Here is a 57,671-nt window from a genome sequence, read left to right as displayed (position 1 = left end):
AAAAATTGGCTAACATTCAGCTATTCATGGACTGAACACTAATTTTTAGTGTAATTATTAAATTTAAGAAATCAATCAAATTCTAATTGTACGTAACAAAATGTACTTACAACTCGAAAATTTGATGGTTTTATTGTAGAAGATGTGTTTCTTTCTTAAACCTTGAATTATAAAGTTTAAAACCAGAACGACACTTAATAGTTTGATACAAGTTTCTAAATCGATTTTGTTTGATGTCTGAAAATCATCATCAATCGTTTCGATACTTGGATTAAATTCTTGAAATTGATTTGAATTTGAAGTTTTAGAAAATTTCGTCTCAACAATTTTACTTGCGTGATAAATATGTGTATTATCATTAACAACCGTCTGTGAAGTTAAATTTCCTTGAAAATGTTGAGTACCCGCAAACACTTTAGTTTCCGCAAAAAATAGCAGAAACAAAGCAGATAGCAAGTATGTGATAAACATTTTCATAATTCTGTTCAAATGTAAGACTTGAAATAATACAATAATCTATATTAACATTTTTTAACTATAAAATTTTATTGATTTAATAAAAAACTCAATTACAAACACTTAACACAACGATAATAACTGTTTCAAAACTCGAATATTTTGTTGAAATTTGCATCCAACAAACAAAAGTTTATGGCGAAAGCAAAAACAGCAAAAGAGTCGTTAGCAGTAATGACAAACTTGGTTTTACCGAATGAAACCAACAATTTAGGAAACATGTTCGGAGGCGAATTATTGGCTTCTATGGACAGAATTTCTTCTATTTCTGCGAAAATGCATGGTGGAAGTTTTTTGGTTGTAACAGCAAGTGTCAATCACGTTGCGTTTAACATTCCGATTCCGATGGGAAGTACGGTGAAGTTAGAATCTAAGGTAACTCGCGCATTTAATTCTTCGATGGAAGTTTATGTTGATGTTTACGTTTACGATTATGAAAATTGTGTTTATAACCAAACAAATAGCGGTATTTACACATTTGTAGCCGTTGATAATGACAATAAACCTGTTCAAGTTCCTGAATTAATTCCAGAATCTGAACAAGAAATCGAACGTTATGAAGCTGCTTTGCGTCGTAAACAATTAAGTTTGATTTTGGCGGGAAGAATGAATCCTGCTGACGCACACGAATTGAAATCGTTATTTATAGCAGAATAAAATAAAAAAGTCGAAACAATGTTTCGACTTTTTTATTGATATAATTTTTTAACCTTTCCCAGCTAAACGATCCACCACATATTCTATTTGTGTCTTCCCGTGCGGTTTAGGTTTTCCTTCTGCGTCTAAATTAACCATCGTAATTCGATCGACAGTAATAATGGTTTCATGCGTCATTTTGTTACGTACTTCACATTGTAAAACCAATGAAGTTGTTCCAAATTTCACCACCTCAATTCCTATTTCCACAATATCACCTTCACGAGCCGAAGCCATAAAGTTGATTTCAGACATATATTTGGTTACAACATGCGAATTTTCTAATTGCACAATGCTATATAACGCCGCTTCTTCATCAATCCAAGCCAAAAGCTTTCCTCCAAAAAGTGTTTTATTTGGATTAAGATCTTCCGGTTTTACCCATTTACGAGTGTGAAATTTCATAGTTCTCTGTTTTAAGTTCTTGTTTATTTTCTGTTGCCAAATGATTCGCATCCGAAATAAACTTGACTAAATTTACAGCATATTTTCCATCTAACAAAGATTCATTATGACGGATTAACGCATCAGAAATTTCAGCAATGGCGTTGGGATGAAAATTCTTTTGTTCAGTAGAAATTTTGTTTGAACAACACACATTTTTTAAATCAGAATAAATCATTTGATTAAGATATTGATCTCCAATCTTAATTGTTCCTTTTTCAGCAATAAGCGTGATATTACTTTCGAAATTTTTATTGAAAACTGATGTTGTATAAATCATATGTCCGATTGCTCCATCAGCAGTAAAATCAACACAACCCGAATCATCAAATTCTGTCACTTCTTGATGCGTAAAATTGAAACTTTTTGAATTTGTACAAATTACCTCATCAAACCAAAAATTCATGATATCAACAAAATGTGAAAATTGAGTAAATAAAACACCTCCGTCCATTTCTTGGTTTCCGTGCCATTCACGCAACTTATAATAATTCTTATTACGATTCCAATAGCAATTAATATTCACCATGAAAACTTTTCCTAACGAATTATTGTCAATCAAATTCTTTACATATTGCACAACTGGAGAAAAACGAAGTTGCATCGACGTAAAAACTCTAAGATTTTTCTCTTCCGCAACTTTCAATATTTCTTTTGCATCTTCTACTGTTAATGCAATTGGTTTTTCAATCAAAACATTTTTCCCAGCTTTTAAACAACGAATCGCATGTTCGCGGTGTAAACCATTTGGCGTAGCAATCACAACAACATCCGTTTCTTGATCTTCATTCAGAAAACTTTCAAGTGTTGAATAACCTTTGAAAGGCAAATCTTCTGGTAAATTGAAATCAATCACCGAAATTAATTGCGCGTTTTCCGTTTCCTCTATCGCTTGTTGATGTACACGTCCAATATGACCGTAGCCTAAAATGGAAAAATTCTTCATTGAATTTATTTAATAATTTTTTCTAATATCTTTTGTGTGATTAGATATGTTGGTTTTACACCTGTTAATCCTAAACCACCAGAAGCCAATGTACTTCCTGTTTCTAACGGATTATCTGAAGCGTAATATGCATACATTACTTTGACATCTCTATCAATATGATGTCTAATTTTTGATGCAACCTGAATTGCTTTTTGGTAATGCGCACCTTCCATTTCTAATCCAATCGCTTGGAAAGACGAATTTTTGAAATATTCTAAAACGTCTTTATTTTGCAACGATGTTCCTAAAACCGAAATCATTGGTCCTTCGTAAACACCTAAACCTTGACCTTCGAAATCTGCAGCAGTTAATTCGTTATCAAAAACATAATTATCTGTAGTTCCTTCGAAAACATGCGCTGTAGCAATCATAATATCACCTTTATTTCCTTCTAAAATTCCGGCTTTACCCATAATCGCAACAGATTTTACATTCATTTTGAATTTTACATCTCCAACTTTGTATGGTTTCAACAACTCATCCATCGCTTCAAATGCTTGCTCACCAAAAGCATAATCCATCACAATAATCACCTCATTGTTCTTATCTTTTGCATAAGAAAACGCAGAATTGGCAATGTTTACTTTCGATAAATCAATAATTTGAACATCGATATTTGTTCCTGATTGATCTTTGATATAAACTAAACCATTTTGTTGAGTGTATTCATTTAACGAATCGCGCAACATTTTGTTGTTTGCCGCACTCAAATCTTCGTAAATTTCTACTCCATCATTTTTGTATTTTCTTTTCAATCCATCATATGCATACAACATGTTCGAAACACTGTGCATATTAGCAGAAATGATATGAATGTTTTTATCTTGAAGATTATTTTCGAATAATACACGTTTGATTTCATTCGCCCATTTTTCTCCAATCATATGGTGACCTATCGATTCACGTAAAGTTGATGTAAATGTAATTTCACGTTTCTTAGTTCCGATACGATCTTGTTGACTTGTGTAACCCATCCAATAAACTACACGGAAAAAATAATCTTTATCGTCTGCTTTACTGAAATAATGATGAATTTCTTGTGTTTCTTCAAACGTTCTTCCTAAAATAGTTGATAAATGCATCAAAGCAACTTCACGTTCTTTTCGAGAAATTTCAACTTCATTGAATACAACATTTTCAATAAATTCCCACGCTCTACTTTTAGAAAGTGTTTCGTTACTGAATGCTCTATTTCTGATTTTATCCGCCTCATTGTATAAAAACGTTAAGTGCGTCAACACATCATAAATATCAGAACGACCGCGAGAAATTTCGATATTCATTTGATCATCATCAATTCTATAACAAAAACGACGACGTTTTGCAGGAATAATTGGCGTGAAAATAGAACGATCATAGCCTTCGTCAGATGTAAAAGACACATAAGGCGTTTCTACGATTCCTTCTGGTAAACGATCTAAAACATACATTAATCCACTTAATTCTACTTTGTTTGGATCTGTCATTGATCCGTAGATTTCTGGATTAATTTCGAATAATAAATTTCTTAATATTTTTCCAGGTGCACCAGATGGACGGTACACTCCTCTATGAAATAAATGACGCATAGAGATATATAATCTTTCAATAGCGTCAGTAGATCTTCTTGCTCTTGTTATTGACATAATAATTTTTTTTACTTTTTTTGGTTGTTTAATTCTTGTTGAATGGCCATTAATTCATCGTACCATTCTTGTCCAAATTTTCGGACTAACGAATCTTTTGCAAATGTTGCAACATTCACTTTCAATTCTTTTCCTAAGGTACAAGCATCCGAGCAGATATCCCATACATCATAGTTAACAGAAGTGAAATTTGAATATTCCTTAACACGAACTGGATACAAATGACAAGAAATCGGTTTTTTGTAATCGACTTTTCCGTCTTCGTATGCTTTTTCAATTCCACATTTTGAAAAACCATTTTCTTCGAAAACTAAATAAGCACATTCGCGATTATTGACTAATGGAGTTACCCAATCGCCATCAGTATCCATTGTGTACTTACCTTCTTGCTCAATCACCGCAATTCCTTCGGGACGCAAATAAGGTTTTACATCTTCATAAATATCGTCTAATACAGTTAGTTCGTCATCATTCAAAGGCGCTCCTGCGTCACCTTCTACACAACAAATCCCTTTACATTTGTTCAGATTACAAACAAAATCTTTATTTAGTAGTTCTTCAGATACAAGGGTTTTTCCTATTTGGAACATGTTACATTAAATTTTGTAACATGCAAAGGTACGGAAAATTCCTCAGAAAAATGTAATTTTGTAAAAGAATAATGGATAATCTACTTTCAAAAATCAATCATCCTAAGGAACTTAGGACTTTTGAAGCGTCTCAATTAACTGCTTTAGCTCACGAGATGCGCGAGTTTATTTTGGATACTTTGAGTGTAAAACCAGGACATTTAGGTGCTAGTTTGGGTGTGATTGAATTAACGATTGCATTACATTATCACTACAATACACCTAAGGATTTGTTAATTTGGGATGTAGGTCATCAATGTTATCCACATAAAATTTTGACAGGTCGTCAAAAAATTTTCGATTCACTTCGTCAAAAAGATGGTATTTCCGGTTTTCCTACACGTATAGAAAGTGAGTTTGATACATTTGGAACGGGACATTCTTCTACCTCTATTTCAGCAATTGTTGGGATGGCAACTGCGGATAAAATTAATCAAATCAATAGAAAACACATTGCAATTATTGGTGATGCATCGATTACTTCTGGAATGAGTTTAGAAGCATTAAATCATCTTGGATCGACAGATTTGGATGTTTTAGTGATTTTGAATGATAATGATATCGGAATTGATCCTTCGGTTGGTGGTTTGAAAAAACATTTTAAATCATTAGAAAATCAATCCGAAAATATCTTTACCAATTTCGGTTTAAATTTTATTGGAACAATTGATGGACACAATTTTGATGAATTATTGAATGCTTTCAATAAAACTGATTCAATCAAAGGTCCGAAAGTTTTACACATCAAAACAATAAAAGGAAAAGGTTACGAACAAGCCGAAATCGATCAAGTAAAATGGCATGCTCCAGGTTTGTTTGATAAAGAAACGGGCGAAATAAAATCGAAGAAAAAAGAAAAATCGTATCAAGATGTTTTTGGTGAAACCATGCATCAATTACTTGAAGAAAATTCACAAATCGTTGCAATAACACCTGCGATGTTAACAGGAAGTAATTTGGTAAAATGTCATCAAGATTTTCCTGAACGTGTTTTTGATGTCGGAATTGCTGAGCAACATGCGGTGACGTTTGCAGCTGGTTTGGCGACGCAAAATACCATTCCGTATTGTGTGATTTATTCGACATTTTTACAACGTGCGTACGACCAAGTCATTCACGATGTAGCGTTACAGAATCTGCCTGTTGTATTTTGTATTGATCGTGCAGGATTCGTTGGTACAGATGGCGCAACGCATCATGGTTATTTTGATATTGCGTATTTGCGCGAAATTCCGAATATGATTGTGTCTTCGCCTCGAAACGAAAAAGATTTCAAAAATTTATTGTACACAGCGCAGTTTACAACTCAACCTTTTGCGATTCGTTATCCAAAAAATAATATCCAAATAAGTGATTCTAAAGTCGAAAAAATAGAAATCGGTCAATCTGAAATTATTTTTGAAGGAAATAAATTAGCGATTCTTTCAACTGGATTAATTAGTTCTCGAATTGAGGAAATTATCATCCAAAATAATCTTCAAGAAAAAGTTGCTTTGATTGATTTTCCATTCATCAAACCTTTGGATGAATCTCGCTTAAAAGCTATTTCACTAAAATATTCTACCATTCTAACTTTTGAAGATGGAATAAAAAAAGGAGGTTTTGGAAGTGGAATTTTAGAATTTTTAAATTCTATTCATTACAAAGGGAATATCACAATTAATGGATATCCAGACGAATTTATCGAACATGCTTCGATTTCTGAATTAGAACAAATGATTGGTTTAGATGATTCTTCAATATTGGAAATAATTTTTTCTTACCTAAAAATTCAACAATCCTAAAAATTAATAATTTTCGGTACGAGAGTTGTTATTCTTTCTCTAATTTATAAACACAACAACAATGAAAAAAATAATCGGTTTATCTTTTATAGCAGTATTGTTAACATTGCAATCTTGCGGTACAACAAAAAATATGCAAGAATTCTACACAAAATATCACAATCAATCTACTGTAATTCCTTTACCTTCTTTTGCGTTGAAATTAGCTGGAAAAGCTGGCGGAACAGATTTATTTAATTATTTAAAATCGGCTAAAGTTTTTGTTGTTTCAGATGCTGGACAAGGAAAACAAAAAAGAATCATGAACGATTTGCAATCGTCTATGCGTGGTGAAAAATACGAAAACTTAGTAAAATTCAAAGCGAAAGATAGCCGTTTGAACATTTCATTACAAGAAGATGGCGGACGAGTTAAGAAAATGATTTTTGGAATTAACGGTTTGCGAAATGTATTGGTTATCGATTCTAAATTAGATATTCCAAGAACAGATTTAGACAAAATTTTAGACAAAGTTTCGGCTGAAGATATTGCAGATTTAGCAGATATTTTGAAATAATATATGAAGCCAGCTAATTTGCTGGCTTTTTCTTTTGAAATTACTTTGTAACTTTGTCGCATGAGTGGAAAATTATATTTGGTTCCGACGCCAATCGGAAATTTGGGAGATATGACATTTAGAGCGGTTGATGTGCTAAAAGAATCAGATGTTATTTTGGCAGAAGACACGCGAAATAGTGGTATTTTACTGAAACATTTCGAAATTTCTACTCCAATGCGTAGCTATCATATGCACAATGAGCATCAAGCAACTGAGGATATTATTCGTCAGTTAAAAGATGGACAAATCATTTCAATTATTACAGATGCCGGAACTCCAGGTATTTCTGACCCAGGTTATTTGTTAGCCAAAGAATGTGTGGCAAATAATATTGTAATCGAATGTTTACCAGGCGCAACCGCTTTTGTTCCTGCATTAGTTGTTTCTGGATTACCAAATAACGAATTCACTTTTGTTGGATTTTTACCTGTAAAAAAAGGAAGAAAATCTAAATTAGATTCATTGTTAGAAGAAAAGAAAACGATGATTTTCTACGAATCTCCACATAAAATTGGACGTACTTTAAAAGATTTAGCCGAAGCTTTTGGAACTGAACGCAAAGCAAGTTTATCACGTGAAATCTCGAAAAAATTCGAAGAAACTTTACGCGGAACATTAACTGAATTAGCCGAAATAGCCGAAAAAAGAAATTTGAAAGGTGAAATGGTTTTGATTGTAGAAGGAAATCATTAATCGTTGAAACGAATATCTTTTATATTCAATTGCCAAGTTCCTTTTCCTTGCCAATAATTCATTCCGATTGTGTACACCATATCAAATGATTGTCCTTTCTCTAATTTTGGTCCAAATTTTCCTAATTTGAAGCCAATTGCAGGAAACGTAATACGTGTATCGCGCTGATGTACGTATAAACGCGCATGTTCTTTACCAACTAATCGGAAATCTGTTGCTAATAAATCCTTCGAAATAAAAACAGGATTCATATTATCTGGTCCAAAAGGCGCCATTCGCATCACCGATTCCAAGAAAGAACGCGTCATATCATTAAAAGAAATTTCTTTATCGATCAAAATTGATGGCGTAAAATGTTTTCCATTCGACATTTCTTTCACTGTTTGATCGAATCTAATCTTGAATTCTTCAAAATTTTCTTCTTTCATTGCTAAACCAGCAGCAGCCATATGTCCACCAAACTGTGTTAACAAATCTTTGTTTTTTTCGATTGCCGAATGTATATCGAACTCTTGAATAGAGCGAGCCGAACCTACAATTTCACCTTCATTATTCTTCGTACAAACAATAGTTGGTTTATAATACAAATCGACCAAACGAGAAGCTACAATTCCGATTACACCTTTATTCCAAGACGCATCGTAAACAATGGTCGAATATTTTTCTTTGGTATTGATTTGATCCAATTGAAAAAGTGCATCATGCGTCATATCAAGATCCAAGGTTTTGCGCTCGTTATTTAATGAATTAATATCATTCAAATATTTACGACAATCCTCTTCATCAGTACTCAACATAAAACGAACCGCTTCCGAACCATGTTTTATACGACCTGCAGCATTAATTTTTGGTGCAATAGAAAAAACAACATTCGAAATATTGACATTATTTTTAATATTAGTCGGAATTAATTGCTGAAAAGCCAAACGAGGATCTGAATTTAATCGTTTCAAGCCAGCATAAGCCAGCACACGATTTTCTCCTGTAATCGGAACAATATCAGCCGCAATACTTACTGCAACTAAATCTAAAAGTGGTAAAAGATTTTCTTTTGGAAGATTGAATTTCTCTGTATAAGCTTGCACCAATTTAAACCCAACGCCACAACCGCTCAAATCTTTGTAAGGATAACGACAACCTTTTTGTTTTGGATCTAAAACAGCGTACGCTTTAGGCACAGAACGATCTGGTAAATGGTGATCACAAATAATATAATCGATGCCTTTTGATTGGGCATATTTTATTTCTTCGTGCGCTTTAATTCCACAATCTAAAGCAATTACAAGTGAAATATTATTTTGTACAGCGAATTCTATACTTTGTTGAGAAATTCCATAACCTTCGTTATTTCGGTCAGGAATATAAAAAAAGACTTTCGAGTAGATAGAAGTCAGAAATTCGTAAAACAAAGTTACGGCTGTTGTTCCATCTACATCGTAGTCTCCAAATATTAAGATATTTTCTTCGTCATCAATTGCATTTTTGATACGTGAAACCGCATCACACATTCCTTTCATCAAAAAAGGATCATGCAATTCGTCTAAGGATGGATTAAAATACGATTTGGCTTGCGCAAAATTCGTAATTCCACGTTGGGCTAATAAAATAGCAAGCACCTCAGAAATGTTAAGCGATTCTCTTAAATCCTTAACAACTTCAGTATTGGGCTGTTCTTTTATTTCCCATCTTTTTTCCATCTCTTTAATTTACATAAATTTTTTAATTAGAGAGAAGGGTAAAGCGAATATTATTTTGATTTATTTGCTTCTTTCACGTATTTATCTAACGCCATTGTCATTGAAGGCGTTTGTGGTGTTGGCACCTCAATGTCTACACGTAATCCCATCTCTTTTGCTTGATCTACTGTCGATTTTCCGAAAACGGCAATTCTTGTATTTTCTTGCACGAAATCTGGGAAATTTTCGAATAATGATTTGATTCCTGAAGGTGTAAAAAATACTAAAATATCGTATTTTACATCAGACAAATCAGATAAATCACTCGAAACAGTTCTAAACAAAGTTGCTTTTTGCCAAGTTAATCCTAAACTATCTAGTAAAGTAGGAACATTTGGTTTTAAAACATCAGATGCTGGTAATAAAAAGTTTTCGTCTTTGTGCTTTTTAAATAAAGGCACCATATCCGCAAAAACTTTTTCTCCAATATAAATTTTACGTTTTCTGTAAACAATGTATTTCTGTAAATAGAATGCAATTGCTTCTGATTCGCAAAAATATTTCATAGAGTCAGGAACAGTAAAGCGCATTTCTTCTGCTAAACGGAAAAAATGATCAATAGCGTTTCTACTTGTAAAAATTACAGCAGTCACTTTGCTAAAGTCAATTTTTTGTTGTCTTACTTCTTTAGCGTCTATTCCGACAACTTGGATAAATGGTCTAAAATCAATTTTGATTTTATTTCTTTTTTCAATCTCGTAGTATGGCGAGTTTTCTGCCTGAGGCTTAGGTTGAGATACTAATATTGATTTAACTTTCATAGTAATTTTAGATTACTTTACCTACAATTAATAGTTTTGCTAATACCATTATAGGTAAAATTTCTAGGGTGCAAAGGTACAAAATATTATAATACCAAACTGATTTATTGTCACTTATTTGTTTTGCGTATATATGATAAATTTCGAATATTCTATTCAAAAACAACAAAATAAAGCCAATCACCATCAAGTAATCTTTGTTAATTTGTGTGTAAAAAAACAAAAAACAAATAATAAGTAAGAGTAAAACATTTTTTGCATTGACAAAACTCGAACTTTTCATAAAATATGAAACAGAACTAGATTCGTAGAAAACACGATAAAAAATTACCTCAATCATCAACCTAAAAAGCATTATCAAACTAATTACACCAAAGGTAATTCCGACACGTGAAAGATAATAAAACTTAAAATTTGGAATATGATTATATGTAATATCAAAATACGAAACCAACAACAAACTTATCAGCAAAACCGTCACACCATTAACAATAAAACTAAATAACGTCGTATTATCATCCGTAAAACTCATGTATTCGGTTTTATTATCTAGCGTTTTGAAATTTTTCGCAAACAAGTATTTTGCTGCACAAACCAATAACAAACACACCGTCAAAGCAATAAGAACAGTGTCATTGCCAAGTGTATTTTTTCCTATCGAGATTAAATCGTTTGTTTTCATAATTTTTTCAAAAATACAAAAGACTAACAATCTTATAACTATCTTTATGCCCACAAAATAATATTTATGTCGGACAAATTAGTTATTATCCCGACCTACAACGAAAAAGAAAACATAGAAGCCATTATTCGTGCAGCTTTGGCTGTTGACGGAGCATTTGATGTGCTTATTGTTGACGACAGTTCTCCAGATGGAACGAATGATATTGTAAAACGTTTGATTCCTGAATTTAATGGACGTTTGCATTTAGAAATTCGTACCACAAAAGATGGTTTAGGACGCGCTTATGTACATGGATTTAAATGGGCTTTGGCAAATAATTACGAATATATTTTCGAAATGGATGCCGATTTTTCACACAATCCAAATGATTTACCTCGCTTATACCAAGCCTTAGCAGATGGTGCCGATTTAGCAATTGGCTCACGCTATTCTAACGGTGTAAATGTTGTGAATTGGCCAATGAACAGAGTTTTATTGTCATATTTTGCGTCGAAATATGTGAGCATCATCACGCGATTACCTGTACATGACGCTACAGCAGGTTTTGTTGGTTATAAAGCAAACGTGTTGAAATCTTTGGATTTGGATAAAATACAATTCAAAGGTTATGGTTTTCAGATTGAAATGAAGTATAAAACGTGGATTAAGAAATTTAAGCTAAAAGAAGTTCCTATTATTTTTACAGACAGAACTTTAGGCGAATCAAAAATTAGTTCTGATATTATTGGAGAAGCCGTTTTTGGTGTAATTTCGTTACGATTAAGAAAAATATTTGGTAAATTATGAAAAACATAATCTTTTTATCACTGATTTTTTTGAGTATTTTTAGTTGCGCACCAAAAAATTACGACAAACCAAAAGATCTCATCAATCAATCTGAAATGATTGATATTCTTACAGATTTATACATTAGTCAACAAGGTCTACAGATGTTTCCTACTCAAAACCAAGATCAAAGTATAGATTTAGCAAAAGATGCCGTAGATATTATGAAAAGTTATGATATCACGTTTCATCAATTTTCTGAGAGCTACAAATATTATATGATGCAGCCCGAAAAATTCAAAGATATGCTGAATGATGTGAAAAAGAATCTTGAAGATAAATTATCTGACGAAGAAAAAGAGCGTCAAAAAAATCAAAAGAATAGCTTAAATAATACTATAGAAGCAGAAAAATAAACAAAAAACCTCAAGTGAATCACTTGAGGTTTTTTGTTTGTCATAATTTACCTTATAATTATATTGTAATTTTTACAATTATTTAATTATAAACTTCTTAATCAATTAAATTTATAATCTATATTTGTATCAACTAAAAAATCCTTCTGATGCAATCTAAAAAGATAAGTAAATCAAAGAAAGTTGGATTTGGATCGAAAACAATCAATTATAAAGACGTCGTTATCGTTTCTATTTTAATTATAATAGCTGCTTTAACCATCTTAATATTTTTGAATTCTTAACGAACAAATCCCTGTATTTATCTTAAAGGAAATCATCTTAGTTTCGCAATATTGCATAAGGTAATAACTACTCACAGGTAGTTAATAGTTGATAGATTTAAAAGCCTTTCAATAACTATTGTGAGGCTTTTTAATTGTTATACAGATTTAATTTCAAAACCAAGTTTTTTCCAATCTTCCCAAAATATTGGATATGATTTTTCTACAACCATTTCATTCTCAATTCGAATTGGGTAAATTTGAGCCAGAGGCGCCATACACATTGCCATTCTATGATCATTGTAAGTCGCTAAAGTTGGCGTTTCTGTATAATTATTATACCCCTCAATTGTTAAAGAATCGTTTGTAATTGTAATAATTGCTCCAAATTTTTCTAACTCATTTTTAAGTGCAACCAAACGATCGGTTTCCTTAATTTTTAGTGTTTCTAAACCAGTTAAATGACATTTTGCTTTCAATCCCACACAGGTTGCCGAAATAGTTTGCGCAATATCAGGAGTGTTGATTAAATTTAATTCAATGATAGATTTAGGTGAGAAATTTTCGTCATTTTTCAATGTTAAAACTCCATTTTCAAAAGTTGAAATTACACCAAAATTTTCTGCATAAATATGTTGTAAAGCTGAATCTCCTTGTAAAGAATCTTCGAAATAAGTAGAAATCTTCACTTCTGAATTTTGTGATAAAGCAATCAAACTATAATAGTATGAAGCCGAACTCCAATCTGATTCTACTTGTAAAGTTTGAGCTTTGATGTTTTCAGTAAAAGGAATTTTGATTGTATTTCCTTCGAAAATTGCATTAATTCCGACTTTATTCAACAACTGAATTGTCATTTGGATATAAGGAACAGAAATAATTTTTCCGTCCAAATTAATCGTTAATCCATTTTCTAATTTTGTTCCGATCAAACATAAAGCTGAGATATATTGAGAACTAATGTTAGAAGGAATTGTAATAGAATCTTTGGTAATCTTTTTTCCAACAATTGATAAAGGTGGATAACCTTCATTTTCTTGATACGAAATTTCTGCACCCAACTCATTCAAGGCGTCAACCAAAACTTTTATTGGTCGTTGTTTCATTCTTTCAGAGCCTGTTAACGTTATTTTTCGTCCATCTTGAATAGAAAAATAAGCTGTTAAAAATCGCATAGCAGTTCCCGCATGGTGAATATCAACTAAATCAGTTTTATTTGCTAACGCTTTTTGCATTAATTGAGAATCTTCTGAATTTGAAACATTTTCTAATGTCAAAACATTCTCAAATAATTGACTTAATAACAACAAACGATTGCTTTCGCTTTTAGAACCTGTGATGGCTAATTGATTATTTATCGGAGATTTTAGAGCAGAAATTTCAATCATATTTATTTTAATTTATCATTATTTTGATGACGATCGTGGTCACGTTTTGTTTTGTAATCTATTTTTTTGTAAAAAGCTGATTCTAAATCAACACCTGTTTGATTTGCCAAACAAAGTGCTACAAAAATAACATCTGCCAATTCTTCGCCAAGATCTTTGTTTTTGTCTGATTCTTTCTCCGATTGTTCACCGTAACGACGTGCAATAATACGTGCAACTTCTCCTACTTCTTCAGTTAATTGTGCCATATTTGTTAACTCGTTAAAATAACGAACACCATGTTCTTTGATCCAATTATCAACGTCTGTTTGTGCTTGTTTAAGGCTCATCTTATTTTAAATTTTAAAAGTTAAAGGTACAAAAATAAAAAGCCAACTCGTATTTGGAGTTGGCTTTATTCGAAGTTTAGAATATTTTTTATTGTTTTACCAAAATCACTTGCTGACTTTCTGCATTAATAATATTTGTTAAAAATTCTTTCAATGGTTTGTAGTATTGAGCAGGCAAAATACTATATGGAATGACTTTTTGAGCTTGAGCGACAATAAAACCATCTTTCTCAATTACTTTATATGCATAACCACCAGCTTGATCGGGCATTGTAAATTGCTTTTCTGTAGGCAAAGATTCTACTTTGTAACCTTCTGGAATCTTAATTTTAACTGTATTTGTATTCGTAGTTGGTGCTCCAAATTCAATGTTATAATTACGTTGATCTAGATTTAAATTATGTTTTGTATTCGCAACAAATAAAAATGGATTGAATAATATTTTATTTCCAGCCACATCTACTTTAATATCATCAAATTTGAATTGATGACGAATTACATTTTGTTTGTTATCTTGTGTTTTAAAATCAGAAATTTCAAAATTATAATCTTCTACAAATTCTTTTTCGAACGCTTTTGGATCATCTGCAATTTCACTTTTGTCAAACATATAAAAATAATTATCACGAACATTAGAAAAAGTTCCAGTTAATTTTCCGTCTGCTTTTAAATCAGCTGTAATTGATATTTTATCATTGGTCATCACCGAATTACGAAGAGGAACTTCTTTGATTCCTTTGTCATTTACCATAAATCCACGATCGTTAATTGCTCGAATAGGTAATAAATTGATTTGAGCATTTTTATCAGTTGCATCCATTAAATAAAACTCATTATCTATTGTTGTTCCAACAATCACATAATTCAATTTACTACGAGAAGGAAACGAATAATTGATTAAACCATTTTTCAACGTACTCAAAACAATTGGATTTGCGTCTAATCCAGCTTTACGTAACATAGCTGTAAGCATAAGATTAATATCTGCTGAATTTCCTGATTTTTCGTTAAATGCTTTTCGAATTCCTTTATCTGTATATTGACCTAAATAATCATTCCAAGCCATATTATTTTTTACGTAATCGAAAATTGCTTGAGCTTTTTCAATATTTGTAGATTTTCCAGCAATTGTAGTATTTACAGTTTCATCTAAAAAGTTATTTCCATTTAATTGTCGACCAAACTCTTCATGATCCATCAAATCTTTTCCAATACGTTCCCATGTTGTAGAAAAATTTTCTGAAGTACTACCAGGAGCAACAAAAGAAGCTAACTCAAATTGAACACTTGCTAACATATTTCTCGGATTAAGTACATAAGCTTCACGAGAATAGGAAGGTAAATTAGTTAATGAATAGGTTTGAGTATTGATAGTTAATTCATGAGAAGACATAGACATTTTTGTATGATGAAATTCATTGACATTAAAGCCCCCTTGTTTTGCAGTAAAAGTTTCTTTCTTCGTATTTTTTGTTAATTTCGGAGCAAAACCACCTCTCAAATCTTGTTGATAATTAAAATATTCTTGATTTTGCATCGTAAAATTACTCGCAACTACAGGAATAGATTGTTGAAAATACCACGTATCAGTATTTCCGTAAAATGGAGAAATAATTTCGTATGTATATTCTAAGATTGATCCATTTTTTACATTAGAAAAAGTAAACGTTTGTTTATCCATAAAACGATGAACTTTATCTAAGAAAATATCTTTTTTCTCGACTTTTTGTTCAATAATTTTCCCATTTTCAAGGTTGTAGGTAACCGCTTTTAAGGTAATTAATTTATCTTGATCAGACCCTGAGTTTTTTCGTAATGGAATTTCAACTTTCAAAACATCATCTGGTGTTTTATCTTTATCAAAAACAATTATCCTATAAAAAACTTTCTTTGTTTGCTCAATACCTCCTTGATTGGTATTAAAACTAACTTTATAATTTCCATCAGCATATAAAACTTCAGCAGGAGCATCAGCTTGAATTGTACTTTTTGTTTTCTCGAAATCTTGTTTTGAGAGTTTTCCAAATTTTACATCTTGTGCAAAACTCGAAACAGTTGCAACTGTCGCAACAATTGTAAATAGTGTTTTCATATTAGTATTATAGTTTTTCTAAAAGTAGTTTTGTATTGTCATATCCCGCTATTTGTCTACGAAATTCGACATATTCGTTGTATTTTTCTTTTGAAAAAGTTCCAGAAAATTGTTTGTAAATTCGTTTGATTTCGAATGTATTATTTTCTTTCGGATTAATTTCTAATTGATATTCTCCAAAAGCAGATTTCACGGTAATTGCATCAAATTTTTGTGGCAATTTATAGCCAGAAGGAAGCGTCAATGTATAGAAAACTTCGTCAACATATCCTGTCTCGATGTTGAAATCAAACTTTCTATCTTTCATTTTTTTGACAGAGGTCTCTTCTTTATTCACTGGAATAATATTCAGAATGATATTATTTCCTTGTATTTTAGCATAATTTGGTGCTGAAAACTCGAAATTTGAAGTAAAAACAGCATTTTTCCAATCATTATTGAATTCTTTCTTTTTGAATGATATTCCTTGCAAATAAGAAAAACGATTTTTTAGACGAACATCAAGATCTTTCTCGCTTAATTGATTAAATCTTGCAAAATTCTCGTAAATCAATCCTTTTGAAGTTTCAGAAAAATTAAAATTTAATGTTCCATCTGCTAAAAGTGTTGCATTTCCATTGACGAATAATTGATTATCTTCAGTTTTGAATTGTTGCGAAGGAATAATTTTTCCACCTTTTTCATCAACAATTATTACTTTTCTATTTGCAGTAAAATTACCTAAATAATTGAATGGGGTTGTTTGGCTTGTTGTTTCTAACCAAATATCTTTTCCTTTTAAAGGAACATACAAGATAACGTGATCACCTTGTAAATACATCATATCTTCAGTCATATCTTGAGGAGACCGACCTGAATGTACTTCAGTGTAATATGATTTAATACCAACAGCATCTAACATTGACATAGTATAATTAGTTAATGCTTTACAATCACCATAACTTTTGCTTTCGACATAAGAAGCGGGAAAAGGAGAAAGTCCACCAATTCCTAGTTGTACGCCAATATATCGAACTTTATTTTGCAAATGTTTGTACAAAATCTGAACTTTTTCTTCGTCAGATTTTGCATCTTTTACCATATTTTGGAACGCTAATTTTTGAGTAGGAGTAAAATCTTGTTTTCCTACAACTAAGTTGTTGAATAACCATTTTCCATAATCATTCCAATTATCAAAATCTCCTTTAACACCATCAATACTAATTTGATTTGATGCTAAAATTGCATGTGGAAAAATTTTTCGCAAAGAAACCATTTGATCTTCTTCATTAAAAGCAGGAATATGATTAAATGTATAGTTTAAATTATTGTTATCTCCTGTTTTTTGAATGTTAAATCCGTTAAAATTATTTTCTTTTAAACGAATAATAGAATTTGTTTTATTTATAAAAGTATAAGTAGATTTTTCAATCGATAAGTTTTGTGCCTTAATTGGAAACCACCTTGGAATTCCAATGGTATTTTTGCTTGTTACAGAAATTTTATACTGAATTGTATAAGGATAATTTGTTGGAGTATAATTCAAATATTTGATGCGATCATCCGTGTACATTTGTCCACTACTTACATGGCTTTGGTCACCAAAATCTTTGGTTTTGAATTTTTTAATTTCCTTTCCGTTTACATCATACAAAGTTGCCTCGAATAAGTCAATTTTCGTGTTTGGATCATAATTCGCTTGCGCACCAACATAATTATCGCCCGCTTTACTCAAAACCGTTACGACAACGTCTTCCGTGTATTTTAATTCATCAACTTTTAGAAGTTCTATTTTTTCTTCATTTTTTCGCACAACAGCATAAGCATCTTTTATCAAATCGGCTGGAATTTGATCGACCGCATAGTTTTGCGCAAAAGAAAATGAACTAATCAAAAAAGTTGAAAAAAGTAGAGTTTGTTTCATTCAATATCAATATTAATCAAGTTATTCTTTATTCTTTGAATCGATAAAAATGGTTACTGGACCATCATTCAACAATTCGACTTTCATATCTGCACCAAAAATTCCTCTTTGCACAGGTTTGAAATTTGACTCTAAAACGTTCAAAAATGTTTCATATTGTTCGTTTGCTAGATCTGGTTTCGACGCTTTGATATATGACGGACGATTTCCTTTTTTCGTTGACGCATGTAACGTAAACTGAGAAACAACCAAAATATCTCCATCAGTTTGTTGTACATCCAAATTCATCACATCATTTTCATCATTGAAAATTCTGAGTTGAATTATTTTTTTCGAAATCCATTCAAAATCTTCCCTTGTATCATCAGGCTCAAAGCCAACCAAAGCTAAAATTCCATTTTCTATTTTCCCAGTTATTTCTCCATCTACCTTTACAGAAGCATGTTGCACACGCTGTAAAATTACTCGCATAATTCTAGTTTTATTGATTTAAAATCGATTTGAATTTAAGAAATTATTAACAAATAAAAAAGCGTTAAAACCCATCTATTAAATGTGCAATAACGCTTGTTGTAATTTAAGTTTAGAAAGCAATCGCTTAATGTTTAAGTTAGTTGGTTAAAATAGATTTCCTCATCTGCAATTATCGCATAATCTAACTCATAGAGCTTTGATATTTCTTTTGCTTTGATGATTTCTTGTTCTATATTTTTTAGTTTATTTTCTTTATTTTCAGAATTATCAAATTCAGCAATCCACAATTTATTTGGATTTAATGGTTTCCAATTTAAATCTTCTAAATGCAACAAAAATCTTTCTTTTTGCTCCTTTGTACATTCCACAAAATCTAAAGCGATTTGTACGGATAAATTGCTCATTCAATTAATTTTAACAAAAATAAAATTAGAAATTGAATTATTTTTACGTGAAACCGTAATTTGAGAAAATAAAAAAGCCATTTCATAAGAAACGGCTTTTTTATTATTTTTCGGTATAAATATCTTCTTCTAAAAAAGTGAGATAATTTTCGTAGCGAGAAACTGCGATTTCTCCATTTTCTACTGCATCACGCACAGCACATTTTGGCTCGTTAACATGAATACAATTATCAAATTTACAATTGTGTTTCAATTCTAAAATTTCAGGAAAATAACCTTGTAATTCGGTTTTGTCGATATGAACCAAACCAAATTCCTTAATTCCAGGCGTATCGATAATGAAACCTCCAAAAGGCCATTCGTACATCTGTGCAAAAGTTGTGGTATGTTGTCCTTTGCTATTAAAATCAGAAACTTCGTGCGTTTTTAGGTTTAAATCAGGATTTAAAGTATTCAATAACGTTGATTTTCCAACTCCAGAATGTCCCGAAACCAAACTCACTTTATCTTTCATTCGATCTTTTACAAGGTCTAAATTTAGTCCTGTTTCAGCAGAAATATCAAGACTTTCGTAACCGATAGAATTGTAAATTGATTTATAAATTTCTAACTCAGCCATTTCATCTTCCGTGTACGAATCCATTTTGTTGAATAAAATCACAACTGGAATATGATAAGCCTCAGCAGTAATCAAAAAACGGTCAATAAAACCAAACGAAGTTTTGGGATTAGAAAGCGTTACAACCAAAAAAGCAACGTCAATGTTAGATGCAATAATGTGCGTTTTTTTGGATAGATTAACAGATTTTCGAATGATATAATTTTTGCGATTATGAATTTTTGTAATGACTGCAATATCATCTTTGTCAATCTCAAACTCAACCTCGTCTCCAACAGCAATTGGGTTGGTATGTTTGATATTGGCTATTCTAAATTTCCCTCTAATTCTTGCCTGATAAGTTGTACCATCTTCCGTAAGAAGATGATACCAACTACCAGTAGATTTTATGACAATTCCTTTCAATATTGTTTAAATTTTTTCTTCTTTTTTTACCATAATTTGGTTTTGTTGCGCAACAGATTCTTGGTGAATTGCTTGCAATAATTTGTCAACAAAATCCTCAGATAAACCTAAAGAAACTCCTGCTTTTACAGAATTATCTTTGATTTGTTTCCAACGATCTGGCTGAAAAACTGCCACATTATGTTCTTTTTTCAATTCTCCAATAGAGTTTGCAACTTTCATACGTTGAGCAATTGCATCTAAAATAGAATTATCTAATTCATCAATTTGATGACGTAAATTTTGAATTCCAGTTTTGTAAATTGCATCTGGATCATCAGAAACACGAATTTCTAAATCTTTCAAAATTTCCAATAAACGTGCCGGTGTAATTTGTTGAGCTGCATCGGACCATGCTTCGTCAGGATTGTTATGAGTTTCAATCATTAATCCATTGTACTCGAAGTTGAAGGCTTGCTGCGCGACATCAAATAAACCGGTTCTGTTACCACAAATATGTGACGGGTCACAAATAATAGGAACATTAGGCAATTTATTTTTGAAATCTAAAGCGATTTGCCATTGTGGATTATTACGGTATTTTGTTTTTTTGTAGGTTGAGAAACCACGGTGAATAGCACCTAAATTTTTAATTCCTTGACCTTCTAAACGTTCCAAAGCACCAATCCATAAATCTAAATCTGGATTTACAGGGTTTTTAACCAAAACAGTTTTGTCTGTACCGCGTAGAGCTTCTGCAATTTCCTGTACTGTAAAAGGGTTTACTGTAGAACGAGCTCCAATCCATAGAACGTCAACATCATATTCCAATGCTAATTTTGCATGATTTGCATTGGCAATTTCAGTCGCAATTTTCATTCCGAATTCGTCTTTTACTTTTTTCAACCAGTTTAATCCGATTGCTCCAACTCCTTCAAAACAATTTGGTTTTGTACGAGGTTTCCAAATACCTGCACGAAATACCTGCACATAATCTTTGTCCAAATCTTCGGCAATTGTCATCATTTGTTTTTCACTTTCTGCACTACAAGGTCCAGCGATGATCATTGGTTTATCGTATTCTTTAATCCAGTTATTATTTTCCATAACGCTTACAAATTTAAGGTTTAATATTTATTTTATTTGAGAGTAAATTATTTATTACTTATTTATTTAATATTCGACGTATGTCGTTTGTATTTTTTAGATATTGATGAATGTCTTCCGTATTTTTTTCTTCAATCATTTTCCTGATTTTGGAAATTTGTGTTTGATAAGCATCAATCGCATCGAGTAAATTTTCACGGTTTTGAATCAGGATAGGCGTCCACATCTCCGGTGAACTTTTTGCTAAACGCACTGTCGATTCGAAACCGGAACCAGCCATATCAAAAATAGCTTCTTCATTTTTTTCTTCCTCTAAAACCGTTTGTCCTAAAGCAAAAGATGTAATATGAGAAAGGTGAGAAACATACGCAATATGAGCATCATGAGCCTCTGAAGTCATTGTTTTGACATTCATCCAAAGTGACTGATACATCTTTCTCACTTTTTTTACGGCTTCTTTTTCGCTTTCCTCAACATCACATAAAATGGCCACTTTGTTTAAGAACAACTCAGGAAAAGCGGCTTTCGGACCAGAGTTTTCAGTTCCTGCAATGGGGTGCGTTGCTACAAATTGCTTTCTTTTGGGATGATTCAAAACTTTCTTACAAATGCCCGCTTTTGTCGACCCCATATCCATCACGATTGTTTTATCATTAATTTGATCTAAAATCTCAGGCAAAACGTTCTGAATGGAGTTAATAGGAATAGCGAGTACAACTAAATCCGATTGAGAAAGCGCTTTATCCAATTCGGCAACTTCATCCACAATTCCCAATTCGATTGCTTCTATTTGATGTTGAACATTTTTATCAACACCGATGATTTTTTCAGCAATACCAACTTTTTTTAAAGCTAAAGCAAACGAACCTCCGATTAGTCCTAATCCGATGATTGAAATTGTTTTCATGCTTCTAATCTTTTTTTGACTTCAATTAACTTCTCAACATCTGCGCAAAGTGAGAATCGAATAAATCCTTCACCGTTGCTTCCGAATATACTTCCGGGAGTGATAAATATTTTTTTGTTGTATAAAATATCATCTATAAACTCTTTATCGTCTTTTCCTTCCGGAAGTTTTGCCCAAATAAACATTCCTGCTGCATTCGGATTATAGTTCACTTTTATGATATCTGCTATTTCCCAAATTATTTTTCTTCGTTCAAGATAGACTTTTGTTAATTCGTTGTACCAAGAATCATCTGCCAAAAGTGCTTTCGTAGCAGCTTTTTGTATGGCAAAATTCATTCCCGAATCCATGTTCGATTTTATTTTCAGAATGGAATTAATGAATTGTTCTTTTCCTATTACCATTCCTATTCGCCAACCTGCAATATTAAATGTTTTGCTCAAAGAATTCAGTTCGATACAAACTTCTTTGGCGCCTTCAATTGCTAATATACTTGTAGGGTCATCATTTAAGATGAAACTGTATGGATTATCATTTACAATTAAAATATTATGACGAGTTGCAAATGTGACTAATTTTCTAAGAACATCTTTCGGTGCTTTTGCTCCGGTTGGCATATGTGGATAATTTATCCACATTATTTTTGGTTTTTGTTCAGCCAGCTTTTCTAATTGTTCAAAATCAGGAAGCCAATCGTTTTCATCCTTTAAATCATAGAACAAAGGTTCTGCCTGAACCAGTTCTGTTACAGATGTATAGGTAGGGTAACCAGGATTCGGAATCAAAACTTTATCTCCTTCATTCAAAAAAGCCATCGAGATGTGCATAATTCCTTCTTTAGAACCCATTAACGGCAAAACTTCTGTCGCTGCATTGACTTCTACTCCAAATTTATTTTTGTAAAAAATAGCCATTGCTTCTCGCATTTCCGGAATTCCACGATAACTTTGATAACCATTTATTCCACTTTGTGAACGTTTGATTAATTCCTCTACCACTTCCGGATGAGGTTGTAAATCCGGACTTCCAATTCCGAGTGAAATAATTGGAATATCTGTTTTCATGTTCGCTATTTCTTGTAATTTTTTAGAGAAATAGTATTCCTGAACACTCTGTAATCGTTGGGCTTCTGCTATCATTTTTTTCCCGGTTTATATTCGCCTAATATTTCTAAATCAGTTAATTTTCGTGCAATTTTCCCAAGCAATTCATAATATTGTTCTTTTTGCTCGAAGGTAATATCTATGTGAAAAGAGTATTCCCAAGGTTTTTCAATAATCGGAACAGATTGAATTTTATCCATGTTAATTCTGCATTCCGCAATTTGATTCAATACATCAACCAAAGCGCCTGATTTATGTGGAACTGAAAATCGCATCGAAACTTTGTTGAAATCTTCGTAATCATTGTGTTCGCGTTGCAATACAAAAAAGCGAGTAAAATTATCCTGAAATGTTTGAATGCTTGACGCTAAAATGTCCAATCCATAAACTTCTGCTGCTTTTCTCGAAGCAATTGCAGCGACGCCATTCAACTCTTGTTCAACAATATCTTTTGCGGTTAATGCTGTATCTATATCATTTACCACTCGCCAAGCCGGATGTTTTTCAAGGAACTTATCACATTGCAATAAGGCCATTTGATGCGAACGAACTTCTTTTATGTCCTCTAAAATTTGTCCTTTTTTGACCATCAATTGATGTTGGATTGATAAATAAATTTCTCCAACAACTTTCAAATTGTATTTCGTTAGCAACGCATAGTTTGGTAAAATTGCTCCAGCAATTGTGTTTTCAATTGCCATGATTGCTTTGTCAACTTTTCCCTTTGCAAGTGACTTTGCTAAAGTTTTGAATGTGTCGCATTCTACAATTTTGATGTCATTTCCTAAATAATTATTGGCAGCTTCGTGATGATATGAACCAATGTAACCTTGTATTGCAACTCTTTCTTTCATTTTTTTCCACAAAAAAAGTCCCACAAATTGCGGGACTTTATATTATCTTATTATGAATGTTAACAATCAATTTTGACAACGCAGTCCCTGCTCTCCTGGATAATACCCAAAAAAGTAAAAAAAGAATGCGTTAAAATAATTGAATGTTGCCATTTCGTTTTTCTAATTGTTCTACAAATCTAAAAAATAATTTTTCAGTTATCCAAATCTTTTTTGCTAATTTTATCGAAAATTTTTCATCAAATGGGAATAATCATTACAGATTTAGTAAAAAAATACGGTGAACAAGTGGCTTTAGACAAAGTTTCGTTTTCTATAAATAATGGCGAAGTTGTTGGTTTACTTGGACCAAATGGAGCAGGGAAATCGACTTTGATGAAAAGTATTACCAATGCAATTAATGCAGATTCTGGTGAAATTTCTGTGAATGATTTTAATGTTTCGACGCAACCAATTGAATCGAAAAAGTTGATTGGATTTTTGCAAGAAAATAATCCATTGTACATGGATATGTATGTAAAAGAGTATTTGGAATTTGTCACAAATATTCGAAATGTGCCTAAATCTAAAATTGATGAAGTCATCGAAAAAGTAGGTTTATCACCAGAAAAACATAAGAAAATTCATCAATTATCAAAAGGATATAAACAACGTGTCGGATTGGCGCAAGCGATTATCTCGAGTCCAGAAATTTTGATTTTAGATGAACCTACAAATGGTTTAGATCCAAATCAGATTATCGAAATTAGAGAAGTAATTAAAGAGATTGGAAAAGAAAAAACGGTGATACTTTCAACGCATATTATGCAAGAAGTAGAAGCGCTTTGTTCACGTGTAATCTTGTTGAATAAAGGTAAAATTGTGGCAGATCAACCGATAGAAGAGTTTAAAGGACAATATAAAAACTTGGAAGAAGCTTTTCATGTTTTAACGCAATAAAAAATCCGCTCATTGAGCGGATTTTTTATGAATTATTTCTTTTTCAAGATAAAAACTTCTTTGATTTTTTCTGGATCAACTTTATCGTTTTTCGTTGTTTTTTCAAGTTTTGTAATCAAATGATTTACTTCTTCTTCAGAAGCTGGGCCTCCAAGATTTTCTCCATTTACGCGAGAATCTTCTAGAACTTTTCCAGTCGAATTTAAAATTACCCAAAAAGGTAAACCTTGATCTTTTCCACCTAATTTCTCATTGATAGCATCTCCTCCTGGCGTTTCTAAATTTTTCTTTTCTGCACGTTCTTGTACAGTAATAAATGTTTTGACATAATTCGCATCAAAATATGGTTTCACAGCTGGATCGTCCATATTTTTTTCCATCTTTTTACACCATCCGCACCACGAAGCATGAAAAATTAAAAAGACATTTTTATTTTCAACTTTCGCTTGGTTTTGAGCTTTAGTTAATATTTCTGTTGCTGTTTGCGCGTTTACGATTCCTGCGAAAGCAATCATAAAACTTACGATTAAGGCTTTTAATTTCATTGTAATAAGTATTTAAGTAAATGTAAATAAATAATTGTATTTTCAATAAAAAATTAACACTTATGAAACATTTTTTAGGATTTATCTTTTTGCTATTTCTCACAAGTTGCGCATCCAATAACATAAAAACAATTGAAGGAAAATGGAAACAAGATTTTTTGGATTATAAATCGAAAGTGGTAGAAGTTCCTTTGTCGAAAAGTGATGCGATTATGGATGTTTCGAGAAATAAATCAAAATTGAAAATAGAATTTGATTTTCAGGATGGTTATGAAAAAGATGTGACAGATTCTATTGTGTTTAAATTTCCTCAACTCAAATTCAGAAAGATAAATCTTGATAAAACTTCTAATTATTATGATTTGGCTTATAATGCGACTTGCGATTGTTTTTATGGTGAAATGAAATCATATTCTGGAAATGTATTAAACATAAAATTGAACAGAGTTTCTTCGGTTAAATAAATTTAATGGAAATCATTATCTTTGCACAAAATTATTAGAACATCTTTCTAATATTCAATCATTAAAAAAAGAGACAACATATATGAAATGTGGAATTGTTGGATTGCCTAATGTTGGTAAATCTACTTTATTTAACTGTTTGTCGAATGCAAAAGCGCAATCGGCGAATTATCCTTTCTGTACAATTGAACCAAATGTAGGAACAGTTTCTGTACCAGATACTCGTCTAAATCAGTTAGAAGCAATTGTAAATCCAGAGCGCGTTGTGCCTGCGGTTGTAGAAATTGTAGATATTGCTGGTTTGGTAAAAGGAGCAAGTAAGGGAGAAGGTTTAGGAAATCAATTTTTAGGAAATATCCGCGAGTGTAATGCAATTATTCACGTTTTACGTTGTTTCGAAAACGAAAATATTACACACGTTGATGGTTCTATTAATCCATTACGTGATAAAGAAACAATTGATATTGAGTTGCAATTGAAAGATTTGGATACCGTTACAAAACGTATCGATAAATCTAAAAAAGCAGCAAAAGCGGGAAATAAAGACGAACAAAAAGTTGTAGAAGTTTTAACAGCTGTAATCGCTCATTTAGAAGAGTTGAAAAATGTTCGTGAAATGGATTTGGACGAAAAAGAGCAAGAAATTGTGGATTCGTTACAATTAATTACTTCTAAACCAGTTTTGTACTTATGTAATGTAGATGAATCTGCTGCAAAAGACGGAAACGAGTGGGTAGAAAAAGTAAAAGAAGCTGTAAAAGATGAACACGCAGAAGTGTTGATTTTAGCGGCACAAATTGAAGCTGACATCAATGAATTAGAAACGTTTGATGAGCGTCAAATTTTCTTAGAAGAATTAGGATTAGAAGAGCCAGGTGTTAATCGTTTGATTCGTTCTGCTTACACATTGTTAGATTTAGAAACATATTTCACAGCAGGTGTAAAAGAAGTTCGTGCTTGGACAATCAGAAAAGGTTCTACAGGACCACAAGCGGCAGGAGTTATTCACACTGATTTCGAGAAAGGATTTATTCGTGCAGAGGTTATTAAATTTGAAGATTTTATTACTTACGGATCTGAATCTAAATGTCGTGAAGCAGGAAAATTGAACGTAGAAGGAAAAGCATACATCGTACAAGATGGTGACATTATGCATTTCTTGTTTAATGTTTAAGATTTAAATTATATCTATATAAAAAGCTCAATCGAAAGATTGAGCTTTTTGTTTCATTAAAATGAATAGCCTATTTATAATTGTGACATAAATATTTAAAGAATATATAATAAAATGAGTTGTAAAATGAATTAAATTCAAAGTATTGATAAAAAAAGGTTGATAAATTAGTTTTATCAACCTTTTTTTATAGATTTATTTTTTATAAAAATTAACACATATGATTAAAAATTTATTCTTTATAGGATGTCTATTTTTGACTCCTCAACTTTTTGCACAAACAGTCGTTTTTGAAGAAAACTTTGATACCCCAGAAAGACAAGCATTGTGGACGATTGGAGAATTAGATGGAGACGAAGATACTTGGGAGTTTGTAGATGCTGCAGAAGCTGAAACTCCTTCTTTTAGTGGTTCTTTTGCTTGGTCTTGGTCATGGTTTTTTGAGGCTTTAACACCTGATAATACATTAACAAGTCCAGTTTTTAAAATTCCTGAAGGAAACAAAACAGAATTGACTTTTAAGGTTTCTGCTGCAGATAATGAAGAAGGTTTTTTTGAAGAACATTACGCGGTTTATGTAATTCCTGCAAATTCAACTTTTACTGGTACAGAAACAGCAGCTTTTGAAGAAACATTAGATGCTGGATATTTTGATGTTGCTAAGACAGTTAATGTGGATATTTCAAAATATGCTGGACAAGATGTTCAATTGGTATTCAGACATTATAAATGTACAGATATTTTATACATTGGTTTAGATGATGTAAAAGTCACGCAAGAAAAATTATCAACTTCTGATCTTAATAAATCAACTATTTCTGTTTATCAAGATAATGGATTGGTTAAAGTTTCAGGAATAAACGATGTCAAAAAAATTAAAATATTTGATATGTCAGGTAATCTTGTTAGAGAGGTTGATGAGTCAGAGGCAAATATTTCCGCTTTACCAAAAGGAATTTATATCGTTAATTTCTATTCTGGAGATAATGTTATTTCAAGAAAAATTGTAAAATAATAAAATTGTAAAAACGAGCTTTAGAAATAGAGCTCGTTTATTTTTCTACAAACTTTTCAAATTTTCTAAAGCCATTAAAAGTGTTTCATCCTTTTTAGCGAAACAAAATCGGATGACTTTGTTATCTGTTTTATGATGGTAAAATGCCGAAATTGGAATAGTTGCAACTTTATTTTTGATGGTTAACTGTTTTACAAATTCTTCATCAGATAAATCACTTATTTTAGCATAATTTGCACTTACAAAATAAGTCCCTTCGCAAGGTAAAACTTCAAAATTTGTTAAAGCTAAACCTTTAACAAATAAATCTCTTTTTTGTTGAAAAAAATCATTTAAATGCAAGTAATGATCTGGATTTTCTAAATAATCTGCAATTGCATATTGTGATGGCGTATGAGTAGAAAACGTATTAAATTGATGACATTTTCTAAACTCTTTCATCAATTCTTTTTCGGCTAAAATGTAACCGATTTTCCAGCCTGTAATGTGAAATAATTTTCCGAAAGAACCAATAATAAACACTTTGTCTTTTACCGATTTCAATTTTGCGAAACTTTGATGCGATTTTCCATCAAATGTAATATGCTCATAAACTTCATCTGCAAGTAAATAACAATTCGAATCTTTTAGGATTTGTTCAAATTGTTTCAAATCATTTTCGGATAAAATTTTTCCTGTTGGATTGTTCGGATTATTAACGATAATTAATTTCGTTTTATCATTGATTTTTTGCTTCAATTCTTCAAAATCGATTGAATATTCAGGATATTTTAGCAGAATTGGAACAATTTTTCCTCCAAATAATTCAACCGCTGGTTGATATAAATCGTAAGCAGGTTCAAAAATAATTACTTCATCATTTGGATGAATTAATGTAGAAATAACATTAAAAATAGCTTGACTTGCGCCGCTTGTAATGTTAATTTCATTCTGAAAATCGTAATCAGATTGATAAAGATTAGAATATTTTTCTGAAAGTAATACACGCAATTTTTCGACGCCAGTCATTGGCGCGTACTGATTGTAATTTTGTGTTGAATAATAATTTAAACGACTAATTAATTCAGAATCTGCATTAAAGTCAGGAAAGCCTTGTGCCAAATTAATCGCTTGATGTTCATTTGCCAATTGACTCATCACCGAAAAAATGGTTGTCGAAACATTGGGTAGTTTAGATTTTATCATATTGGTAAATTAGGTCGTTTTTGCTCAAAATCAAAACAATAAACCTTAATATTTTTAGGAAATTTTTTCTTATTTTTGTAAAACTCGTTTAACACTCAACAACTCAAATGTCAGAATTAGATCAACAAGTAAATTATACGGAAGACAATATCAAAACCCTTGATTGGCGCGAACATATTCGTATGCGACCTGGGATGTATATTGGGAAGCTGGGAGATGGTTCGTCTCAAGATGATGGGATTTATATTTTGTTGAAGGAGATTGTGGATAACTGTATCGATGAATTTGTGATGGGTGCAGGGAAAACAATCGAAATTAATCTGCGCGAAGATGAGGTAACGGTTCGTGATTATGGTCGTGGAATTCCGCTTGGAAAGATGGTTGACGCCGTTTCTAAGATGAATACAGGAGGAAAATATGATTCACAAGCCTTCAAAAAATCGGTTGGGTTGAATGGGGTTGGTACAAAGGCAGTAAATGCGTTGTCAACATCATTTCGAGTGCAATCTATTCGAGATGGAAAAACACGTATTGCAGAGTTTGAACAAGGAATTTTAGCCAATCAAGAAGATGAAAAAGAAACATCTTTGCGAAAAGGAACTAAAATTACATTTATCCCAGACAAAACGATTTTCTTGAATTTCAAATTCAGAAAAGAATATGTAGATAAAATGTTGAAAAACTATGTTTACTTAAATCCAGGATTGAAAATTATTTTTAATGGAGAAGAATTCTTTTCTAAAGATGGTTTGAAAGATTTATTGAAAGATAATATCGAGGAAGAAACAATTTATGATATCATCCATTTGAAAGGAGAAGATATCGAAATTGCGATGACGCATAGCTCGAAATCATATTCGGAAACGTATTATTCTTTTGTGAATGGACAAAATACAACGCAAGGAGGAACGCATTTAACAGCTTTCAAAGAAGCGGTTGTGAAAACGGTTCGCGAATTTTATAACAAAAATTACGATCCTGCGGATATTAGGAAATCAATTATTGGAGCAATCTCGATCAAAGTAATTGAACCCGTTTTTGAATCACAAACCAAAACTAAACTTGGGTCGAATGAGATTGGACCAGGAATGACAACGGTTCGTACGTTTGTTAATGATTTTATCAAAACAAATCTTGACAACTTTTTACACAAAAATACAGAAGTTGCGCAAGCATTAGAACGTAAAATTAAACAATCGGAAACGGAACGAAAAGAACTTTCTGGAATTCGAAAATTAGCGCGTGATCGAGCGAAAAAAGTTAGTTTACATAACAAGAAATTGCGCGATTGTCGTCAACATTATAACGATCCAAAAGCGGAATTACGTTTAGATACAACTATTTTTATTACCGAGGGAGATTCGGCAAGTGGATCGATTACCAAAAGTAGAAGTGTAGAAACGCAAGCGGTGTTTAGTTTGAGAGGAAAGCCGTTGAATTCATATGGTTTGACAAAGAAAATCGTTTACGAAAACGAAGAATTCAATCTTTTGCAAGCGGCGCTAAATATCGAAGAAGGATTAGAAGATTTACGTTACAATAATGTTGTAATTGCAACTGATGCTGACGTCGATGGAATGCATATTCGTTTGTTGATTATTACATTTTTCTTACAATTTTTCCCAGAATTAATCAAAGAAGGTCATTTGTATATTTTGCAAACGCCACTTTTTCGTGTGAGAAATAAAAAGGAAACACGTTATTGTTATTCTGAGCCTGAACGTATAAAAGCGTTGGAAGAAGTTAAAAATCCTGAAATTACACGATTCAAAGGATTAGGTGAAATTTCGCCAGACGAGTTCAAGCATTTTATCGGAAAAGATATTCGTTTAGAGCCTGTAATGATTGGAAAAGATCAAACTATCGAAAGTCTTTTAGAATTTTACATGGGAAAAAATACACCAACTAGACAAGAATTTATTATTAACAACTTAGCCATAGAATCTATTAAAAATTAAATAAAAACCAAACCAATCCTAACCTAAAAACACCTATCAATTATGAAGAAAAATAATAAAAAGGTCATTCAGTTGTTCAAAATACTGAATCTCACCATCGTTATTTTAATCATTCTAAACCTTATTATGTATACCGGTATTTTACCTTACAAGTATCACATAATACCACCTTATGTTGTCGCAATTTTTATAGCATTACTTATTTATGTAAGCTATAAAAGTGGAAATCAATTTTTTGCAATCGACACAAAAGGTGAAACCATAACTTTTGAAACGAAGAATGTAGGATTTTTATCCTTCTTAGATTCAAAAACAAACAAAATCGATTTACCGAAATATAAATTGATCAAATACGATTTTCAGAAAGGAATTCTTTCAAAGAACGTTGTCTTTTATATTAACAGTAAAAAGAATCCTACCAATTTAACAAAAGTCAAATTTCGTTTAGCATTCATTTCTAATCGAAATATTAATATTATTTTGACTGAATTAGACAAAATTGTAGAGTCTAATTGTATGATCAAAAACAATGTAGAAGTAGCTATTTAACATGATGCAAGACAATCAAGAGAGCATCAAGAAGGTTTCTGGTATGTACCAAGAATGGTTTCTTGATTATGCCTCTTATGTAATTTTAGAACGAGCAATTCCATCTATTTACGATGGTTTGAAACCAGTTCAGCGTAGAATTTTACATTCAATGCGCGAGTTGGAAGACGGACGATATAACAAAGTTGCGAACATTGTAGGAAATACGATGAAATATCACCCACATGGTGATATGGCGATTTCTGATGCAATGGTTCAAATTGGTCAAAAAGAATTGTTGATCGATATGCAAGGAAACTGGGGAAATATCTACACTGGTGACCGAGCGGCTGCGTCGCGTTATATCGAAGCTCGATTGACTAAATTTGCGTTAGAAGTTGTCTATAATCCAAAAACTACAAAATGGCAACCGTCTTATGATGGTCGTAATAAAGAACCAATCGATCTTCCGATCAAATTTCCTTTGCTTTTGGCACAAGGAGTGGAAGGAATTGCAGTTGGTTTGTCAACAAAGATTTTACCGCACAATTTCAATGAGTTAATTGATGCGTCAATTTTACATCTGAAAGGAAAGAAATTTCAAATCTTCCCAGATTTTTTAACATCTGGTTTGGTTGATGTTTCTGACTATAATGATGGATTGCGTGGAGGTAAAGTGCGTATTCGTGCAAAGATTTTACAAGAAGATAAAACAACGTTAAAAATTACGGAAATTCCGTACGGAACAACGACAGGATCTTTGATTGATTCGGTTTTGAAAGCTAATGATAAAGGTAAAATCAAGATCAAAAAGATTGAAGATAATACAGCAGCTGAAGTTGAGATTTTAATTCATCTTGTTCCGGGAAGTAGCCCAGATAAAACGATTGACGCATTGTATGCATTCACGGATTGTGAGATTTCTGTTTCGCCAAATGCCTGTGTGATTAATGAACAAACACCTGAATTTTTAACAGTTTCTGAAATTTTAATTCACAATACAAACAATACAGTTGAATTGTTGAAAAAAGAATTAGAAATTGAGTTAGATGAATTGCAGGAACAATGGCATTTTTCTTCGTTGGAAAGAATTTTTATCGAGAATAGAATTTATCACGATATTGAAGAAGAAGAAACATGGGAAGGCGTAATTTCTGCAATTGATAAAGGATTAAAACCGCATATTGCACATTTAGTTCGTACAGTTACGGAAGAAGATATTACACGTTTAACAGAAATTAGAATCAAGCGTATTTCTAAATTTGATTTAGATAAAGCGCAACAATTTATTGAATCGTTAGAAGATAAAATCGAAAATGTAAAACATCATTTAGCAAATTTGATTGATTACGCGATTGATTATTTCAAAAATCTAAAAACAAAATACGGAAAAGGAAAAGAACGTAAAACAGAAATTAGAACGTTTGACACGATTGATGCGACTAAAGTTGCCGTTGCAAATACACGTTTTTATGTGGATAGAAACGAAGGTTTCATCGGAACTTCATTGAAAAAAGACGAATATTTATTCGAATGTTCTGATATTGATGATATTGTGGTTTTCAAACATGATGGTTCGATGATTGTGACAAAAGTTGACGCAAAAACGTTTGTTGGAAAAGGAATTATTCATGTCGGAATTTGGCATAAAAACGATAAACGTACTATTTATAACTTGATTTATCGCGATGGTAAAAATGGTCCGGCTTATCAAAAACGTTTTGCTGTTACAGGAATTACGCGAGACAAAGAATACGATTTAACGGCTGGTAACAAAGGTTCGGAAGTGTTGTATTTTTCAGCGAATCCAAATGGTGAAGCGGAAGTTGTGTCAATTATTTTGAAAACTCATCAACGAATCAAGAAGTTAAAATTTGATATTAATTTTGCTGATTTAGCGATTAAAGGTCGTGCATCAAAAGGTAATTTAGTAACAAAATATCCAATCAAAAAAGTAGAATTAAAAGAAGAAGGAGTTTCGACTTTGGCACCTCGTCAAATTTGGTTTGATACGGATACAAAACGTCTTAATGCCGATGGATTGGGACTTTTATTAGGTTCTTTCAAAGGTGATGATAAAATTTTAACGATTAATAAAAAAGGTGAAGCGAAATTGGTTTCGTTTGATTTGAGTAATCGTTTTGACGAAGATTTAGAAATTATCGAGAAATGGAAACCTGCAAAACCGATTTCTTGCGTGTATTATGATGCGGAGAAAGATCGTTATTTCGTGAAACGTTTCCTTTTAGAAGATACATTTTCTCTACAAGCTTTTTATACGTTAGAAGATGGTAAGTCATCAATAAAAGTTGTTTCGACAGATTATTTACCAGTTATTGAGTTGATTTTCCCGAAAGTAAAAGGTTTAGAAAAAGAACCAGAAGTGATAAATTTAGAAGAATTTATTACTGTTAAAGGAATTAAAGCACAAGGAAATCAGTTGACAACGTATAAATTAAAACAAATTAATGTCTTGGAACCGCTTCCGTTCGAAGAACCAGAAGAAGAGGAAGAGCCAGAAGAGGAACCGCAACCGACGCTTTTTGATGCGATTGAGGAGAATAATAATGAAGAAGAAAATATAGAAGAATAATGGGAGACATCTCTATTGTAGCATTAGCCGTCATTGGATTGAATGTTTTGGTAAGTTGGAAAGGTTTTAACGATTTAGCTTTTTTTGAAAAATATAAATTCCAAGTTGGGTCGATATTATATAATAAGGAATACTATAGAATTTTAAGTTCAGGATTTTTACATGTTGATTTCACTCATTTGTTATTCAATATGTTAACTCTTTACTTTTTTGCAAATCCTGTTATCGGATTTTTTGCGAGTCCAGAAGGATTTTTATTAGGCGACTTTTCGAATGCTAAACTAAATGTAGGTTACGGAATGTTTCTTTTAGTTTTTTTAGCAGCGGTTATTGGCGGAAATCTATTATCGTTGTTAATTCATAAGAAAGAAACTTTTTATTCGGCAGTAGGAGCTTCAGGTGGAGTAACAGGAATTTTGTTTGCTGCAATTGCAGCTTTTCCTGAAATGGAGTTAAGATTATTTTTTGCTTTACCAATTCCAGCTTGGATTTTCGGAATATTATATTTAGGATATTCAGTTTATGGAATGAAAACTAATTTAGGGAACATCGGACATTCAGCGCATTTAGGTGGCGCAATTGTGGGATTATTATCTGCAATATTATTTTATCCAACGATTTTACAAATCAATATGTATTATATTTTAGGAATGATTGTTCCATTAATTGTATTGTTTGTGATGATTTTACGAGAACATCGAAAATAAAAAACAAGACAAAAAAAAGCATCAAGTAATCTTGATGCTTTTTTATATGATAATGAAATTATACTATTATTATAATATTCTTTTTACGTATAAGAATTTTGGTCCCCAATATCTATCATTTAAAGAAGATACCATAACGCCCTGAGAAGTAGATGAATGAATAAATTCTAAAACTCCATCTTTATTTCTTCCATGAACAATTCCTACGTGCGAAACTCTACCGCGACCTCTTGTTGCAAAGAAAACCAAATCTCCTTCTTTTGCTTCGTCTGTACTAACTGTAAAACCTTCTCTTGCCTGATCTGCAGATACACGAGGTAAATTTTTATTGAAAGTCTCGAAAACGTTTCTAACAAAGGCAGAACAATCAATACCACTTCTTGTTGTGCCTCCGTATCGGTAAGGTGTACCAATATACGTTTCTGCTTCTTTTAATAAAAATCCTGCAAACAATTCATTCGTTTCTTCTAAAACGCTGTTTAACACAACCATAGATTTCGCTTCATCGTTAATTTCTATTGGTGTAACATCTAAATTGGCATGTTTATTGATTATTTTAGCTTGAGCTTCAATAGCTCTTGGTTTCGGTACGAAACTTCTCGAAGAATATTCTGTAGCTTCACTAACTGGGGTTAAAGATGAACATGATGTTATAAACATCGTGCAAACCACTGCAGCTACACCTAATATCGATGCTTTCATATATTGAGTATTCGTTTGTATAAATTTTAATAGCACCGCTAAAGTAATTGTTAAAAATATAACTCATTATATATAAGAGATGTTTTGACAAAATATTAACTTCCTTAACATTTTTTAACAAAAATCTATTCAAAAAAACTTTTAAATAAATTTGGAAGTTCAAAAAATAGTTCTACATTTGCACTCGCTTTTCACAACAAGTGGTTAAGCCGTCATGCGGCCCATTCGTCTAGTGGTTAGGACATCAGGTTTTCATCCTGGAAACAGGAGTTCGATTCTCCTATGGGCTACATAAAAGTGTTTTAGAAAATTATTAAATTAATTTGGCGAGATAAAATATTTGTTTATATCTTTGCCGAACTAAAATAGAAAGAGATTTAAGTTATGGCAAATCATAAGTCAGCATTAAAAAGAATTAGACAATCAGCGGTAAGACGCGATCGTAATAAATATTATCACAAATCAGCTCGTACAGCTATTAAAGCTTTAAGATCTGAATCTGATAAAAATGAAGCAGAAACAGTTTTTCCAAAAGTTTCTTCAATGATTGATAAGTTAGCAAAAAGAAACATTATTCACAAGAATAAAGCTTCAAACTTAAAATCAAAGTTAGCGAAACATATTGCGGGATTAGCTTAATAAAATAAAAGTGGTCCCTTCGTCTATCGGTTAGGACACTAGATTTTCATTCTAGAAAGAGGGGTTCGATTCCCCTAGGGACTACAAATTAATAGATGGATTGCATTATTGCAATCTTTTTTTTCCTTGTTCATAGTTGTTGATTTTTTAAACAACCAGTAGAATACTGTGTAAAGGAAATTGTTTTTTGTGTTTTGTTTGTAAAGGTTAATCATAATGTTTAGATGATTAATCGGGAATGAAAATGTCGCTGTATAATTCAACTTGGTTCAAATTATTAGAATTATACATCGACTTTTCTACAACTCCCAACACAAAATGACGTTCATTCAAAATAAAGAATATTCGAATTAATTAATTCATATTAAGTGGTCCCTTCGTCTATCGGTTAGGACACTAGATTTTCATTCTAGAAAGAGGGGTTCGATTCCCCTAGGGACTACAATTTGACTTGATTAAAAAAAATAGTATAAAATTTTCGAAAATTGTTTGGTAATAAAAAATAAACGTTTATTTTTGCACCACAATAATACGAAAGGAGGTCCCTTCGTCTATCGGTTAGGACACTAGATTTTCATTCTAGAAAGAGGGGTTCGATTCCCCTAGGGACTACAAAAAAGCATTCAGATTTGGATGCTTTTTTTATTTTGAAATAGTTTAGTTTATATTGATTTATTGCGATCAATAAAAAAGCGTTTGAGGAAATAAACTTCAAACGCTTTTTGCTTTTATACAGATTCCTTTTATAGCTTTGGAATCGCTTCTATCAATTCTTTGGTATAGTTTGTTGTCGGATGCGCATAAACCTTGTCTGCATCGTCCAATTCTTTCATTTCTCCATGTTGCATCACCAATAATTGATCACTCATATATTTTACAACAGCCAAATCGTGCGAGATAAATATATAGGTAAAACCAAATTCGGTTTTCAAATCATTTAATAAATTCAAAACTTGTGCCTGAACAGAAACATCCAACGCAGAAACAGATTCATCACAAATGATAAATTTAGGATTTAAAGCCAAAGCACGAGCAATCCCGATACGTTGACGTTGCCCACCAGAAAATTCGTGCGGATATTTGTTCAAATCTTGATCTGATAAACCTACTTTTTGTAAAAGAGATGAAGCCGTTTGTAATCGTTCAGATTTATTCTGACCAATTTTATGTACTTGCATTGGCTCCGTAATAATTTGCGCAACGGTTTGTCGAGGATTCAAACTTGAATATGGATCTTGGAAAATAATCTGAATTTCTCTTCTTAATTTACGAATTTCCTCTTTTTTCAGTTTCGTAATATCTATACCATTATAATATATTTCGCCAGCAGTTGGTTTTTCTAATAACAAAACCGTTCTACTCAAGGTTGTTTTTCCAGAACCCGACTCGCCAACTAAACCCATTGTTTCACCCGGATAAACTTTGAACGAAATATCATCTACAGCTTTTACATTCGGGATTGTTGCATTTCCAAATAAAGTCGAAGGATAGAAGTATTTCTTCAAATTCTTAACCTCTAAAATTGGAGGATTTGCATAAATTTTTTCGTGAAAAGTTTCGCGTTCTTCTTCTGTATAGATCTCAGTTTCGAAATTTGGATTTTCTAAGAAAACGTTTACCGTAGGTAAACGTTTTGCACGTTCATCCAATCGAGGTCGACAAGCAATTAATCCTTTTGTATAATTTTCTTTCGGATGATTAAAAATTGTTTCTACATTTCCTTGTTCCACAACATCACCACGAAACATCACCAAAACTTCTTCACAAACATTAGCAATCACGCCCAAATCGTGAGAAATAAACAACATACTCATGTTATTTTTTTCTTGTAATTCTTTCAATAAATCTAACGTCGCTTTTTGTACTGTAACGTCCAAAGCAGTTGTAGGTTCATCGGCAATCAATAATTTCGGCTCGCAAGAAATCGCCATTGCAATCATTACACGTTGCTTTTGTCCACCAGATAATTCGTGCGGATAAGCTTTATAAATACGTTCGGGATTTGGTAATTTAACTTGTTCAAAAAGATGAAGAACTTTCTTTTTAGCTTCTTCTTTCGATAAATTTTGATGTAAACGAATCGCTTCCTCCACTTGTTCTCCGCAACGCAAACTTGGATTTAGAGAAGTCATCGGTTCTTGAAAAATCATTCCGATTTCATTTCCTCTTATTTCTTCCAGTTCTTTAGGAGAAAGTTTAAGCAAATCTATCATTTTATCATCTTGACGAAAAAGAATTTCACTTTCGGGATGAATTGTCGCATTAGGAGACAATAAACCCATAATCGCCAAAGAAGTTAACGACTTTCCAGAGCCAGATTCTCCAACAATTCCTAATGTATCACCTTGTTCTACTTTGAAATTGATGTTATTCAGAACTTGTTTATCTCCAAAAGAAATTGATAAATTTTTGACTTCGATAATATAATGTAAATCTTGCTTTTGCATGGCAAATTGTTGCTTGGTAAATGAAGTGGAAATTTAGTGATTTTTTAGTCATTTTCTCGAATCAATAATTTCTAAGATTTTGTATTTATAAATTTTGTAATTTTGCTACGAATCAAAACGTTGTGATTTTTAATTTTTTTTATTAATTTAGATGTATTGATTTACTGACTTATAAAAACTTATAACAAGTCAGTCTTTTAAATTCGAAGAATGGATACATACTCCCAGATTTCGACATTGTTTTTAGTCGCTAATCACAATGTCGCCGATGAAATTTCTGTAGCAAAACTTTTGCTTACAATTTTCCTTGTTTTATTAAATGGTTTTTTCGTTGCAGCCGAGTTTGCAATTGTAAAAGTACGTTCGTCACAAATTGAAGTTAATCAAGATATTAACGAAAGAACTTCAAATGCTGCAAAACGAATCGTTAATCATTTAGATTCTTATCTTGCCGCAACACAGTTAGGTATTACATTAGCTTCGCTTGGTCTTGGTTGGGTTGGAGAAAGCTCTTTAACGCCTGTAATCGTAAAACTTTTTGAAGTAGTTGGTTTAACTTCTCCTTCATGGACAGCGATTGCGCATAATGTTGCGTTTCCAGCAGCTTTCGTTATCATTACTATTTTGCACATTGTTTTTGGTGAATTAGCACCGAAATCTATCGCAATTCAGTATCCAACGAAAACTACATTTACAGTAGCTTGGCCACTTCGTGCATTTTATTTTGTTTTCAAACCGCTTATTGTGTTAATGAATGGTTTGGCAAATGTAATTCTTCGTGCGATTGGAATTCATCCTATTCATGGAGGTGAAATTCACACAGAAGAAGAGTTGAAAATGATTATTACAGAGAGTTCTGAAGGTGGAGCAATTGAGGAATCTGAGCGTAATTTAATTCAAAATGTGTTTGAGTTTGATGATCGTCGTGTGATGAATATTCAAACTTTACGAAAAAATGTTTCTGCAATTAATATTAATACTTCTGTAAAAGATGCATTAGATTATGCGATTAACGAAGGTTATTCGCGTTATCCAGTTTACGAAGAAGAATTTGATAATATAAAAGGTGTCATTTACGCAAAAGATTTAATCAAGCAATTGTTAGAAAATCCAAATCAAACTGAAATTGAAGGATTGTTGCGTGAGCCAATTTTTATTTCAGAAAATGCGTTGATTAAAAATGTAATGAAACAATTTCAGAAAAAACATATGCAAATTGCAATTGTAACAAATGAAGTTGGTGAAGTTGCAGGGATTGTTTCGATGGAAGATATCTTGGAGGAATTGGTTGGAGAAATTCAAGACGAATATGATAACGAAGATCCTATTGTTTCTCGTGTTTCTGAAGGTGTTTATAATATAAATGCACACAATGCGATAAGCGATATTAATCGTTTAGTGCCGTTTAGATTCGAAGAAAGCGAACATTATGATACGTTGGCTGGATTGATTTCTGAATGTTATCCTGATAAGGAATTAACGGAAGGAGATTTGATTGATTTGGAAGAATATACAGGAACAATTATCAAAATGTACCGAAACTCTGTTGAACAAGTACAATTGAAAGTGAAAGATGAATTGATTGAAAACTTCCGCGATGAACCAGATTCTGCAGAAGATGATGAAAATTAATCATTAAATATAAAAACAAAAAAATCCGCTTTATAGCGGATTTTTTGTTTTTATAAATCTTCTTTTCGTTGTAAAGGTTGATCGTAGCGCATTTTCCTGAAAACATTAATCAAGGTTACAACATCTTTTTCACAATAATCTTTGATGCGTTCTACATTGTTTTCATCGTAATATACACGCGCAACTTGCGAACCATCGATATCATCTTTCGGAGTAGGAATTTCGAAAACATTTGCCAATAAATCTAATGATGTAAAGTTCTTGTAATCACCAAATTTCCATAACTCCATTGTGTCCAAATGCTGAACTTCCCATGGTTTTTTACCAAATAATTGCAAAATAGCTGGAATTTCAATTTGATTAATCATCATTCGGCGAGCGATGTACGGAAAATCGAATTCTTTTCCGTTGTGCGCACATAAAATATGATCAGGCTTAAAAAAGTTTTCAATCAACATTGAATTGAAATCTTCTAACAATTTTTTCTCATCATGTCCATAAAAACTTTTGATGTGAATAAAAGAATCTTTGACAACAATTCCGACCGAAATACAGACTATTTTCCCGAATTCTGCCATAATTCCAGCGCGTTCGTGGTAAAATTCTTCAGGAGAAATCTCGTTATTATTGCGTTGATAAGCTGTTTTCTTTTCCCAAAGAGCTTGTGTTCTTTCAGTCAAAAGATTCCAATCATCAGTTTGTGGAACCGTTTCTATATCTAAAAATAATATTTTACTGTAAGGAATTCGTTGGATCATTTTCTTTCACTTTTTGATTAATTCGTATCGCTTCGTCTACCAATCGATAAACATCACCATCTGCAATTGGACGATTATTTGGCTGATCATTGTGTGTTTTTCCAGTTCGAACAACAACTAATTTTTCTGAAGGAATTACAATGATACGTTGTCCCAAATGTCCTAACATCGCATAAAAAGACGTTTTGTAATTGTAATCCATCCAAACTGAATAACCATAAATTTTTGGTTCATTTGGTCCGAACGCTTTTTTGTTTGGTAAAACCATTTTCTGAACAAATGTTGAATCCAAAATTTGTTTTCCGTACCAATTTCCATCATTCAATAATAATTGTCCAAGTTTTGCAAAATCTCGCGCTGTCGCATTGAAGCAACAATAGGTTTTCTCCATTCCTTTCGGATTATCTTTCGACCATTGCGCATCTAATTCCATGCCCATTGGTTGCCAAAATTCTTCTTGAAAATATTGTGATAACGATTTATTTTTCACTGCGCGTTCAATCACAATTCCTAATAATTGCGTGTCACTCGATTGATATTTGAAATGTCCGCCAGGTTGAGAAACAAATTTTCGATCTAACATTTGTTTAACGATATCATCGCCATAATACGCTTTTGCAGTAGGATTGAGCGGAAAATAATAATCTTCGTCCCAATCATAACCAGATGTCATCGCAGATAAATCGCCAACTGTACATTCAGCTCCATATTTATCATCTTTAAATTCTGGAATGAAATCTGTTATTTTTTGATCTAAACTTTTGATATAACCTTGCTCAATCGCTTTTCCTAACATCATTGTTGTGAATGTTTTCGCCATCGAAAAAGAATTGGTAATATCATTTTGCGCATATCCATTAAAATAATATTCGCTCAAAATTTGATTATCTTTTATAATAACCAATCCAGCAGTTCCGAAATCGTTCATCTCTTTTTCGAAGTTAGCTGACAACGGAAATTGATTATAATCTAAATGTTGATGCCAAACTCGCGGTGCACCTGCCAAAATTACATTGTTATCAAAATCTTTGTAATCGTTGATATTTGCAGTGCTTTCACCTTTCATATAGGTTAATTTTACGCCACGAAAAATGTAGTCATTCCCTGTTGCATAAAGAATTAGGATTAATACACAAATGATTATGATGAACCATTTTATTATTTTCCAAAGTATTTTCATTTCAAAAATTTAGAATCTTTTACTAAAATAAGCTTTTACTATTAAATAATGTTAAAATTCTATCATTTCGGAATCATATTTGTTGAGTTATTGTGTATCTTTATACAAGAAAATTAAATCTAAAAAATAAATATTATGGCTTTTGAATTAGCAAAATTACCTTATGCATTTGATGCATTAGAACCTCATATTGACGCAAAAACAATGGAAATTCACCATGACAAACACCATGCTGCGTATACAAATAACTTGAATGCTGCTATTGAAGGAACTGATTTAGCAAACGCTACAATCGAAGAAATTTTAGCAAAAGGAACTGACAAACCAGCTGTTCGTAACAATGGTGGTGGTTTTTACAATCACAATTTATTCTGGGAAATTTTAACTCCAGGTGGTGCTAATCAACCAACTGCAGAAGTTGCTGATGCAATTAACGCTGCTTTTGGATCTTTTGAAGCTTTCAAAGATGAGTTTTCTAAAGCTGCTGCAACACGCTTTGGCTCTGGATGGGCTTGGTTAATCGTAAAAGATGGAAAATTAGTTGTAACATCAACTCCAAATCAAGATTCTACTTTGATGCCTGTTGCTGATGTACAAGGATTTCCTGTTTTAGGATTAGATGTTTGGGAACATGCTTATTACTTAAATTACCAAAACCGTCGTCCTGATTATATCGAGGCTTTCTTCTCTGTAATTAACTGGGATAAAGTTGCGGAAAGATTTGCATCTGCAAAATAATAAGGTTTAAAAAAATTAAACAATACAAGACTTGTGTAGAAATACGCAAGTCTTTTTTTATCTTTGAACTATGGGAGTAATTATTTTAGAAAATATAAAAATATATTCGAATCACGGATGTTTAGATGAAGAAGCGCGCATTGGTTCTGATTATTTGGTTGATTTGGAAGCGCATGCAGATTTTACGAAAGCAACAGAATCGGATGAATTGGTTGATGCTTTGGATTATGTTTCGTTAAATAAAATTGTGAAGGAAGAAGTAGGTATTCGTTCAAAACTTTTGGAACATGTTTGTAAAAGAGTGTTAGATCGTATAGGTCAAGAACTTACGAATGTTACATATGCAAGAGTAAAATTATCAAAGCTGAATCCTCCTATTGGTGGGCATGTAGAAAAAGTGAGTGTTATTTTAGAAAAATCGTATTAAACTTTTTTTTTCTGAAATTATTGCTATATTTGCAGTCCAAAAGAACGGGAATGGTTCCTTGACCGAGAGGCTAGGTAGCGGTCTGCAAAACCGTCCACAGCGGTTCGAATCCGCTAGGAACCTCAAAAGCTCTAATCAATTTGATTAGAGCTTCTTTTTATAAAAGAATTATTTACAGAATTCAATAAAAAAAGCCGATGTAGAAATACATCGGCTTTTACTTTTTATGTTGAAATAATTGTTACGCTTGTTGCGCTTTAATTAAATTTAATGCTGATCCAGCTTTGAACCATTCAATTTGTTGTGCATTGTATGTATGATTTGCTACAACTAAATCTTTAGATCCATCTGCATGAACAAACTCGATTGTCAAAGGTTTTCCTGGTGCAAATTCTGTTAAGTCTATAAAGTTGATTGTATCATCTTCTTGTACTTTATCATAATCTGCTTTATCCGCAAATGTCAACGCTAACATTCCTTGCTTTTTAAGATTTGTTTCGTGGATACGTGCAAAAGAACGTACTAATACTGCTACAGCACCTAAATGACGTGGTTGCATTGCCGCATGCTCACGAGAAGAACCTTCTCCGTAGTTTTCGTCACCAACAATTACAGAAGGTACACCTGCCGCTTTATATGCACGTGCAGTGTCTGGAACTGGTCCGTATTCTCCTGTTAATTGATTTTTAACTGAATTTGTTTCTTGATTGAATGCATTTACAGCACCAATCAAAGTATTATTCGAAATATTATCTAAGTGTCCACGGAAACGTAACCAAGGTCCAGCCATAGAAATATGGTCAGTTGTACATTTACCAAATGCTTTTATTAATAATTTAGCACCCAAAATGTTTTCACCATTCCAAGGTTTGAAACCTTCTAATAATTGTAAACGCTCAGAATTTGGATTTACGATCACTTCTACACGAGAACCGTCTTCAACTGGTGCTTGATATCCATTATCTTCGTAAGCATAACCTTTTGTTGGTAATTCCTCTCCTTTTGGAGCATCTAACATTACTTCTTCACCAAATTTATTGATTAATTTATCTGTTAATGGATTAAAATCTAAACGTCCAGAAATTGCAATCGCTGCAACCATTTCAGGAGATGTTACGAAAGCATATGTATTTGGATTTCCGTCCGCACGTTTTTTGAAGTTACGGTTGAATGAGTGAACGATTGTATTTTTTTCTTCTTTATCCGCTCCTTCACGATCCCATTGACCAATACAAGGTCCACAAGCATTTGTAAAGATAACTGCATCTAAATCCTCGAAAGTTTTTAATAAACCATCACGATCGGCTGTATAACGAACTACCTCAGAACCTGGGTTAATTCCGAAAGATGATTTTGCTTCTAAACCTTTGTCTAAAGCTTGTTGCGCAATCGAAGCAGCACGCGTCAAATCTTCGTAAGAAGAGTTTGTACAAGAACCGATTAATCCCCATTCAACATCTAAAGGCCAACCATTAGCTGCTGCAGTTTCTTTCATTTTAGAAACTGGTGTCATTAAATCTGGCGTAAAAGGACCATTCAAACGAGGCTCTAATTCAGATAAGTTGATTTCAATTAATTGATCATAGAAGTTTTCAGGATTTGCATAAACTTCATCATCAGAACGTAAATAAGATTTGTGAGCATTTGCAGCATCTGCTACATCATTACGATCAGTCGCTCTTAAATATCTTTCTGAAGCATCATCATAAGCGAAGATTGAAGTTGTTGCTCCAATTTCTGCACCCATGTTACAAATTGTTCCTTTACCTGTTGCAGATAAAGACTCAGCTCCTTCTCCAAAATACTCTACAATTGCTCCTGTTCCACCTTTTACAGTTAAACGTCCAGCAACTTCTAAAATAACGTCTTTGGGAGCAGCCCAACCAGATAATTTACCTGTTAATTTAACTCCGATTAATTTTGGCATTTTTAATTCCCAAGCCATTCCAGACATTACGTCAACAGCATCGGCACCACCAACACCAATTGCTACCATTCCTAATCCACCTGCATTTGGCGTATGAGAATCGGTACCAATCATCATTCCTCCTGGAAATGCATAGTTTTCTAATACTACTTGGTGAATAATTCCTGCACCTGGTTTCCAGAATCCAATTCCATATTTATTAGAAACTGATTCTAAGAAATTAAATACTTCTGATGATTTATTGATTGCTTCTTGTAAATCGGTTTTTGCTCCAACTTTAGCTTGAATCAAGTGATCACAGTGAACCGTAGAAGGAACAGCCGTTTTTGTTTTTCCTGCTTGCATAAATTGCAACAAAGCCATTTGAGCAGTTGCATCTTGCATTGCTACACGATCTGGCGCAAAATCTACATAAGATTCTCCTCTTGTATACGCTTGCGTTGGTTTTCCGTCAAACAAGTGAGCATATAAAATTTTTTCTGAGTACGTTAAAGGTCGACCTACGATAGTTTTCGCAGCATCTACACGTTCTTGCATTTTGGCATAAACGCCTTTAATCATATTTATATCAAATGCCATAATAATTGATTTATTTAATTGGTTTTAATTTATCAAAAAACATACCCCAATATACTGAATTATTTAATATTTAACGTGTATAAATGGTTAATAACCTTATTTAAATCAATTCTAACTTATTTATTTGCAAGATTATATATTTATAACAAAAAAAAGGCTAACACCGAAATGTTAGCCTTTAATATATCATTTTCTACGAACGATTAGTTCATTGAAATTGGTTTAAACTTTGTTAAGTTGATACCTTCTACAGCAGCTTTATATTCTTCAATATTAGGAATACGTCCTAAAATCGCTGATAAAACAACTACTGGAGTTGATGCTAATAAAGATTCTCCTTTTTTACCATCTCTATCCTCAACCACACGACCTTGGAATAAACGTGTAGATGTCGCCATTACTGTATCTCCTTTTTCCGCTTTCTCTTGGTTACCCATACATAAGTTACAACCAGGACGCTCTAAGTACATAATGTTTTCGTATTCTGTACGCGCAGTAGATTTTGGCAATAAGTCACTAAACTCAAATCCTGAGTATTTTTGTAACATTTCCCAATCACCTTCTGCTTTCAATTCGTCGATGATGTTGTAAGTAGGCGCCGCAACAACTAAAGGAGCTTTGAACTCAACTTTACCATTCGCTTTTTCTACATTACGTAACATTTGAGAAACGATTTTTAAATCGTCTTTGTGAACCATACAAGATCCTACGAAACCTAAATCTACGTGTTTATCTCCACCATAGTAAGTTAAATCGCGGATTGTATCGTGTGTATAACGTTTAGAAACATCAGCATTGTTTACGTCTGGATCGGCAATCATTGGCTCTTCGATAATATCTAAGTCGATTACTACTTCAGCGTAATATTTAGCATTTGCATCTGGAGTTAAAGCAGGTTTAGCACCCGATTTAATTTCTTCGATACGTTTGTTTGCTTTGTCGATTAATCCTTGTAACACTTGGTTTTTGTTGTCCATTCCTTTCTCGATCATGATTTGGATACGAGATTTCGCAATTTCTAACGATTGGATTAATGTATCATCTTGAGAAATACAGATAGATGCTTTCGCTTTCATTTCTGCAGTCCAGTCTGTAAATGTAAACGCTTGATCCGCTAATAATGTACCGATGTGTACCTCGATGATACGACCTTGGAATACATTCTCACCGTCAAATTGTTTCAACATTTGAGCTTGAGTAGCGTGAACCACATCACGGAAATCCATGTGTTGTTTCATCTCTCCTTTGAATGTTACTTTTACAGATTCTGGAATTGGCATAGAAGCTTCACCAGTTGCTAAAGCTAATGCTACAGTTCCTGAATCGGCACCGAAAGCAACACCTTTAGACATACGTGTGTGCGAGTCACCACCAATGATAATCGCCCATTCGTCGATTGTAATATCATTCAATACTTTGTGGATAACGTCAGTCATTGCATGATACTCACCTTTAGGGTCACGCGCTGTAATTACACCGAAATCATTCATAAATTTCATCAATTTAGGAATATTAGCTTGTGCTTTTTTATCCCAAACTGAAGCTGTGTGACATCCTGATTGATAAGCACCATCTACTGTTGGAGCGATCACTGTAGCAGCCATTGCTTCTAACTCTTGCGATGTCATCAAACCAGTTGTATCTTGAGAACCAACAATGTTTACTTTAACACGAACGTCAGAACCAGCATGTAAAACTTTTCCTGGAGTAGATCCTACTGCATTATTATTGAAGATTTTTTCAACTGCAGTTAAACCTTGACCATCATTTGAAATCTCTTTTGAAGGAGCGAAAACTGCTGGAGCTTCGATACCTAAAGTTTGAGCAGCAAATGTTTGGATTTTTTTACCAAAAACGATTGCGTAAGAACCACCCGCTTTGATAAATTCCATTTTTTGAGGAGTCAATGATCTTGAAATATCAATTAACTCTTGGTCTCCATTGTATAATTTTTGAGTTTTTGTATTGATTGTTAAAACAGTACCTGTAGCAACTGAATAAACTTCTTCTAAAACAGGATCGCCCGCTTCGTTACGAACTACATCACCGTTTGCATCAACTTGTTTTTTCCAGTTTTTCAAATCGATTCCGATACCTCCTGTTACATCAACAGTTGTTAAGAAAATTGGAGAAATTCCGTTTGTACCTGCAACAATTGGCGCAATATTTACGAAAGGAACGTAAGGCGATGCTTGTTTTCCTGTCCATAAAGCCACGTTGTTAACACCTGACATACGAGAAGAACCAACTCCCATTGTACCTTTTTCAGCAATTAACATCACAGAAGCATCAGGATGTTGCGCTTGTAATGCTTTAATTTCCGCTTGAGCAGCTGGCGTAATCATACATTGGCCGTGCAATTCTCTATCAGAACGAGAGTGCGCTTGGTTACCTGGAGATAATAAATCCGTAGAAATATCACCTTCAGCAGCAATGTAAGTAACTACTTTAATTTCTTCTGCAACTGCTGGTAATTCAGTAAAGAACTCTGCTTTTGCATAACTTTCTAAAATATCTTTTGCGATTGCATTTCCTGCTTTAAAAGCATCAGCTAAACGCGCTGTATCTGCATCGTATAAGAAAACTTGTGTTTTAAGAACTTCAGCAGCTTGTTTTGCAATTGCTTCGTCGTTTCCTAAAGCTAAGTCTAAAAGAACCTCGATAGATGGTCCTCCTTTCATGTGAGATAACAATTCGAAAGCATAAGCTGGTGTAATTTCAGCAACTGTAGCTTCTCCTAAAATAATCTCTTTTAAAAATTTTGCTTTTACACCTGCAGCAGAAGTTGTTCCTGGCAATGTGTTATAGATAAAGAATTTAACAGAATCCTCGCGGTATTCGTTGTTAACATCTTTAATTTGATTAATGATTTCACTTAGTAATTCTGCACCATCAATTGGTTTTGGATGTAAACCTTGACCTTTTCTTTCTTCAATCTCGTTAAGATACTCTTGGTAAAGACTCATAATTATCTATCTTTTCTTTTTAATATTAAAGATTGTTTAAAACCAAGCTACTTACACCTGATTTCATCCAATCAAAATGAATTATATAATAACACTTCGCTGTATCGTCACATCTTATGCAAAAATTATTTTCAACAAAAATCATTTTTGGCATAGGCAACCACTGTTATCAGAATACAAACTAAGTATGTAATTTTTTCGGAGGGTAATTTTTAATAATTTAACTCACACAAACTCAACATACATAAGCATTTGAGTCTGAGTTTTATTCTAAAACTTACATTAACAATCATCTAAACAAATACGCGTTTAGCTATAAATTGGTACACAAAATTACGTTTATAGTAAAGATTTTTCATCAAAGAATGATATATTTTAGTTATATTTCAATAATTTAGAATTATTATAAAAAAGGTCTAAATTTCACTTTAACAATGTTTTAAACGTAAATAAATAGAAGTTAAAAATTAAAAGGTTCTTAAAATATCAACTCCATAATTTTTGGGTCATTTTTTTACGAAATTGAATTATTTCGAAATATTAATAAACATTCAATAATCAATCTTTCGAAATGCTATCAATCGTCTAAACATTCTCAAAAAACAATCAAAAATATTCAATATGAATAAATATTTATGATTATTAATAATTATACAACTTTAATGAGATATTATACAACTTTTTACTAACTTTGCGCCCTTAATTCATTATTATAGATATGAAACTTTGGGACAAAGGTTTTACCATTAATGATAAAATCGAAAAATTTACTGTTGGAAAAGACAGAGAATTGGATGCTCATCTTGCAAAATACGATGCTTTAGCGTCGAAAGCTCAGGCAAATATGCTAGCAAAAACAGGTTTGATTACCAATGAAGAAAATGATGATTTGCAAATTGCTTTGGATGAAGTTTTGGTTCTGATTGCGGAAAATAATTTCGAAGTCGACGAAAATTACGAAGATATACATTCAAAAATTGAGGCTTTTTTAATTGAGAAAACTGGCGATGCCGGGAAAAAAATTCACGTTGCGCGTTCTCGAAATGATCAAGTTTTGGTTGCAATTCAACTTTTTGAGAAAGAGTACTTAAAACATACAACAGAGAAAATTGTCAACTTAATTGAGATTTTCCTACAAAAAGCAGACGAATTCAAGAATCATCAATTACCTGGATATACGCATTTTCAGGCGGCAATGCCAAGTAGTTTTGGAATGTGGTTTTCTGCTTATGCAGAAAGTTTGTTGACAGATTTATACTTTTTTGAGGCTGCATATAAAATTTCTGATCAAAATCCTTTGGGCTCAGGTGCAGGTTTCGGAACAAGTTTCCCAATTGACCGTTTACAAACAACGCAAGAATTAGGTTTTTCAGAAATCTTAGTTTCTTCTGTTGGTGCGCAAATGCTTCGTGGAAAAACAGAAAAATCTGTTGCAACAGCTTTGGCAATGATTTGTGGAACATTGTCTAAAATGTCGTATGATTTGGTTCTATATAATTCACAAGATTTAGCTTTTGTGAAGTTGCCAAACGAAATGACAACAGGTTCGTCGATTATGCCGCACAAGAAAAATCCAGATGTTTTTGAGTTAACTCGTGCGCATTGCAATAGAATTCAGGCATTGCCAAATGATATTATGATGACGATTAATAATCTTCCAAGTGGATATCACCGCGATTATCAAATTTTGAAAGAAATATTATTCGAACCAATGATGCAGTTTGATAATATTATTGACATCTTAACATTTGCAATTCCTCAACTTCAGATTAAAGATAACTATATGAATCAGGAAAAATATGATCCGATTTATACAGTTGAAAATATTAATGAAGCGATCAAAAATGGAACACCTTTCCGTGATGCTTACAGAGAAGTTGGTTTATCTGTAGAAAATGGAACATATGTACCACACAAAGAATTTCAGACTTCGCATATCGGAAGTATTCATAATTTGAGGTTGGATTTAATTTCAAATAAAATCGAAAAATTCAAATTAGAAGCACAAGTTTTAAAATAATCATTTAAAATACATCAAAAAATCATCCTCGAATTATAGAATTTGAGGATTTTTTTGTTTTATAAATTTTATAATTTCGGAAAATTTCAACGTTTAAATAATTGTAATTCTATATTTTGTAAAATAAAAAGTGTTTTACAAAATAATTACAATGATTTTTTATTATATCAGGTCAAAATCATTCTAACTTTGACTCATCAAATAACAAACGTTTAATCGATTAAAATTTTAAAAAGATGAAAAAATTTTTCGCAGTAGTTGCAGTAGCAGCTTTATCATTAGGAGCAGTATCTTGTGGAGAGAAAACTGAAGAAGCACCAGTAGAAGAAGCTCCAGCTACAGATTCAGCTACAGCAGTAGTTGATTCAGCAGTAGTTGACTCTGCAGCAGCTCCAGTAGCTGATTCAGCAGCAGTAGCAGCTCCAGCAGCAGATTCTACAGCAGTTGCTCAATAATTAAAGCGAAGCTAAAATATAAATGCGCTCAACTAGGTTGAGCGCATTTTTTTATGTTTTATAATTTGATAAAAACTAAATAATTGTTCCGTCAAATTTTCCTGATTGTATTTTTTTATCAAGTTCTGCTTGAATATCCTCTAAAACAGGACGAACAGTAGATTCTGGAATATCCGAAACTCGAATATACATTAAACCATCAATCGCATCATTAAACTTTGGATCCACATTAAAAGCAATCACTTTTGCATTTTGTTTGATGTATTTTTTAATCAAAACTGGCAAACGCAACATATTTGGTTCAAGCTCATCGATTAATTTATCAAACTTATTCAAATCAGCTTCAGATTCATCAAAAATAAATTCTTTATCTTCCTCTTTCAGCTTAACTTTAAACTCATTTTTTGCTCTCACATACTGCGCTACAGTAGAATCATAATAATGAGATTTCATAAATTCGATCATCAAAGATTTTGAGAAATCAGAAAACTGATTACTAATACTTACTCCTCCAATAATAAATTTCTGATTTGGATTTCTCAACGTTACATGCACAATTCCTCTCCATAATAAGAACAATGGCATCGGCTTTTGTTGATACTCAGCTGAAACGAATGCACGTCCCATTTCAATACATTTCTTGAAGAAAGGATGAATTTCTGGATCAAAATTGAATAATTCATGAACATAAAATCCATTAATTCCATATTTTTCGTATACCTCAGAACCAATTGCCATACGATATGCTCCAACAATTTTATTCGTATCCTTATCCCACAAAAATAAATGGTGATAATGATTATCGAAGCGATCAAGGTCAATTTCATCATTTGTACCTTCACCAATCGCACGGAAAGTTATCTCTCGCAAACGACCAATTTCTCTTAATATATTTGGAATTTGTTGAGCTGTTGAAAAGAAACATTCGTAATTATTATTAGTAAATAATAATGCTTGTTCATCTTTTCGTAAAGTTTCAATATCTTGAATTAATAAGTCTAAAGCAGTTTCCGAAATAATCGGCTTAACCTTTTTGTTAGAAGAAGATAAGCTTGGTAAATTCGGAATTTTCAACTCAATATTCGAAGGGTTTTTCAATACTTGAGTTAAACTTCTTTTTTGTTTGTAATATGACGAAAGCATGTACGTTTTCTTTCTCAAAAACTCAGAATAATCTTCTATAGACACATGCTCGTCTTGTTGTTTTTGTAAAATTGGTTTTCCAATACGAATTTGAATTGGACGTGTTCTTTTCTTCATCATTTCAGCTGGCAACATTGCCGTTTGAAAATCTGGATGAATCTTCGCTACACGGTAAAAAATATTACTATTTCGCGCTCTAAAAAACATTGGAACAACAGGAACTTTTGCTTTTTTGATCAACTTCATCGCTGATTCTTGCCATTCTCTGTCGATAATTTTACTATCTTCATCACGATAAGAAACTTCTCCCGCAGGAAAAATCCCTAAACAACCTCCAGCTCTCAACAACTTTAACGCATCGCGCATTCCTGAAAGGCTACTGTATGCATCTTTACGTGTTTCGAAAGGATTAACTGGAATAATCATCGGTTCTAATGGTTTAATTTTTTGCAATAAAAAATTACCCATCACCTTGAAATCAGGACGAATTTTTGACATAAAATGCATCAAAATAATTCCGTCCAAAGCTCCAAGCGGATGATTAGAAATAATAATAAAAGGTCCTTCTTTTGGAATACGTTTCAAATCTTCTTCATGGATTTCGTAATCCATTCCCAAATCATCAATCAAATAATCCAAAAAAGGTTCGCATTTCAAATGCTTTCCACGATTGTACAAATCGTTTAACTGATCTATACTGAAAACTTTTTTCAATGCCCAAGCTACAGGCTTTCCTAAAACACCAATTTTAGAAAGACCCGAAGCTGAATAGATATCTTGTGTCGTGATTAAACTCATTTAAGCTTTAACAACTATTTGTAATGTTTCGCGCACTGTTTGTCGCAATAATTCTTTTTCTTTTGAAACAACTTTGTCAGAATCTGCATCAAAATGGCGAATTGTGTACAATAAAACATTGTTTTCTTCTTGCACTTTATACTCTTCGTTCATATCTGCAACAAACTTTTCTAAGTTGTCATATTTATCCTCCAAACATAAAGATAGTGAAATTGCTGAATTTTGCATCAAATTTACTTTGATTTGATAATCATATAGTTTATTGAAAATTCCGCTCAATTTATCTTCTGTAATAAAAGAGAAATCTTTACTTGATAAACGAATCAAATGTTGCTCTCTTTTTAGGATAAAACAAGGTACTTTTGGATCTAATGGTTGACCTTTCGCTACCTCTGTTCCTGCTTCTGTAGGATTAATAAATGATTTTACGAAGAAAGGAATTTCTTTTTGTTGAAGCGGCTGTAACGTTTTCGGGTGAATAACAGATGCACCATAATACGCCAACTCTATTGCTTCTTCATAAGAAATATGATTTAACAACTCAGCATTATCAAAATAACGTGGATCAGCATTCAAAACTCCAGGAACATCTTTCCAAATCGTCATGCTATCCGCATTTAAACAATAAGCAAAAATCGCCGCAGAATAATCTGAACCTTCACGCCCTAAAGTTGTTGTGAAAAAGTTTGGATCAGAACCTAAGAAACCTTGGGTAATAAACAAACCTGTGTTTGGTAAACGTTTAATGCTTTCTTCTGTTAATGCCCAATTTACTTTTCCTTCACGATATGTATTATCTGTTTTGATATAATCGCGAACATCTAACCATTCGTTATTAATTTGTATCGAATTAAGATACATACTGATGATTTTTGTCGAGATTAACTCTCCACAACAAACCACTTGATCATACACATAGCTATAATTTGGTGATTTGTTACGTCTTAAAAACGAAACAATATCATCAAAAAATTGCGAAATTTCGTTCGAAACCTCAGCTGGATTATCAAATAATTCTGTCGCTAAAGCAATGTGTTGTTCTTTTACTTCGTTAATTGTTTTTTCGAAATCTTGTTCTTCAAAATAGCGTTTGACTACCTCTTCCAATGCATTTGTTGTCTTGCCCATAGCAGAAACAATGATACATGTATTTTCGTAACCAACAGATTGCAATAAACTCGCAACATTTCTAACGCCGGCTGCATCTTTCACCGAAGCACCACCGAATTTGAAAACTTTCATTTCTATAAAAATTTTTTTTTGTAAATATTTAACTTGCAAATATAACCAAACTACACTTTATATGTTGACCGAATTTAATTAAAATAAAAAATAAATTTGAATGATGATTTTCACGTATTTAGATTAATTTCAAACGTTTGAAATGATATAAAATTGAGTTATTATTCCGATATTTGACCAGCAAAACATAATTATGAATACTAATTCTCATCAAACTCTTGGAGAGTTTATCATAGAAAATCAAGCAGATTTTATTTACTCATCCGGAGAACTATCTAGATTGCTGAGTTCTATTAAGTTAGCGACAAAAGTTGTTAATTATAAAGTAAACAAAGCAGGACTTGTAAATATCTTAGGCGAATTCGGAAATGAAAATGTCCAAGGAGAAAAACAACAAAAATTAGATGTTTTCGCAAACGATACGTTTATCGAAACGTTGTCGCAACGCGAAGTTGTTTGTGGTATTGCTTCGGAAGAAAACGAAGATTTTATCGCGATTCAACCTTCAAAAAATTCAAAAAACAGTAAATATGTTGTATTGATTGATCCACTTGACGGCTCATCAAACATCGACGTAAATGTTTCTGTTGGAACAATTTTCTCTATCTACCACCGTGTTTCTGAACCTGGAACACCTGTTACAAAAGAAGATTTCTTACAACCAGGTAACAAGCAAGTTGCTGCGGGATATGTGATTTACGGTACATCGACAATGTTGGTTTACACAACAGGAAATGGTGTAAATGGATTTACATTAAACCCAGGAATTGGAACGTTTTATTTATCTCATCCAAATATGTGTATTCCAGAAGATGGACATATTTATTCAGTTAACGAAGGTAATTACGTGAAATTCCCTCAAGGAGTTAAAAATTACATCAAATATTGTCAGGCAGATGAAGAAGATCGTCCGTACACTTCTCGTTACATCGGTTCTTTATGTTCAGATTTTCACCGAAACATGTTGAAAGGAGGAATTTATATTTATCCTTCTGGAACAAATAATCCGAACGGAAAATTACGTTTATTATACGAATGTAATCCAATGGCATTTATCGCTGAACAAGCTGGAGGAAAAGCTTCTGACGGTTTCCAACGCATTATGGATATTGAACCTACAGAATTACACCAACGCATTCCTTTCTTTTGCGGATCGAAAAATATGGTCGAAAAAGCAGAAGAATTTTTACGAAATGAAGAATTGAAATAATCATTTCTAAAAAAATATAAATAACGAAAAAATCCGCTCGATGAGCGGATTTTTCGTTATCTAAACATTCAATTAAGGAATTGCAATACCTGGATAATTTCCTGGGTAAACGTGTCTTAAAGTTGAATGATATTTTTGATTAATTGCATCAGCAAACATATTTGCTACAATTGCATATCCAGTCCCTGTTAAGTGAACTCCGTCTAAAGAAAATGCTCCACCAGAAATAAATGCTGTTGTATATGTTTGTCCATAATACTTAATCCCTGAAGCTGAACTTAATTTTTTCATTTCAGAATATGCATCAACTAAAGCCAAATTATATTTTGTAGCTAAGCCAGCAATTGCAGCATTATATTTTGTTACAGCTGCTTCTGCTTTCGCAGTTTCTTTTTCTGTCAAAATAAATTGATCAGGCATTTGAACTTGCGTTCCATATCCTTGTTTGATATACGCTAAAGCTGTAAGTGTAACTAAATCTTTTGGCGTAGCTTGTCTAAAGTTTTTTAGTGCAGCGAATTGTGCTCCGAATTTAGTTAAATCAGTCAAATCTTTATCTACAATCACCAATGCATTTTGAGTAGCTCCCGCCGTAAATGGTTTAATTAAACGTTGATTATACTCAGATTCTGATATTAATCCAGCTTTAAAAACCAATCCTAATCCTCCATTATATTGTGCATATGCAGAATTAAGAGCTGTCACTTGCTGTTCAGTCAATCCAGTAACTGCATTGTAAGGTATTGTAGTGAAATACGGAATAGATGTTACAGAAGGAATATTTGCAATAACTCCTTTTGGTGTTTTTTCAGAACTTGTCATGTCAACAATGATCTTTTCCAATGAACCAGCTACTACTGCGACATTAGAAATATCATTCGTTTTATAATCTGCAGCAGCTAAACTACCAGTTTCATTATGATCTGTACCAACTCCTCCACTAGTTGCATATCCTAATACATCATTATTACCAATCCATAATGAGAAAAATGTAGGTTTTTGTGCAATTGCATCTTTTACAACTGAAGTAGTTGGACTACTTGCAAAACGCACAAAATAAGGATTTGCTTTTCCTAAAGACAATCCTGCTGCATTACCGTAACCTTCTGCTGATAAATGATAAGATTTTGCCCCAGGAACTCCCATATTTTGATAAGGTCCTGCTGTAGAAATATTATCCAATGGCCCTCCTGGAGCTGTTGGCACAGGAGATAAGCCATCTTTTAAAATGTATTTACCATAATATAAGATGTTACCATCATTATCTTTTAAATCTGTAAATCCACCTGTATCATTTGGCATATAAGGAATTTTAAATTCTCCTCCTCCAGCAGCTTTCATCAATCCAGCTAACATGTTTGGGTAAGAATTTTCTTGTCCAGATTTGTACAATGCATTATCTCTATAACCAGAAGTTAACGAGTTACCTAATGCAATATATGTAGAAAAGTTTGCTTCACCTGCTGATACTTTAATATCTTCAATCGGATGTTCGAAATCTTCGCTACAGTTAAACATCGTAGCAGCTAATGCAACT

General features: G+C 32.5%; 51 protein-coding genes and 5 tRNA genes (1 of these 56 cut by a window edge). 26 read left to right on the top strand and 30 right to left on the bottom strand.

The annotated features are described in order from the left end of the window. Nucleotides 1-75 precede the first annotated feature (75 nt). The gene (locus tag FH779_RS00850) at nucleotides 76-471 is read right to left on the bottom strand and encodes a hypothetical protein (protein WP_180905720.1); all 396 of its coding nucleotides are present in this window, start codon (nucleotides 469-471) and stop codon (nucleotides 76-78) included. Nucleotides 472-651: 180 nt separating this feature from the next. On the opposite strand from FH779_RS00850, the gene FH779_RS00845 reads away from it, so the two are divergent. Further along, a complete protein-coding gene (locus FH779_RS00845) occupies nucleotides 652-1,173 on the top strand; it encodes an acyl-CoA thioesterase (RefSeq protein WP_180905719.1) in 522 nt (173 codons plus the stop codon). A gap of 48 nt (nucleotides 1,174-1,221) precedes the next feature. Here FH779_RS00845 and FH779_RS00840 read toward each other — a convergent pair whose 3' ends face one another. The 4 genes from FH779_RS00840 to FH779_RS00825 are packed head-to-tail and all read right to left on the bottom strand — an operon-like array spanning nucleotide 1,222 to nucleotide 4,859. Continuing rightward, nucleotides 1,222-1,617, bottom strand: coding sequence for an acyl-CoA thioesterase (locus FH779_RS00840; protein WP_038336752.1), 396 nt, complete (start codon nucleotides 1,615-1,617; stop codon nucleotides 1,222-1,224). Then, nucleotides 1,598-2,602, bottom strand: coding sequence for a Gfo/Idh/MocA family protein (locus tag FH779_RS00835; protein WP_180905718.1), 1,005 nt, complete (start codon nucleotides 2,600-2,602; stop codon nucleotides 1,598-1,600). Before FH779_RS00835 ends, FH779_RS00840 begins: the two co-directional genes overlap by 20 nt. Nucleotides 2,603-2,607: 5 nt before the next feature. Further along, complete coding sequence (locus FH779_RS00830; protein ID WP_038336750.1) at nucleotides 2,608-4,269, bottom strand: DUF6909 family protein; 1,662 nt, start codon at nucleotides 4,267-4,269, stop codon at nucleotides 2,608-2,610. 11 nt (nucleotides 4,270-4,280) lie between these two features. Beyond that, a complete protein-coding gene (locus tag FH779_RS00825; RefSeq protein ID WP_180905717.1) occupies nucleotides 4,281-4,859 on the bottom strand; it encodes a DUF3109 family protein in 579 nt (192 codons plus the stop codon). Nucleotides 4,860-4,930: 71 nt separating this feature from the next. Here FH779_RS00825 and FH779_RS00820 point away from each other — a divergent pair, with 71 nt between their 5' ends. The 3 genes from FH779_RS00820 to rsmI all read left to right on the top strand — a co-directional run bounded on the left by FH779_RS00820 (nucleotide 4,931) and on the right by rsmI (nucleotide 7,973). Then, nucleotides 4,931-6,682, top strand: a complete 1,752-nt coding sequence (locus FH779_RS00820; protein ID WP_180905716.1) for a 1-deoxy-D-xylulose-5-phosphate synthase — start codon at nucleotides 4,931-4,933, stop codon at nucleotides 6,680-6,682. Between the two features lie 61 nt (nucleotides 6,683-6,743). Beyond that, nucleotides 6,744-7,238: a DUF4252 domain-containing protein gene (locus FH779_RS00815; RefSeq protein WP_180905715.1), complete on the top strand. Its 495-nt coding sequence runs from the start codon at nucleotides 6,744-6,746 to the stop codon at nucleotides 7,236-7,238. Nucleotides 7,239-7,298: 60 nt separating this feature from the next. After that, the gene (gene rsmI / locus FH779_RS00810; RefSeq protein WP_180905714.1) at nucleotides 7,299-7,973 is read left to right on the top strand and encodes a 16S rRNA (cytidine(1402)-2'-O)-methyltransferase; all 675 of its coding nucleotides are present in this window, start codon (nucleotides 7,299-7,301) and stop codon (nucleotides 7,971-7,973) included. On the opposite strand, the gene recJ is transcribed toward rsmI, so the two are convergent. Genes recJ through FH779_RS00795 form a run of 3 tightly spaced genes read right to left on the bottom strand, consistent with a single transcriptional unit; the run spans nucleotide 7,970 to nucleotide 11,152 of the window. Beyond that, nucleotides 7,970-9,670, bottom strand: a complete 1,701-nt coding sequence (gene recJ, locus FH779_RS00805) for a single-stranded-DNA-specific exonuclease RecJ (RefSeq protein ID WP_180905713.1) — start codon at nucleotides 9,668-9,670, stop codon at nucleotides 7,970-7,972. The two genes, rsmI and recJ, sit on opposite strands and share 4 nt — an antisense overlap. Nucleotides 9,671-9,720: 50 nt before the next feature. Beyond that, on the bottom strand, nucleotides 9,721-10,470 hold the full coding sequence (locus FH779_RS00800) for a uroporphyrinogen-III synthase (protein ID WP_019974792.1): 750 nt from the start codon (nucleotides 10,468-10,470) through the stop codon (nucleotides 9,721-9,723). A gap of 7 nt (nucleotides 10,471-10,477) precedes the next feature. After that, nucleotides 10,478-11,152 carry a DUF4271 domain-containing protein gene (locus FH779_RS00795; protein ID WP_180905712.1) on the bottom strand — a complete coding sequence of 225 codons (675 nt, stop codon included), beginning with the start codon at nucleotides 11,150-11,152 and terminating at the stop codon, nucleotides 10,478-10,480. A gap of 66 nt (nucleotides 11,153-11,218) precedes the next feature. On the opposite strand from FH779_RS00795, the gene FH779_RS00790 reads away from it, so the two are divergent. Together FH779_RS00790 and FH779_RS00785 are read left to right on the top strand one after the other, a co-directional pair. Then, on the top strand, nucleotides 11,219-11,941 hold the full coding sequence (locus FH779_RS00790) for a polyprenol monophosphomannose synthase (protein ID WP_180905711.1): 723 nt from the start codon (nucleotides 11,219-11,221) through the stop codon (nucleotides 11,939-11,941). Beyond that, nucleotides 11,938-12,336, top strand: a complete 399-nt coding sequence (locus FH779_RS00785) for a DUF4296 domain-containing protein (protein ID WP_180905710.1) — start codon at nucleotides 11,938-11,940, stop codon at nucleotides 12,334-12,336. The genes FH779_RS00790 and FH779_RS00785 overlap by 4 nt, the downstream gene beginning before the upstream one ends. Before the next feature lie 421 nt (nucleotides 12,337-12,757). On the opposite strand, the gene FH779_RS00780 is transcribed toward FH779_RS00785, so the two are convergent. From FH779_RS00780 to FH779_RS00730, 11 genes are all read right to left on the bottom strand, one after another. Beyond that, nucleotides 12,758-13,987 (bottom strand): 3-phosphoshikimate 1-carboxyvinyltransferase, encoded by a 1,230-nt coding sequence (locus FH779_RS00780; protein ID WP_180905709.1) that lies wholly within the window; start codon nucleotides 13,985-13,987, stop codon nucleotides 12,758-12,760. 2 nt (nucleotides 13,988-13,989) lie between these two features. After that, nucleotides 13,990-14,316, bottom strand: coding sequence for a nucleotide pyrophosphohydrolase (locus FH779_RS00775; RefSeq protein ID WP_180905708.1), 327 nt, complete (start codon nucleotides 14,314-14,316; stop codon nucleotides 13,990-13,992). 88 nt (nucleotides 14,317-14,404) lie between these two features. Further along, the gene (locus FH779_RS00770) at nucleotides 14,405-16,408 is read right to left on the bottom strand and encodes a DUF3857 domain-containing protein (RefSeq protein ID WP_180905707.1); all 2,004 of its coding nucleotides are present in this window, start codon (nucleotides 16,406-16,408) and stop codon (nucleotides 14,405-14,407) included. A gap of 7 nt (nucleotides 16,409-16,415) precedes the next feature. Beyond that, on the bottom strand, nucleotides 16,416-18,311 hold the full coding sequence (locus tag FH779_RS00765; RefSeq protein ID WP_180905706.1) for a DUF3857 domain-containing protein: 1,896 nt from the start codon (nucleotides 18,309-18,311) through the stop codon (nucleotides 16,416-16,418). 21 nt (nucleotides 18,312-18,332) lie between these two features. Then, nucleotides 18,333-18,782 (bottom strand): D-aminoacyl-tRNA deacylase, encoded by a 450-nt coding sequence (gene dtd / locus FH779_RS00760; RefSeq protein ID WP_180905705.1) that lies wholly within the window; start codon nucleotides 18,780-18,782, stop codon nucleotides 18,333-18,335. Nucleotides 18,783-18,916: 134 nt separating this feature from the next. Beyond that, nucleotides 18,917-19,189 carry a hypothetical protein gene (locus FH779_RS00755; protein WP_180905704.1) on the bottom strand — a complete coding sequence of 91 codons (273 nt, stop codon included), beginning with the start codon at nucleotides 19,187-19,189 and terminating at the stop codon, nucleotides 18,917-18,919. A gap of 103 nt (nucleotides 19,190-19,292) precedes the next feature. Further along, on the bottom strand, nucleotides 19,293-20,213 hold the full coding sequence (rsgA, locus tag FH779_RS00750; protein WP_180905703.1) for a ribosome small subunit-dependent GTPase A: 921 nt from the start codon (nucleotides 20,211-20,213) through the stop codon (nucleotides 19,293-19,295). Between the two features lie 6 nt (nucleotides 20,214-20,219). Continuing rightward, nucleotides 20,220-21,299, bottom strand: coding sequence for a bifunctional 3-deoxy-7-phosphoheptulonate synthase/chorismate mutase type II (locus FH779_RS00745; RefSeq protein WP_180905702.1), 1,080 nt, complete (start codon nucleotides 21,297-21,299; stop codon nucleotides 20,220-20,222). A gap of 58 nt (nucleotides 21,300-21,357) precedes the next feature. Beyond that, nucleotides 21,358-22,206 (bottom strand): prephenate dehydrogenase, encoded by an 849-nt coding sequence (locus FH779_RS00740; protein WP_150431657.1) that lies wholly within the window; start codon nucleotides 22,204-22,206, stop codon nucleotides 21,358-21,360. After that, nucleotides 22,203-23,345 (bottom strand): pyridoxal phosphate-dependent aminotransferase, encoded by a 1,143-nt coding sequence (locus tag FH779_RS00735; protein WP_180905701.1) that lies wholly within the window; start codon nucleotides 23,343-23,345, stop codon nucleotides 22,203-22,205. The genes FH779_RS00740 and FH779_RS00735 overlap by 4 nt, the downstream gene beginning before the upstream one ends. Next, a complete protein-coding gene (locus tag FH779_RS00730; RefSeq protein WP_180905700.1) occupies nucleotides 23,342-24,163 on the bottom strand; it encodes a prephenate dehydratase in 822 nt (273 codons plus the stop codon). The genes FH779_RS00735 and FH779_RS00730 overlap by 4 nt, the downstream gene beginning before the upstream one ends. 243 nt (nucleotides 24,164-24,406) lie before the next feature. Between FH779_RS00730 and FH779_RS00725 the strand changes: the two genes are divergently transcribed. Continuing rightward, nucleotides 24,407-25,102: an ABC transporter ATP-binding protein gene (locus FH779_RS00725; RefSeq protein WP_125348933.1), complete on the top strand. Its 696-nt coding sequence runs from the start codon at nucleotides 24,407-24,409 to the stop codon at nucleotides 25,100-25,102. 32 nt (nucleotides 25,103-25,134) lie between these two features. Here FH779_RS00725 and FH779_RS00720 read toward each other — a convergent pair whose 3' ends face one another. Continuing rightward, entirely contained in the window at nucleotides 25,135-25,647 is a 513-nt protein-coding gene (locus FH779_RS00720) for a thioredoxin family protein (protein WP_180905699.1), read from the bottom strand. 62 nt (nucleotides 25,648-25,709) lie between these two features. Here FH779_RS00720 and FH779_RS00715 point away from each other — a divergent pair, with 62 nt between their 5' ends. From FH779_RS00715 to FH779_RS00705, 3 genes are all read left to right on the top strand, one after another. Further along, entirely contained in the window at nucleotides 25,710-26,111 is a 402-nt protein-coding gene (locus tag FH779_RS00715; protein WP_180905698.1) for a hypothetical protein, read from the top strand. Between the two features lie 82 nt (nucleotides 26,112-26,193). After that, nucleotides 26,194-27,285, top strand: coding sequence for a redox-regulated ATPase YchF (gene ychF, locus FH779_RS00710; RefSeq protein ID WP_180905697.1), 1,092 nt, complete (start codon nucleotides 26,194-26,196; stop codon nucleotides 27,283-27,285). 220 nt (nucleotides 27,286-27,505) lie between these two features. Beyond that, entirely contained in the window at nucleotides 27,506-28,300 is a 795-nt protein-coding gene (locus tag FH779_RS00705; protein ID WP_180905696.1) for a T9SS-dependent choice-of-anchor J family protein, read from the top strand. Nucleotides 28,301-28,345: 45 nt separating this feature from the next. Here the strand turns inward: FH779_RS00705 and FH779_RS00700 are convergent, their stop codons facing one another. Then, nucleotides 28,346-29,485, bottom strand: a complete 1,140-nt coding sequence (locus FH779_RS00700) for a methionine aminotransferase (protein WP_180905695.1) — start codon at nucleotides 29,483-29,485, stop codon at nucleotides 28,346-28,348. 107 nt (nucleotides 29,486-29,592) lie between these two features. On the opposite strand from FH779_RS00700, the gene FH779_RS00695 reads away from it, so the two are divergent. Genes FH779_RS00695 through FH779_RS00680 form a run of 4 tightly spaced genes read left to right on the top strand, consistent with a single transcriptional unit; the run spans nucleotide 29,593 to nucleotide 35,271 of the window. Continuing rightward, a complete protein-coding gene (locus tag FH779_RS00695) occupies nucleotides 29,593-31,443 on the top strand; it encodes a DNA topoisomerase IV subunit B (RefSeq protein WP_180905694.1) in 1,851 nt (616 codons plus the stop codon). A gap of 42 nt (nucleotides 31,444-31,485) precedes the next feature. Then, complete coding sequence (locus FH779_RS00690) at nucleotides 31,486-31,992, top strand: hypothetical protein (protein ID WP_180905693.1); 507 nt, start codon at nucleotides 31,486-31,488, stop codon at nucleotides 31,990-31,992. A 4-nt stretch (nucleotides 31,993-31,996) separates the two neighbouring features. After that, nucleotides 31,997-34,564, top strand: coding sequence for a DNA gyrase/topoisomerase IV subunit A (locus FH779_RS00685; protein ID WP_180906774.1), 2,568 nt, complete (start codon nucleotides 31,997-31,999; stop codon nucleotides 34,562-34,564). Beyond that, nucleotides 34,564-35,271: a rhomboid family intramembrane serine protease gene (locus FH779_RS00680; protein WP_180905692.1), complete on the top strand. Its 708-nt coding sequence runs from the start codon at nucleotides 34,564-34,566 to the stop codon at nucleotides 35,269-35,271. The genes FH779_RS00685 and FH779_RS00680 overlap by 1 nt, the downstream gene beginning before the upstream one ends. Nucleotides 35,272-35,340: 69 nt before the next feature. On the opposite strand, the gene FH779_RS00675 is transcribed toward FH779_RS00680, so the two are convergent. After that, a complete protein-coding gene (locus FH779_RS00675; protein ID WP_038334971.1) occupies nucleotides 35,341-35,973 on the bottom strand; it encodes a C40 family peptidase in 633 nt (210 codons plus the stop codon). Nucleotides 35,974-36,191: 218 nt separating this feature from the next. On the opposite strand from FH779_RS00675, the gene FH779_RS00670 reads away from it, so the two are divergent. The 5 genes from FH779_RS00670 to FH779_RS00650 all read left to right on the top strand — a co-directional run bounded on the left by FH779_RS00670 (nucleotide 36,192) and on the right by FH779_RS00650 (nucleotide 37,224). Next, nucleotides 36,192-36,263 (top strand) — tRNA-Glu (locus FH779_RS00670). 94 nt (nucleotides 36,264-36,357) lie between these two features. Further along, the gene (gene rpsT, locus FH779_RS00665; RefSeq protein ID WP_038334974.1) at nucleotides 36,358-36,612 is read left to right on the top strand and encodes a 30S ribosomal protein S20; all 255 of its coding nucleotides are present in this window, start codon (nucleotides 36,358-36,360) and stop codon (nucleotides 36,610-36,612) included. Nucleotides 36,613-36,624: 12 nt separating this feature from the next. Beyond that, a tRNA-Glu gene (locus tag FH779_RS00660) sits at nucleotides 36,625-36,696 on the top strand. A 286-nt stretch (nucleotides 36,697-36,982) separates the two neighbouring features. Continuing rightward, a tRNA-Glu gene (locus FH779_RS00655) sits at nucleotides 36,983-37,054 on the top strand. 98 nt (nucleotides 37,055-37,152) lie between these two features. After that, nucleotides 37,153-37,224, top strand: a tRNA-Glu gene (locus FH779_RS00650). A gap of 131 nt (nucleotides 37,225-37,355) precedes the next feature. Here FH779_RS00650 and FH779_RS00645 read toward each other — a convergent pair. After that, a complete protein-coding gene (locus tag FH779_RS00645) occupies nucleotides 37,356-39,059 on the bottom strand; it encodes an ABC transporter ATP-binding protein (protein ID WP_180905691.1) in 1,704 nt (567 codons plus the stop codon). Nucleotides 39,060-39,269: 210 nt separating this feature from the next. Here FH779_RS00645 and FH779_RS00640 point away from each other — a divergent pair, with 210 nt between their 5' ends. Beyond that, the gene (locus tag FH779_RS00640) at nucleotides 39,270-40,691 is read left to right on the top strand and encodes a hemolysin family protein (RefSeq protein ID WP_180905690.1); all 1,422 of its coding nucleotides are present in this window, start codon (nucleotides 39,270-39,272) and stop codon (nucleotides 40,689-40,691) included. 50 nt (nucleotides 40,692-40,741) lie between these two features. Here FH779_RS00640 and FH779_RS00635 read toward each other — a convergent pair whose 3' ends face one another. Both FH779_RS00635 and FH779_RS00630 read right to left on the bottom strand, forming a co-directional pair. Further along, on the bottom strand, nucleotides 40,742-41,449 hold the full coding sequence (locus FH779_RS00635; protein ID WP_180905689.1) for a 3'-5' exonuclease: 708 nt from the start codon (nucleotides 41,447-41,449) through the stop codon (nucleotides 40,742-40,744). After that, the gene (locus FH779_RS00630; RefSeq protein ID WP_180905688.1) at nucleotides 41,424-42,629 is read right to left on the bottom strand and encodes a serine hydrolase domain-containing protein; all 1,206 of its coding nucleotides are present in this window, start codon (nucleotides 42,627-42,629) and stop codon (nucleotides 41,424-41,426) included. The genes FH779_RS00635 and FH779_RS00630 overlap by 26 nt, the downstream gene beginning before the upstream one ends. Nucleotides 42,630-42,764: 135 nt before the next feature. Here FH779_RS00630 and FH779_RS00625 point away from each other — a divergent pair, with 135 nt between their 5' ends. The 3 genes from FH779_RS00625 to FH779_RS00615 all read left to right on the top strand — a co-directional run bounded on the left by FH779_RS00625 (nucleotide 42,765) and on the right by FH779_RS00615 (nucleotide 43,917). Continuing rightward, nucleotides 42,765-43,367 (top strand): superoxide dismutase, encoded by a 603-nt coding sequence (locus FH779_RS00625; protein WP_038334988.1) that lies wholly within the window; start codon nucleotides 42,765-42,767, stop codon nucleotides 43,365-43,367. 70 nt (nucleotides 43,368-43,437) lie between these two features. Next, a complete protein-coding gene (gene folB / locus FH779_RS00620; protein WP_180905687.1) occupies nucleotides 43,438-43,794 on the top strand; it encodes a dihydroneopterin aldolase in 357 nt (118 codons plus the stop codon). Between the two features lie 52 nt (nucleotides 43,795-43,846). Further along, nucleotides 43,847-43,917, top strand: a tRNA-Cys gene (locus FH779_RS00615). A 118-nt stretch (nucleotides 43,918-44,035) separates the two neighbouring features. Here FH779_RS00615 and FH779_RS00610 read toward each other — a convergent pair. Together FH779_RS00610 and FH779_RS00605 are read right to left on the bottom strand one after the other, a co-directional pair. Next, a complete protein-coding gene (locus FH779_RS00610) occupies nucleotides 44,036-46,300 on the bottom strand; it encodes an aconitate hydratase (RefSeq protein ID WP_180905686.1) in 2,265 nt (754 codons plus the stop codon). A gap of 203 nt (nucleotides 46,301-46,503) precedes the next feature. Further along, nucleotides 46,504-49,266 (bottom strand): bifunctional aconitate hydratase 2/2-methylisocitrate dehydratase, encoded by a 2,763-nt coding sequence (locus tag FH779_RS00605; RefSeq protein ID WP_180905685.1) that lies wholly within the window; start codon nucleotides 49,264-49,266, stop codon nucleotides 46,504-46,506. A 718-nt stretch (nucleotides 49,267-49,984) separates the two neighbouring features. Here FH779_RS00605 and argH point away from each other — a divergent pair. Further along, on the top strand, nucleotides 49,985-51,286 hold the full coding sequence (gene argH / locus FH779_RS00600; RefSeq protein ID WP_180905684.1) for an argininosuccinate lyase: 1,302 nt from the start codon (nucleotides 49,985-49,987) through the stop codon (nucleotides 51,284-51,286). Between the two features lie 236 nt (nucleotides 51,287-51,522). Beyond that, nucleotides 51,523-51,741 carry a hypothetical protein gene (locus tag FH779_RS00595; protein WP_180905683.1) on the top strand — a complete coding sequence of 73 codons (219 nt, stop codon included), beginning with the start codon at nucleotides 51,523-51,525 and terminating at the stop codon, nucleotides 51,739-51,741. A gap of 75 nt (nucleotides 51,742-51,816) precedes the next feature. On the opposite strand, the gene FH779_RS00590 is transcribed toward FH779_RS00595, so the two are convergent. Then, on the bottom strand, nucleotides 51,817-53,682 hold the full coding sequence (locus FH779_RS00590; protein WP_180905682.1) for a GNAT family N-acyltransferase: 1,866 nt from the start codon (nucleotides 53,680-53,682) through the stop codon (nucleotides 51,817-51,819). Beyond that, a complete protein-coding gene (locus FH779_RS00585) occupies nucleotides 53,683-54,924 on the bottom strand; it encodes an aspartate kinase (protein ID WP_180905681.1) in 1,242 nt (413 codons plus the stop codon). Between the two features lie 193 nt (nucleotides 54,925-55,117). On the opposite strand from FH779_RS00585, the gene fbp reads away from it, so the two are divergent. After that, the gene (gene fbp, locus FH779_RS00580) at nucleotides 55,118-56,134 is read left to right on the top strand and encodes a class 1 fructose-bisphosphatase (RefSeq protein WP_125349922.1); all 1,017 of its coding nucleotides are present in this window, start codon (nucleotides 55,118-55,120) and stop codon (nucleotides 56,132-56,134) included. Nucleotides 56,135-56,206: 72 nt separating this feature from the next. Here the strand turns inward: fbp and FH779_RS00575 are convergent, their stop codons facing one another. Next, nucleotides 56,207-57,671, bottom strand: the 3' portion of a protein-coding gene (locus FH779_RS00575; RefSeq protein WP_180905680.1) for an SGNH/GDSL hydrolase family protein. It continues 26 nt past the right edge of the window; only the last 1,465 of its 1,491 coding nucleotides appear in the window; its start codon lies beyond the right edge, outside the window; it ends in the stop codon at nucleotides 56,207-56,209.

The organism is Empedobacter falsenii, from assembly GCF_013488205.1.
In the GTDB taxonomy this organism is placed as follows: Bacteria; Bacteroidota; Bacteroidia; order Flavobacteriales; family Weeksellaceae; genus Empedobacter; species Empedobacter falsenii_C.
The sequence above is the reverse complement of the archived record's forward strand: the minus strand, read 5'-3'. Positions and strand labels throughout refer to the sequence as shown.

Bases quoted from the DNA above. Each gene is read 5' to 3' on its own strand.
- FH779_RS00625 (WP_038334988.1), top strand. From the start codon at position 42,765: ATGGCTTTTGAATTAGCAAAATTACCTTATGCATTTGATGCATTAGAA.
- FH779_RS00695 (WP_180905694.1), top strand. From the start codon at position 29,593: ATGTCAGAATTAGATCAACAAGTAAATTATACGGAAGACAATATCAAA.
- FH779_RS00715 (WP_180905698.1), top strand. From the start codon at position 25,710: ATGAAACATTTTTTAGGATTTATCTTTTTGCTATTTCTCACAAGTTGC.
- FH779_RS00705 (WP_180905696.1), top strand. From the start codon at position 27,506: ATGATTAAAAATTTATTCTTTATAGGATGTCTATTTTTGACTCCTCAA.
- FH779_RS00735 (WP_180905701.1), bottom strand. From the start codon at position 23,345: ATGATAGCAGAAGCCCAACGATTACAGAGTGTTCAGGAATACTATTTC.
- FH779_RS00765 (WP_180905706.1), bottom strand. From the start codon at position 18,311: ATGAAACAAACTCTACTTTTTTCAACTTTTTTGATTAGTTCATTTTCT.
- rsmI (WP_180905714.1), top strand. From the start codon at position 7,299: ATGAGTGGAAAATTATATTTGGTTCCGACGCCAATCGGAAATTTGGGA.
- FH779_RS00845 (WP_180905719.1), top strand. From the start codon at position 652: ATGGCGAAAGCAAAAACAGCAAAAGAGTCGTTAGCAGTAATGACAAAC.
- FH779_RS00780 (WP_180905709.1), bottom strand. From the start codon at position 13,987: ATGATTGAAATTTCTGCTCTAAAATCTCCGATAAATAATCAATTAGCC.
- dtd (WP_180905705.1), bottom strand. From the start codon at position 18,782: ATGCGAGTAATTTTACAGCGTGTGCAACATGCTTCTGTAAAGGTAGAT.
- FH779_RS00700 (WP_180905695.1), bottom strand. From the start codon at position 29,485: ATGATAAAATCTAAACTACCCAATGTTTCGACAACCATTTTTTCGGTG.
- FH779_RS00795 (WP_180905712.1), bottom strand. From the start codon at position 11,152: ATGAAAACAAACGATTTAATCTCGATAGGAAAAAATACACTTGGCAAT.
- FH779_RS00830 (WP_038336750.1), bottom strand. From the start codon at position 4,269: ATGTCAATAACAAGAGCAAGAAGATCTACTGACGCTATTGAAAGATTA.
- FH779_RS00675 (WP_038334971.1), bottom strand. From the start codon at position 35,973: ATGAAAGCATCGATATTAGGTGTAGCTGCAGTGGTTTGCACGATGTTT.
- FH779_RS00840 (WP_038336752.1), bottom strand. From the start codon at position 1,617: ATGAAATTTCACACTCGTAAATGGGTAAAACCGGAAGATCTTAATCCA.
- rpsT (WP_038334974.1), top strand. From the start codon at position 36,358: ATGGCAAATCATAAGTCAGCATTAAAAAGAATTAGACAATCAGCGGTA.
- ychF (WP_180905697.1), top strand. From the start codon at position 26,194: ATGAAATGTGGAATTGTTGGATTGCCTAATGTTGGTAAATCTACTTTA.
- FH779_RS00800 (WP_019974792.1), bottom strand. From the start codon at position 10,470: ATGAAAGTTAAATCAATATTAGTATCTCAACCTAAGCCTCAGGCAGAA.
- FH779_RS00790 (WP_180905711.1), top strand. From the start codon at position 11,219: ATGTCGGACAAATTAGTTATTATCCCGACCTACAACGAAAAAGAAAAC.
- FH779_RS00755 (WP_180905704.1), bottom strand. From the start codon at position 19,189: ATGAGCAATTTATCCGTACAAATCGCTTTAGATTTTGTGGAATGTACA.
- FH779_RS00690 (WP_180905693.1), top strand. From the start codon at position 31,486: ATGAAGAAAAATAATAAAAAGGTCATTCAGTTGTTCAAAATACTGAAT.
- FH779_RS00595 (WP_180905683.1), top strand. From the start codon at position 51,523: ATGAAAAAATTTTTCGCAGTAGTTGCAGTAGCAGCTTTATCATTAGGA.
- FH779_RS00835 (WP_180905718.1), bottom strand. From the start codon at position 2,602: ATGAAGAATTTTTCCATTTTAGGCTACGGTCATATTGGACGTGTACAT.
- FH779_RS00815 (WP_180905715.1), top strand. From the start codon at position 6,744: ATGAAAAAAATAATCGGTTTATCTTTTATAGCAGTATTGTTAACATTG.
- FH779_RS00820 (WP_180905716.1), top strand. From the start codon at position 4,931: ATGGATAATCTACTTTCAAAAATCAATCATCCTAAGGAACTTAGGACT.
- FH779_RS00770 (WP_180905707.1), bottom strand. From the start codon at position 16,408: ATGAAAACACTATTTACAATTGTTGCGACAGTTGCAACTGTTTCGAGT.
- FH779_RS00785 (WP_180905710.1), top strand. From the start codon at position 11,938: ATGAAAAACATAATCTTTTTATCACTGATTTTTTTGAGTATTTTTAGT.
- FH779_RS00635 (WP_180905689.1), bottom strand. From the start codon at position 41,449: ATGATCCAACGAATTCCTTACAGTAAAATATTATTTTTAGATATAGAA.
- fbp (WP_125349922.1), top strand. From the start codon at position 55,118: ATGAATACTAATTCTCATCAAACTCTTGGAGAGTTTATCATAGAAAAT.
- FH779_RS00825 (WP_180905717.1), bottom strand. From the start codon at position 4,859: ATGTTCCAAATAGGAAAAACCCTTGTATCTGAAGAACTACTAAATAAA.
- FH779_RS00590 (WP_180905682.1), bottom strand. From the start codon at position 53,682: ATGAGTTTAATCACGACACAAGATATCTATTCAGCTTCGGGTCTTTCT.
- FH779_RS00605 (WP_180905685.1), bottom strand. From the start codon at position 49,266: ATGAGTCTTTACCAAGAGTATCTTAACGAGATTGAAGAAAGAAAAGGT.
- FH779_RS00685 (WP_180906774.1), top strand. From the start codon at position 31,997: ATGCAAGACAATCAAGAGAGCATCAAGAAGGTTTCTGGTATGTACCAA.
- FH779_RS00850 (WP_180905720.1), bottom strand. From the start codon at position 471: ATGTTTATCACATACTTGCTATCTGCTTTGTTTCTGCTATTTTTTGCG.
- FH779_RS00745 (WP_180905702.1), bottom strand. From the start codon at position 21,299: ATGGAAAATAATAACTGGATTAAAGAATACGATAAACCAATGATCATC.
- FH779_RS00730 (WP_180905700.1), bottom strand. From the start codon at position 24,163: ATGAAAGAAAGAGTTGCAATACAAGGTTACATTGGTTCATATCATCAC.
- FH779_RS00585 (WP_180905681.1), bottom strand. From the start codon at position 54,924: ATGAAAGTTTTCAAATTCGGTGGTGCTTCGGTGAAAGATGCAGCCGGC.
- argH (WP_180905684.1), top strand. From the start codon at position 49,985: ATGAAACTTTGGGACAAAGGTTTTACCATTAATGATAAAATCGAAAAA.
- folB (WP_180905687.1), top strand. From the start codon at position 43,438: ATGGGAGTAATTATTTTAGAAAATATAAAAATATATTCGAATCACGGA.
- FH779_RS00720 (WP_180905699.1), bottom strand. From the start codon at position 25,647: ATGAAATTAAAAGCCTTAATCGTAAGTTTTATGATTGCTTTCGCAGGA.
- FH779_RS00610 (WP_180905686.1), bottom strand. From the start codon at position 46,300: ATGGCATTTGATATAAATATGATTAAAGGCGTTTATGCCAAAATGCAA.
- FH779_RS00630 (WP_180905688.1), bottom strand. From the start codon at position 42,629: ATGAAAATACTTTGGAAAATAATAAAATGGTTCATCATAATCATTTGT.
- FH779_RS00645 (WP_180905691.1), bottom strand. From the start codon at position 39,059: ATGCAAAAGCAAGATTTACATTATATTATCGAAGTCAAAAATTTATCA.
- FH779_RS00740 (WP_150431657.1), bottom strand. From the start codon at position 22,206: ATGAAAACAATTTCAATCATCGGATTAGGACTAATCGGAGGTTCGTTT.
- FH779_RS00680 (WP_180905692.1), top strand. From the start codon at position 34,564: ATGGGAGACATCTCTATTGTAGCATTAGCCGTCATTGGATTGAATGTT.
- FH779_RS00640 (WP_180905690.1), top strand. From the start codon at position 39,270: ATGGATACATACTCCCAGATTTCGACATTGTTTTTAGTCGCTAATCAC.
- FH779_RS00775 (WP_180905708.1), bottom strand. From the start codon at position 14,316: ATGAGCCTTAAACAAGCACAAACAGACGTTGATAATTGGATCAAAGAA.
- FH779_RS00725 (WP_125348933.1), top strand. From the start codon at position 24,407: ATGGGAATAATCATTACAGATTTAGTAAAAAAATACGGTGAACAAGTG.
- recJ (WP_180905713.1), bottom strand. From the start codon at position 9,670: ATGGAAAAAAGATGGGAAATAAAAGAACAGCCCAATACTGAAGTTGTT.